Annotated in this window: 56 protein-coding genes and 2 pseudogenes (2 of these 58 running past the window's edge); 39 read left to right on the top strand and 19 right to left on the bottom strand. The window is 62.6% G+C overall.

Translation table 11 applies throughout. The features are described from left to right. The 4 genes from X760_RS62960 to X760_RS62945 form a co-directional block, all read left to right on the top strand. Nucleotides 1-1491: the 3' portion of an ABC transporter substrate-binding protein gene (locus X760_RS62960; protein WP_023720874.1), read on the top strand. It extends 162 nt beyond the left edge of the window; the window shows 1491 of its 1653 coding nt (coding positions 163-1653); its start codon lies beyond the left edge, outside the window; its stop codon occupies nt 1489-1491. A 221-nt stretch (nt 1492-1712) separates the two neighbouring features. Beyond that, entirely contained in the window at nt 1713-2747 is a 1035-nt protein-coding gene (locus X760_RS62955; protein ID WP_023720873.1) for an ABC transporter permease, read from the top strand. Between the two features lie 12 nt (nt 2748-2759). After that, a complete protein-coding gene (locus tag X760_RS62950; RefSeq protein ID WP_023720872.1) occupies nt 2760-3917 on the top strand; it encodes an ABC transporter permease in 1158 nt (385 codons plus the stop codon). Between the two features lie 79 nt (nt 3918-3996). Further along, nucleotides 3997-6408, top strand: coding sequence for an ABC transporter ATP-binding protein (locus X760_RS62945; RefSeq protein WP_023720871.1), 2412 nt, complete (start codon nt 3997-3999; stop codon nt 6406-6408). Nucleotides 6409-6423: 15 nt separating this feature from the next. On the opposite strand, the gene X760_RS62940 is transcribed toward X760_RS62945, so the two are convergent. Beyond that, nucleotides 6424-7014: a transglycosylase SLT domain-containing protein gene (locus X760_RS62940; protein ID WP_023720870.1), complete on the bottom strand. Its 591-nt coding sequence runs from the start codon at nt 7012-7014 to the stop codon at nt 6424-6426. 218 nt (nt 7015-7232) lie between these two features. Here X760_RS62940 and X760_RS62935 point away from each other — a divergent pair, with 218 nt between their 5' ends. Together X760_RS62935 and X760_RS62930 are read left to right on the top strand one after the other, a co-directional pair. Further along, the gene (locus X760_RS62935; protein WP_023720869.1) at nt 7233-8771 is read left to right on the top strand and encodes a trimethylamine methyltransferase family protein; all 1539 of its coding nucleotides are present in this window, start codon (nt 7233-7235) and stop codon (nt 8769-8771) included. Between the two features lie 79 nt (nt 8772-8850). Next, nucleotides 8851-11292 carry an FAD-dependent oxidoreductase gene (locus X760_RS62930; protein WP_023720868.1) on the top strand — a complete coding sequence of 814 codons (2442 nt, stop codon included), beginning with the start codon at nt 8851-8853 and terminating at the stop codon, nt 11290-11292. 4 nt (nt 11293-11296) lie between these two features. Here X760_RS62930 and X760_RS62925 read toward each other — a convergent pair whose 3' ends face one another. Continuing rightward, complete coding sequence (locus tag X760_RS62925) at nt 11297-11689, bottom strand: DoxX family protein (RefSeq protein WP_023720867.1); 393 nt, start codon at nt 11687-11689, stop codon at nt 11297-11299. A gap of 181 nt (nt 11690-11870) precedes the next feature. On the opposite strand from X760_RS62925, the gene X760_RS62920 reads away from it, so the two are divergent. Further along, nucleotides 11871-12377, top strand: coding sequence for a hypothetical protein (locus tag X760_RS62920; protein ID WP_031194518.1), 507 nt, complete (start codon nt 11871-11873; stop codon nt 12375-12377). 117 nt (nt 12378-12494) lie between these two features. Here X760_RS62920 and X760_RS62915 read toward each other — a convergent pair whose 3' ends face one another. Then, the gene (locus X760_RS62915; protein WP_023720865.1) at nt 12495-13271 is read right to left on the bottom strand and encodes a VOC family protein; all 777 of its coding nucleotides are present in this window, start codon (nt 13269-13271) and stop codon (nt 12495-12497) included. 412 nt (nt 13272-13683) lie between these two features. Here X760_RS62915 and X760_RS62910 point away from each other — a divergent pair, with 412 nt between their 5' ends. The 5 genes from X760_RS62910 to X760_RS62890 all read left to right on the top strand — a co-directional run bounded on the left by X760_RS62910 (nt 13684) and on the right by X760_RS62890 (nt 17895). Continuing rightward, nucleotides 13684-15048, top strand: coding sequence for an NAD(P)-dependent oxidoreductase (locus X760_RS62910; RefSeq protein ID WP_023720864.1), 1365 nt, complete (start codon nt 13684-13686; stop codon nt 15046-15048). Nucleotides 15049-15050: 2 nt separating this feature from the next. Beyond that, nucleotides 15051-16364 carry an NAD-dependent dihydropyrimidine dehydrogenase subunit PreA gene (gene preA, locus X760_RS62905; protein ID WP_023720863.1) on the top strand — a complete coding sequence of 438 codons (1314 nt, stop codon included), beginning with the start codon at nt 15051-15053 and terminating at the stop codon, nt 16362-16364. 103 nt (nt 16365-16467) lie between these two features. After that, nucleotides 16468-16986, top strand: a complete 519-nt coding sequence (locus X760_RS62900) for an Rrf2 family transcriptional regulator (protein WP_023720862.1) — start codon at nt 16468-16470, stop codon at nt 16984-16986. Between the two features lie 13 nt (nt 16987-16999). Beyond that, nucleotides 17000-17458 carry a carboxymuconolactone decarboxylase family protein gene (locus X760_RS62895; RefSeq protein ID WP_023720861.1) on the top strand — a complete coding sequence of 153 codons (459 nt, stop codon included), beginning with the start codon at nt 17000-17002 and terminating at the stop codon, nt 17456-17458. Nucleotides 17459-17517: 59 nt separating this feature from the next. Further along, complete coding sequence (locus tag X760_RS62890) at nt 17518-17895, top strand: DoxX family protein (RefSeq protein WP_023720860.1); 378 nt, start codon at nt 17518-17520, stop codon at nt 17893-17895. 28 nt (nt 17896-17923) lie between these two features. Here X760_RS62890 and X760_RS62885 read toward each other — a convergent pair whose 3' ends face one another. Together X760_RS62885 and X760_RS62880 are read right to left on the bottom strand one after the other, a co-directional pair. Further along, nucleotides 17924-18646, bottom strand: coding sequence for an SDR family oxidoreductase (locus X760_RS62885; protein ID WP_023720859.1), 723 nt, complete (start codon nt 18644-18646; stop codon nt 17924-17926). Beyond that, entirely contained in the window at nt 18643-19494 is an 852-nt protein-coding gene (locus X760_RS62880; RefSeq protein ID WP_023720858.1) for an SDR family NAD(P)-dependent oxidoreductase, read from the bottom strand. The genes X760_RS62885 and X760_RS62880 overlap by 4 nt, the downstream gene beginning before the upstream one ends. A gap of 105 nt (nt 19495-19599) precedes the next feature. On the opposite strand from X760_RS62880, the gene X760_RS62875 reads away from it, so the two are divergent. After that, nucleotides 19600-20472 (top strand): helix-turn-helix transcriptional regulator, encoded by an 873-nt coding sequence (locus tag X760_RS62875; RefSeq protein WP_023720857.1) that lies wholly within the window; start codon nt 19600-19602, stop codon nt 20470-20472. 10 nt (nt 20473-20482) lie between these two features. Here X760_RS62875 and X760_RS62870 read toward each other — a convergent pair whose 3' ends face one another. Further along, complete coding sequence (locus X760_RS62870) at nt 20483-21115, bottom strand: TetR family transcriptional regulator C-terminal domain-containing protein (RefSeq protein ID WP_023720856.1); 633 nt, start codon at nt 21113-21115, stop codon at nt 20483-20485. 252 nt (nt 21116-21367) lie between these two features. On the opposite strand from X760_RS62870, the gene X760_RS62865 reads away from it, so the two are divergent. The 5 genes from X760_RS62865 (at nt 21368) to X760_RS62845 (ending at nt 26315) form a co-directional block, all read left to right on the top strand. Beyond that, the gene (locus tag X760_RS62865) at nt 21368-22696 is read left to right on the top strand and encodes an aspartate aminotransferase family protein (protein WP_023720855.1); all 1329 of its coding nucleotides are present in this window, start codon (nt 21368-21370) and stop codon (nt 22694-22696) included. 68 nt (nt 22697-22764) lie between these two features. Continuing rightward, nucleotides 22765-24015, top strand: a complete 1251-nt coding sequence (locus X760_RS62860) for a Zn-dependent hydrolase (RefSeq protein WP_023720854.1) — start codon at nt 22765-22767, stop codon at nt 24013-24015. Then, nucleotides 24012-24461, top strand: a complete 450-nt coding sequence (locus X760_RS73795) for a contact-dependent growth inhibition system immunity protein (RefSeq protein WP_023720853.1) — start codon at nt 24012-24014, stop codon at nt 24459-24461. The genes X760_RS62860 and X760_RS73795 overlap by 4 nt, the downstream gene beginning before the upstream one ends. A 34-nt stretch (nt 24462-24495) precedes the next feature. Next, the gene (gene hydA / locus X760_RS62850) at nt 24496-25947 is read left to right on the top strand and encodes a dihydropyrimidinase (RefSeq protein ID WP_023720852.1); all 1452 of its coding nucleotides are present in this window, start codon (nt 24496-24498) and stop codon (nt 25945-25947) included. Nucleotides 25948-25976: 29 nt separating this feature from the next. Beyond that, a complete protein-coding gene (locus X760_RS62845) occupies nt 25977-26315 on the top strand; it encodes a hypothetical protein (protein ID WP_031194515.1) in 339 nt (112 codons plus the stop codon). A gap of 35 nt (nt 26316-26350) precedes the next feature. Here the strand turns inward: X760_RS62845 and X760_RS62840 are convergent, their stop codons facing one another. After that, the gene (locus X760_RS62840) at nt 26351-26755 is read right to left on the bottom strand and encodes a cupin domain-containing protein (protein WP_023720850.1); all 405 of its coding nucleotides are present in this window, start codon (nt 26753-26755) and stop codon (nt 26351-26353) included. Between the two features lie 161 nt (nt 26756-26916). Here X760_RS62840 and X760_RS62835 point away from each other — a divergent pair, with 161 nt between their 5' ends. From X760_RS62835 to X760_RS62810, 6 genes are all read left to right on the top strand, one after another. Beyond that, the gene (locus X760_RS62835; RefSeq protein WP_023720849.1) at nt 26917-27708 is read left to right on the top strand and encodes an ABC transporter ATP-binding protein; all 792 of its coding nucleotides are present in this window, start codon (nt 26917-26919) and stop codon (nt 27706-27708) included. Nucleotides 27709-27745: 37 nt separating this feature from the next. Continuing rightward, nucleotides 27746-28228: a DUF559 domain-containing protein gene (locus X760_RS62830; protein WP_051409720.1), complete on the top strand. Its 483-nt coding sequence runs from the start codon at nt 27746-27748 to the stop codon at nt 28226-28228. Beyond that, nucleotides 28229-29107: an ABC transporter permease gene (locus tag X760_RS62825; RefSeq protein ID WP_023720847.1), complete on the top strand. Its 879-nt coding sequence runs from the start codon at nt 28229-28231 to the stop codon at nt 29105-29107. It abuts the gene before it with no gap. Then, nucleotides 29104-30240 (top strand): ABC transporter permease, encoded by a 1137-nt coding sequence (locus X760_RS62820; RefSeq protein WP_031194513.1) that lies wholly within the window; start codon nt 29104-29106, stop codon nt 30238-30240. Before X760_RS62825 ends, X760_RS62820 begins: the two co-directional genes overlap by 4 nt. Nucleotides 30241-30280: 40 nt before the next feature. Next, entirely contained in the window at nt 30281-31252 is a 972-nt protein-coding gene (locus X760_RS62815; protein ID WP_023720845.1) for an ABC transporter substrate-binding protein, read from the top strand. 152 nt (nt 31253-31404) lie between these two features. After that, nucleotides 31405-31848, top strand: a complete 444-nt coding sequence (locus tag X760_RS62810; protein WP_023720844.1) for a CHRD domain-containing protein — start codon at nt 31405-31407, stop codon at nt 31846-31848. Nucleotides 31849-31887: 39 nt separating this feature from the next. Here X760_RS62810 and X760_RS62805 read toward each other — a convergent pair whose 3' ends face one another. From X760_RS62805 to X760_RS62795, 3 genes are all read right to left on the bottom strand, one after another. Beyond that, nucleotides 31888-33537: a thiamine pyrophosphate-binding protein gene (locus X760_RS62805; RefSeq protein WP_023720843.1), complete on the bottom strand. Its 1650-nt coding sequence runs from the start codon at nt 33535-33537 to the stop codon at nt 31888-31890. Next, nucleotides 33534-34709, bottom strand: a complete 1176-nt coding sequence (locus X760_RS62800; protein ID WP_023720842.1) for a CaiB/BaiF CoA-transferase family protein — start codon at nt 34707-34709, stop codon at nt 33534-33536. The genes X760_RS62805 and X760_RS62800 overlap by 4 nt, the downstream gene beginning before the upstream one ends. Nucleotides 34710-34787: 78 nt before the next feature. Next, nucleotides 34788-35723: an alpha/beta hydrolase gene (locus tag X760_RS62795; RefSeq protein WP_023720841.1), complete on the bottom strand. Its 936-nt coding sequence runs from the start codon at nt 35721-35723 to the stop codon at nt 34788-34790. Nucleotides 35724-35988: 265 nt separating this feature from the next. On the opposite strand from X760_RS62795, the gene X760_RS62790 reads away from it, so the two are divergent. The 3 genes from X760_RS62790 to X760_RS62780 all read left to right on the top strand — a co-directional run bounded on the left by X760_RS62790 (nt 35989) and on the right by X760_RS62780 (nt 38354). After that, the gene (locus tag X760_RS62790; protein ID WP_023720840.1) at nt 35989-36774 is read left to right on the top strand and encodes an alpha/beta hydrolase; all 786 of its coding nucleotides are present in this window, start codon (nt 35989-35991) and stop codon (nt 36772-36774) included. Beyond that, a complete protein-coding gene (locus tag X760_RS62785; protein WP_023720839.1) occupies nt 36771-37220 on the top strand; it encodes a MarR family transcriptional regulator in 450 nt (149 codons plus the stop codon). Before X760_RS62790 ends, X760_RS62785 begins: the two co-directional genes overlap by 4 nt. Nucleotides 37221-37340: 120 nt before the next feature. Further along, nucleotides 37341-38354 carry a ribonuclease gene (locus tag X760_RS62780; RefSeq protein ID WP_023720838.1) on the top strand — a complete coding sequence of 338 codons (1014 nt, stop codon included), beginning with the start codon at nt 37341-37343 and terminating at the stop codon, nt 38352-38354. Nucleotides 38355-38586: 232 nt separating this feature from the next. Here the strand turns inward: X760_RS62780 and X760_RS78905 are convergent, their stop codons facing one another. Then, on the bottom strand, nt 38587-38712 hold the full coding sequence (locus X760_RS78905; protein WP_280940427.1) for a hypothetical protein: 126 nt from the start codon (nt 38710-38712) through the stop codon (nt 38587-38589). A gap of 29 nt (nt 38713-38741) precedes the next feature. Here X760_RS78905 and X760_RS62775 point away from each other — a divergent pair, with 29 nt between their 5' ends. Beyond that, nucleotides 38742-39044, top strand: coding sequence for a hypothetical protein (locus X760_RS62775; protein ID WP_156948159.1), 303 nt, complete (start codon nt 38742-38744; stop codon nt 39042-39044). Between the two features lie 28 nt (nt 39045-39072). Here the strand turns inward: X760_RS62775 and X760_RS62770 are convergent, their stop codons facing one another. Beyond that, complete coding sequence (locus X760_RS62770; protein WP_023720835.1) at nt 39073-40368, bottom strand: GGDEF domain-containing protein; 1296 nt, start codon at nt 40366-40368, stop codon at nt 39073-39075. Between the two features lie 241 nt (nt 40369-40609). Here X760_RS62770 and ettA point away from each other — a divergent pair, with 241 nt between their 5' ends. From ettA to X760_RS62745, 7 genes and pseudogenes are all read left to right on the top strand, one after another. Beyond that, on the top strand, nt 40610-42259 hold the full coding sequence (gene ettA, locus X760_RS62765; protein ID WP_023720834.1) for an energy-dependent translational throttle protein EttA: 1650 nt from the start codon (nt 40610-40612) through the stop codon (nt 42257-42259). A 59-nt stretch (nt 42260-42318) separates the two neighbouring features. Continuing rightward, complete coding sequence (locus X760_RS0138805; RefSeq protein ID WP_023720833.1) at nt 42319-42567, top strand: DUF6290 family protein; 249 nt, start codon at nt 42319-42321, stop codon at nt 42565-42567. A gap of 20 nt (nt 42568-42587) precedes the next feature. Further along, nucleotides 42588-42827 (top strand): annotated as a pseudogene (locus tag X760_RS75085) (type II toxin-antitoxin system RelE/ParE family toxin); the annotation flags it as partial. Further along, complete coding sequence (tam, locus tag X760_RS62760; protein WP_023720832.1) at nt 42824-43621, top strand: trans-aconitate 2-methyltransferase; 798 nt, start codon at nt 42824-42826, stop codon at nt 43619-43621. The pseudogene X760_RS75085 and the gene tam, both read left to right, overlap by 4 nt. Before the next feature lie 112 nt (nt 43622-43733). Further along, a complete protein-coding gene (locus X760_RS62755) occupies nt 43734-44072 on the top strand; it encodes a hypothetical protein (protein ID WP_245278656.1) in 339 nt (112 codons plus the stop codon). A 121-nt stretch (nt 44073-44193) separates the two neighbouring features. Further along, nucleotides 44194-45315, top strand: a complete 1122-nt coding sequence (locus tag X760_RS62750) for a beta-ketoacyl-ACP synthase III (RefSeq protein ID WP_023720830.1) — start codon at nt 44194-44196, stop codon at nt 45313-45315. Nucleotides 45316-45456: 141 nt separating this feature from the next. Further along, on the top strand, nt 45457-46074 hold the full coding sequence (locus X760_RS62745; RefSeq protein ID WP_023720829.1) for an MOSC domain-containing protein: 618 nt from the start codon (nt 45457-45459) through the stop codon (nt 46072-46074). A 226-nt stretch (nt 46075-46300) separates the two neighbouring features. Here the strand turns inward: X760_RS62745 and X760_RS62740 are convergent, their stop codons facing one another. Further along, nucleotides 46301-46498, bottom strand: a complete 198-nt coding sequence (locus X760_RS62740) for a hypothetical protein (protein ID WP_023676715.1) — start codon at nt 46496-46498, stop codon at nt 46301-46303. A gap of 147 nt (nt 46499-46645) precedes the next feature. Next, nucleotides 46646-47131 (bottom strand): thioesterase family protein, encoded by a 486-nt coding sequence (locus tag X760_RS62735; RefSeq protein WP_023720828.1) that lies wholly within the window; start codon nt 47129-47131, stop codon nt 46646-46648. A gap of 119 nt (nt 47132-47250) precedes the next feature. Between X760_RS62735 and X760_RS62730 the strand changes: the two genes are divergently transcribed. The 3 genes and pseudogenes from X760_RS62730 (at nt 47251) to X760_RS62720 (ending at nt 53571) form a co-directional block, all read left to right on the top strand. Further along, the gene (locus X760_RS62730) at nt 47251-48663 is read left to right on the top strand and encodes an FAD-linked oxidase C-terminal domain-containing protein (RefSeq protein WP_023720827.1); all 1413 of its coding nucleotides are present in this window, start codon (nt 47251-47253) and stop codon (nt 48661-48663) included. 104 nt (nt 48664-48767) lie between these two features. After that, a pseudogene (locus tag X760_RS62725) lies at nt 48768-49288 on the top strand (hypothetical protein). 128 nt (nt 49289-49416) lie between these two features. Next, nucleotides 49417-53571 (top strand): AsmA-like C-terminal region-containing protein, encoded by a 4155-nt coding sequence (locus X760_RS62720; RefSeq protein ID WP_023720826.1) that lies wholly within the window; start codon nt 49417-49419, stop codon nt 53569-53571. Between the two features lie 11 nt (nt 53572-53582). On the opposite strand, the gene X760_RS79160 is transcribed toward X760_RS62720, so the two are convergent. Continuing rightward, nucleotides 53583-53828, bottom strand: a complete 246-nt coding sequence (locus X760_RS79160) for a winged helix DNA-binding protein (protein WP_023720825.1) — start codon at nt 53826-53828, stop codon at nt 53583-53585. Here X760_RS79160 and X760_RS75080 point away from each other — a divergent pair. Next, nucleotides 53712-53984, top strand: a complete 273-nt coding sequence (locus X760_RS75080) for a CBS domain-containing protein (protein ID WP_245278655.1) — start codon at nt 53712-53714, stop codon at nt 53982-53984. The genes X760_RS79160 and X760_RS75080 overlap by 117 nt on opposite strands. A gap of 3 nt (nt 53985-53987) precedes the next feature. Here the strand turns inward: X760_RS75080 and X760_RS62710 are convergent, their stop codons facing one another. From X760_RS62710 to X760_RS62695, 4 genes are all read right to left on the bottom strand, one after another. After that, nucleotides 53988-54209: a ribbon-helix-helix domain-containing protein gene (locus X760_RS62710; RefSeq protein WP_023720823.1), complete on the bottom strand. Its 222-nt coding sequence runs from the start codon at nt 54207-54209 to the stop codon at nt 53988-53990. A gap of 17 nt (nt 54210-54226) precedes the next feature. Next, complete coding sequence (locus tag X760_RS62705; RefSeq protein ID WP_023720822.1) at nt 54227-54430, bottom strand: DUF4169 family protein; 204 nt, start codon at nt 54428-54430, stop codon at nt 54227-54229. Nucleotides 54431-54448: 18 nt separating this feature from the next. After that, nucleotides 54449-54985, bottom strand: a complete 537-nt coding sequence (locus tag X760_RS62700) for an SspB family protein (protein ID WP_023720821.1) — start codon at nt 54983-54985, stop codon at nt 54449-54451. A 134-nt stretch (nt 54986-55119) separates the two neighbouring features. Continuing rightward, nucleotides 55120-55709, bottom strand: partial view of a TetR/AcrR family transcriptional regulator gene (locus tag X760_RS62695; protein ID WP_023720820.1) — the 3' portion only. 100 nt of this gene lie beyond the right edge of the window; only the last 590 of its 690 coding nucleotides appear in the window; the start codon falls outside the window, past its right edge; it ends in the stop codon at nt 55120-55122.

Below are 55709 nucleotides of genomic sequence, written 5' to 3'. Positions count from 1 at the left end.
CCCACGCCGGCCAAGGCGGAAGAGGTCCAGGGCAAGAAAGGCGGCGTATTGAAGGTCGCGCAGTGGATCAAGGATCCGAAGGATCCGCGCAAGTCCGACTGGTCGGAAATCGCCAATGCCGAGCGTCAGGCGCTCGAGCCGCTGGTCAAATATACCACCGAATACACATTCCGCCCTTATCTGCTGGAGAGCTGGGACGTGAATGACGACGCTACCGAATACACGCTGCATGTGCGCAAAGGCGTCACCTGGAACAACGGCGATCCGTTCACCGCAGACGACGTCATCTTCAACCTCAAGCGTTGGGCCGACAAGAAGGCCGAAGGCAATTCTATGCCCGGTCGCCTCGGTTCGCTGGTCAAGGACGACAAGCTGGATGAGAGCGCGGTGACCAAGGTCGACGACCACACGATCAAGCTGACGCTCAGCAAGCCCGATATCGCCCTCATTCCCAACGTGTGCGACTATCCCGGCCTCATCGTCCACAAGACGTTCGACGAAAAAGGCGGCGACTTCAAGTCCTGCCCGATCGGCACTGGGCCGTTCGAGCTGGTCTCTTACGATGTCGGCCAGAAAGTGGTCTACAAGCGTCGTGAAGACAACAAGTGGTGGGATGGCGAGGTCTTCCTCGACGGCATCGAGTTCATCGACTACGGCACCGATCCGGCGGCGATGGTCAGCGCTTTCGAAGCTGGCGAAGTGCACACCAATTTCGAAACCTCGGCCGACTATGTGTCGATCCTCGACGGCATGGACCTGGCAAAGTCCGAGGTCGTCACCGCCTCGACGATCGTCTGCCGCACCAATGTGACCAACAAGCCTTACGGCGACCAGAAGGTTCGCAACGCCCTGCAGCTCGCGGTCGACAACGCTGTCGTCCTCCAGCTCGGCTACGGCAATGCCGGCACGGTTGCCGAGAACCACCATGTCGCCCCGATCCATCCGGAATACTACGAATTGCCGAAGGTTGCTCGCGACCCGGCCAAGGCAAAGGCGCTGATGGCGGAAGCCGGCCAAGCCGATTTCGAGCACGAGCTGATCACGGTCGACGAAGACTGGCACAAGAACACCGGCGATGCGATCGCCGCGCAGATGCGCGACGCCGGCATCAAGGTAAAGCGTACGGTGCTGCCGGGTTCGACCTTCTGGAACGACTGGACGAAGTATCCGCTGTCGATGACCAACTGGAACATGCGGCCGCTCGGCGTCCAGGTTCTGGCGATCGGCTATCGTACAGGTGAAGCCTGGAACGAGACGGCTTGGTCGAATCCCGAGTGGGATGCCAAGCTCAACGCTGCGCTGGCAGTTGCCGACGCCGCCAAGCGCAAGGAAATGATGAAGGATATCGAGCAGATCCTGCAGGATTCCGGTATTATCATCCAGCCTTATTGGCGCAAGCTCTACAGCCATTCGGTCAAGGCGGTGCAGAACTACAAGATGCACCCGACCTTCGAGCGCGACTACGGTAAGGTCTGGCTCGACCAGGCCTGACCGGACGATCCGGAAAGGGGCGTCTGGCCCCTTTCTCTCGCTGGTTGCATGGTCCTTGGACCGGAAGTCGGCGCAGCAAAAAGTTGCGGACTCTTCGGCCGGGGTCTGCAATAAAAAGGGTATTGCATCTGGGACTGGTCTGAAGGCTTGTTCTGCCGCTGGCGGCAGGGCACGGCTTGCAAACCGGTTCCACCCCCCAACCCGACCGGCAGGGGACCGCCATGCTTTCTTTCGTTATCAGGCGTCTCGGCACCATGGCATTGACGATGCTGTGCCTGACGATGATCGTCTTCTTCCTGGTCAATCTCGGGCCCAATCTGAAGAAGCTCGCGATCAGCCAAACCGAAATGCACACATCGGCCGAGCAGCTCGAGGCTTGGCTGGTCAATCATGGCTATCGGCAGAATTTCTTTGTCCGCTACGGACAATGGCTGGGCGTCGTGCCCAAGCAGCCGGTGACCGACCCGGCGACAGGCAAGCCAGCGCAGCGTTTCTCCTTCTGCAACGATCCGGTCGTGCCGACATTTTCCGGCATCCTGCAAGGCGATTTCGGCTGCTCGACCAAATTCAAGACGACGGTCGCCTCGAAACTCTTTCCGGCGCTCAGCGCCACCGGCATCCTGATGCTCTGCGTGCTTGCGGTTATGGTGCCGGTCTCGCTCCTGATCGGCATTCTTGCCGGCATGCGCGAGGGCTCACGCACCGACCGCACATTGTCGGTGGCTTCGATCGCCTCGACGGCGACGCCCGAATATGTTTCGGGCGTCATCTTCACCGTCATCTTCGCCTCCTGGCTCGGCGTGCTGAACGGCTCGGCGGCCTCGGCCAGCCAGGGCATCACCTTCTACAATTTCACCTTGCCGGTGATGACGCTGGCGATCTACGGCATCGGCTACATCGCCCGCATGACCCGCGCCTCGATGGTCGAGGTGATGACGCAGCAATATATCCGAACCGCCCGGCTGAAGGGCCTCTCCTTCGGCAGCGTGGTGGTAAAGCACGCTCTGCGCAACGCGCTGATCGCACCGTTCACGGTCATCATGCTGCAGTTCCCCTGGCTGCTCACCGGCGTCGTCATCGTCGAGGTGATGTTCCGCTACCAGGGGTTCGGCTACACGCTGGTCGAGGCGGCCGGCAACAACGACATCGATCTTCTGCTCGGTTGCTCGCTGGTCTCGGTGTTTATCGTCCTGATCACACAGCTCATCTCCGATGTCGGCTACGCGTTCCTCAATCCGCGCATCAGAGTTCAATAGGAGACCGGGCGGATGCAGGTCGAATATCTCAGCGCCTTCAACGTCGTACTCGGCGTGCTTACCCGCTTCTGGCCGGTCTGGATCGCTCTCGCCCTGGTGATGGGGGCGAGCTTCGGCTACAAGAAGAAGCTTGGCCTTTACGGCCAGCTTTTCGACAGCGGCGTCGGCATCGTCGGCGTCGGCATCTGCCTGTTCTGGCTGTTCACGGCGATCTTCGCATCGACCGTCGCGCCCTTCGATCCGCTCGCCCAGGTGCCGATCATGAAGGACGTGCTGCCGGGCGCGATCGAGCCGGCGTCGAAACTTGTATACTATTTCGGCGGCGACAAGCTCGCCCGCGACGTGTTCTCCCGCATGGTCTATGGCAGCCAGATCGTGCTGATCATCGCGCCGGCGGCAACCGGCTTTGCGCTGATGGTCGGCATCACGCTCGGCTTGCCGGCTGGCTATTACGGCGGCAGGATCGATACGGTGCTCTCCTTCCTCGCCAATTTGGTGCTGGCCTTCCCGGTGATCCTGCTGTTCTACCTCCTGGTGACGCCAGGCATCATGGACACGCCGATCCCCTACGCGATGGCCGGGCTGTTCTTCCTGTTCCCGATCATCTTCTTCAGCGTGCTGTTCTGGACGCGCTACAAGAACCGGCCCGACCGCCTCTATATCCTGCTTGGCCTGACGTTGGTCGTTGGCGGCTGGATCTATGCCGGCCTTGTCTTCGACGCCGATCCGTTCAAGATCATCCACATCGATCCCAACCAGCTCAACATCTTCGTGGCAGTGGTGTTCGCCTCCAGCCCGGGCGTGTTCCGCATCGTGCGCGGCCTGGTCATGGATATCAAAACGCGCGACTATGTTGCGGCGGCGCAGACGCGCGGTGAATCGCCCTGGTACATCATGCTGTGGGAGATATTGCCCAATGCGCGCGGGCCGCTGATCGTCGACGCCTGCCTGCGCATCGGCTACACTACGATCCTGCTCGGCACGCTCGGCTATTTCGGGCTGGGGCTGGCGCCGGAAAGCCCGGACTGGGGCACGGCGATCAAGGATGCCAGCCGGCTGCTGCGCTCTTTCATCCACCCGGCGCTGCCGCCGACGATCGCATTGATGTCGTTCGTGCTCGGCCTCAACCTCCTGGCGGATTCGTTGCGCGAACAGTCGATGAAGGATTGATGCCGGGAAAGATTGAACCGGGAAAGATCGATGCCGGGTTCGGCCCGACATGCCTGCAGAACAAGGATTGGAGCGACCCATGAATGAGGCAGTTCGAAATCCCGCCAAGCCGACCAATGGGCCGATCATCGAGATCGAGAACCTGTCGATCTCCTTCTTCACCCGCAAGGGAGAGATCCCGGCCGTCATGGATTTTTCCTGCACGGTCATGCCCGGCGAGGCGATGGGCATCGTCGGCGAATCCGGCTGCGGCAAGTCGACCGTGTCGCTCGGCATCATGCGCGACCTCTCGAACATCGGAAAGATCGTCGGCGGAAAGATCAAGTTCCAAGGCAAGGACATGGGAGAACTGTCCGACGAGGAACTGCGCGCCATCCGCGGCAACAAGATCGCCATGATCTACCAGGAGCCGATGGCCAGTCTCAACCCGGCGATGAAGGTCGGCCAGCAGCTGATGGAAGTGCCACTGATCCACGACAAGGTATCGAAGGATGAAGCCTATAAACGCGCGTTGGAAATGGTGCGCGCGGTGAAGCTGCCGGATCCCGAGCGCATGATGCGTTCCTACCCACACCAGCTTTCCGGCGGCCAGCAGCAGCGCATCGTCATTGCCATGGCGCTGCTGTCGAAGCCTGCGCTGCTTCTGCTCGACGAGCCGACGACAGCGCTCGACGTGACGGTTGAGGCCGGTATCGTCGATCTGGTCAAGGGGCTGGGCGAGAAGTTCGGGACCTCGATGATCTTCGTGTCGCACAATCTCGGCCTGATCCTGGAGACCTGCGACCGCATCACGGTGATGTATTCGGGCGAAGCGGTGGAGACGGGCAAGATCAAGGACGTCTTCGACCGGATGCGCCATCCCTACACGCAAGGCCTGTTCCGCTCGATCCCGTTGCCGGGCGCCGACAAGAATTCGCGGCCTCTGATATCCATTCCGGGGCAGTTGCCGCTGCCGCACGAGCGGCCGAAGGGCTGCAATTTCGGCCCGCGCTGCCACCATTTCGTCGAGGGCGTCTGCAACGCCGCCGAAATTCCGATGATCGCGGTCGAAGGCCATGACGGGCATTTCTCGCGCTGCGTACGCTTCAACGAGATCGACTGGGAGGCGCTGCCGCCTGGCGCCAAGAAAGTCAACGAGCGCGTGGTGCCCGGTGCGCCGGTGCTCCAGATCGAAGACCTCAGGAAGTACTACAAAGTCGGCGGCAGCGAAGTGTTCGGCTCGAGCGAAGGACGTGTCGTCAAGGCCAACGAGACGATCTCTTTCATGGCGCGCGAATCCGAGACCGTCGCTATCGTTGGCGAATCCGGCTGCGGAAAATCGACCCTGGCCAAGGTATTGCTCGGCCTCGAAACGGCAAGCTCCGGCCGCGTGAAGCTGGGCAACAAGGAAATCCAGTCGACCGGGATCGAGAAGCGCAGCGTCGACACCGTGTCGTCGATCCAGATGGTGTTCCAAAATCCGTTCGACACACTCAATCCCAGCCATTCGGTCGGTTCGCAGATCATCCGTACGCTGGAAAAGTTCAATGTCGGCGACACGGTGGCCGACCGCCGCAAGCGGATGCTGGAACTGCTCGATCTGGTGAAGCTGCCAAGGGCATTCGAGACGCGCAAGCCGCGCCAGCTTTCAGGTGGCCAGAAACAGCGCATCGGCGTGGCGCGGGCCTTTGCCGGCGACGCCAAGGTGGTGGTGGCCGACGAGCCGGTCTCGGCGCTGGATGTGTCCGTCCAGGCGGCGGTGACCGAACTCTTGATGGACATCCAGCGCAAGAACAAGACCACGATGCTGTTCATCAGCCACGATCTGTCGGTGGTGCGCTACATCGCCGACCGCGTCGTCGTCATGTATCTCGGCTATATCGTCGAGCAAGGCACGACCGACCAGATATTTTCGCCGCCCTATCACCCCTATACCGAGGCGCTGCTGTCGGCGATCCCGATTGCCGATACCAGCGTGGTGAAAAGGCATATCGTGCTCGAAGGCGACATTCCGTCGGCGATGAACCCGCCCTCGGGCTGCCCGTTCCAGACGCGCTGCGGCTACAAGAAACTTGTGCCGGACAATCTTTGCGAAACTACGGTGCCGCCGGTCAAAAATCTCGGCGACGGTCATATGAGCCTGTGCTGGCTGGCCGACGACGTGCTGGCAAAAATGGAGCCGGTGATTAAATTCGACAAGGAACACGCGGCGAATGAGGGCGTGCCGGATGATGCAAACCACGGTGTTGGCCCGGGCTTTGCTGGAGATCCGCCCAAGCGCCCGCATGGCAAGACTGGCAGCGTTGAAGCCGATGCCGAGGGTCAGGCAGCGGAGAATGCCGAAGCGGTCGCCAAAGCCCGCCGTCACGAGGTTCGCGACGAGGTTTCAGAGACCGGCGGCATCTCAAGCTCTGCTGATAGCGCAGTGGCACCAATCACGCCGCCGACAGTCGGCGACGGCCGCCAGGCCGAGAACGCCACGCGCAAGCCGCGCAGACCCAAGGGCGGCTAAAATGCCGCTGATGTGCTAGCGCGCGCATTGCCGTAGCTGCGCGGCGTAGTCCTGCGCCATCTGTTCGGTGGCGTGCGCATAGCGCTGCACCTCGGCGTCGCCGCGATTGCCGCGCTTATAGGCATTCCAGCCGAGATAGTAGGCGAGATATAGATTGTAGGTGTCGTTGCGGGCGACGCCGAGCGTGTCGGCGGTCTTGGAATGATACCAGCCGACAAAATCGACGGCATCGGCAAACCTGGTGCGGCGCGCCGCCCAACTGCCGGTCTCGTTCTGGTATTGCGCCCAGGTGCCGTCGAGCGCCTGCGAGAAGCCGGTGGCACTGGAGATATGTTTCCAGGGAATGAAGCCCAGCAGCTTGGTGCGCGGCGGCCTGGCGTTGCTCTTGAAGCCGGATTCCTTGCGCACCGTCGCCATCAGCACGGGGACCGGCACCCCATATTTCTGCTCGGCGCGCTGTGCCGCCGCCTGCCAGTTGTCGAACCAGCCATCGTTCTGGTCGAAAACGGCGCAGACATCGTTGATGTGGTTCGGCGGCGTCGCGCATGCCGAAAGCGTCAGCGGCACGGCAATCGCTACAATTTTACTAAAACTCGACCTACGCATTGGAAGAGCATTAGGCCGAAAACATAAAAGGAATCTTGCGGCGTTCCTTAACGGCTCGTCGGCCGCTTTGGCAGGCGCTGAGGAAGTATGAAGATTCCGACGTTTGTTGTCGCTTTTACCGATATGCAATTCCCGGAATGGCGCCTTGGCTAAAATCACGCCCGCAGGTGGCGGATTCTTGACAGCTCGATCCTCGTGCCGGCGCTTTGATGCGCCGCATGAGCGAACCAAGACGCAAGCGCGGCGCCGAGCGAACGAGCAACAGGGGACCGACCGCCATCCCGCAACTGCCGCTCAGGCGGGTGACAAACCCTTATCCGCCGATGGCGATGCTCTCGGCCGACCAGATCGAGGCGATCCATGAAGCCTCTATGCATATCCTGGAGAATTTCGGCATCGAGGTGATGAGCCCGCGGGCGCTGTCGCTGTTCGAGAAGGCCGGGGCCAAGGTCGATCATGCCTCGATGAACGTCCGCATCGATCGCGGCATGATCGAGGAAGCGCTGAAGACGACACAGTCCAGCTACACTCTGACGCCGCGCAATCCCGCCCATGCCGTCCACCTCGGCGGCAATACCATCAACTTCACGCTCGTCGCCGGGCCGCCCAATGTGCACGACATGGAGCGCGGCCGCCGTGCCGGCAATTTGCGCGATTATTCCGATCTCGTCCGCCTGGCGCAGCATTTCAACTGCATCCACATGCTCGGCAACCAGGTCTGCGCGCCGGTGGAATTGCCGGCGAATTCCCGTCATCTCGACACCTATTTCGCCAATCTGACGCTGACGGACAAAAGCTTTCACGTCTCGGCCATCGGCCGTGGCAGGGCGCTCGACGGCATCAAGATGACGGCAATCGCGCGCGGACTGACGCTTGACGAGATGCGCGACGATCCCGGGGTCACCACGATCATTTCGGTCAACTCGCCGCGCCGCTTCGACGAGATGATGGCCGAGGGGCTGATGACGATGGCCGAGTTCGGCCAGTCGGTGGCGGTGACGCCGTTCACGCTGATGGGAGCGATGAGCCCGGTGACGCTTGCCGGCGCGCTCGCCCAGCAGAATGCCGAGGCGCTGTTTGGCGTTGTGCTGACGCAGCTCGTCCGTCGCGGCGCGCCGGTGATGTATGGCGCCTTCACCTCCAATGTCGATATGAAATCGGGCGCGCCGGCCTTCGGCACGCCTGAAAATACCAAGGCGAACATCGCGTCCGGACAGTTGGCGCGGCGTTACAAGCTGCCTTATCGCACGACACCGGGCTCAGCCTCCAATGCCGCCGACGCGCAAGGCGCCTATGAGACGCTGATGGCGCTGTGGGGCGCGGTGCTAGGCCACGGCAACCTCGTCTATCACGCCGCCGGCTGGCAGGAGGGCGGACTAACTGCATCGTTCGAAAAGTTCATCATCGACGTCGAGATGATCCAGCACATGATGGAGTTTTTGCGCCCGATCGAAGTCAACGAGGCCGAGCTTGCCGTCGAGGCTCTGGGTGCGGTTCCGACCGGCGGCCACTTCTTCGGCGAGCCACACACGCTGGAGCGCTACGCCACGGCCTTCTACCAGCCGATACTGTCCAACTGGCAGAACTACGAGGCCTGGCAGGAGGCCGGTGGGCTCGACGCCACGTCGCGTGCGACCAGGCTGTGGAAGAAGGCGCTGGAGGACTACGCCGAGCCGGTGATGGAAATCTCCAGGCGCGAGGCGCTGGAGGCGTACCTAGCCAAGCGCAAGGAAGCGATCGGGCAGAGCGAGCCTTAAGCACCACTCTTCTCGGATTCATCTTCTTCTCTTCCAGAATCATGAAACCCATCCAACTCTTTGAAATGACGAGAATCCCATGAAATCACATGCAAAGGTCGTGGTTATTGGCGGTGGCGTCGTCGGGTGCTCCGTGCTGTTCCATCTGGCCCGGCACGGCTGGACCGACATCGTGCTCCTGGAGCGCGATGAATTGACCTCCGGCTCGACCTGGCACGCGGCCGGCGGCATGCACACGATCAACGGCGATCCCAATGTCGCCAAGCTGCAGAAATACACGATCTCGCTTTACAAGGAGATTGAGGAACTGTCCGGCCAGGCGACCGACGTGCATCTGACCGGCGGTGTGCTGCTGGCGGCGACCGAGGCGCGGCTCGACTGGCTGCGCGGCGTTGTCGCCAAGGGCCGCTATCTCGGCATCGAGCTCGAGGAGATATCGCCGGCCGAAGCCGCCGAACTGATGCCTCTGCTCGATCCCAAGCAGTTCGTCGGTGCCGTCCGCAACAACGAGGATGGCCATCTCGATCCATCCGGCGTTACCCACGCCTACGCCAAGGCCGCGAGGAAGCTTGGGGCCGAGGTTGAGCGCTTCACCAAGGTCGAGGACATCGTGCGGCGCGCCGACGGGCTGTGGCGCGTCATTACCAACAAGGGCGAGGTGGTGGCCGAGCATGTCGTCAACGCCGGCGGCCTGTGGGCGCGCGAGGTCGGCCGCATGGTCGGGCTGGAGCTGCCGGTGCTGGCGATGGAGCACATGTACCTGATCACCGAGGACATGCCGGAAGTCGCCGCCTGGAACCAGAAGACCGGCACGGAAATCATCCATGCAGTCGACTTTGATGGCGAGCTCTATCTGCGTCAGGAGCGCGGCGGCATGCTGATGGGTACTTACGAAAAGGCCAACAAGCCATGGTCCGAGTTCCAGACGCCGTGGAACTTCGGCCACGAGTTGCTCGAGCCCGACATCGACCGCATCGCGCCATCGCTGGAGGTCGGCTTCCGGCATTTCCCGGCCTTCCAGAACACCGGTATCAAGCAGATCATCAACGGGCCCTTCACCTTCGCGCCGGACGGCAATCCGCTGGTCGGGCCGGTGCGCGGCCTGCCGGGGTTCTGGGTGGCCTGTGGTGTCATGGCCGGGTTCTCACAGGGGGGCGGCGTCGGGCTGGCGCTGTCGAACTGGATGATCGAGGGCGATCCCGGCGCCGACATCTGGGCGATGGATGTGTCGCGCTACGGCGACTGGGCGACGATGGCCTATACCAACGCCAAGGTGCGCGAAAACTATTCGCGGCGGTTTTCGATCCGCTTCCCCAACGAGGAACTGCCCGCTGGACGGCCGCTCAAGACCACACCGGTCTATGATCTCCTGTCGGCCAAAGGCGCGCAATGGGGCGTCGCCTATGGGCTGGAAGTGCCGCTATGGTATGCGCCGGAAGGCGTGAGGGACGAGTTCTCGTGGCGGCGCTCGAGCGATTTCGAGCATGTCGCAAATGAGGTCAAGACCGTTCGAGAAGGCGTTGGCCTGTCGGAGATTTCGAGCTTCGCCAAATACAAGGTGACGGGCGAGGGCGCTGCAGCCTGGCTCGACCGCCTGCTTGCCTGCAAGCTGCCAAGGCCCGGCCGCATGACGCTGGCGCCGATGCTGAAGGAAGACGGCAGGCTGATTGGCGATTTCACGCTAGCCAATCTCAGCAGCCCAAATTCGGAAAGGGACGGCTGGTTCCTGGCCGGCTCCGGCGTCGCCGAGCAGTACCATATGCGCTGGTTCGAAGCGCATCTGCCGAAGGACGGCTCGGTCAGTATCGAAGCGCTGGGAGCAAAACTCACCGGCTTATCGATCGCCGGGCCGAGCACGCGGAACCTTCTTGAAAAGGTCACACGATCTGATGTGTCGAATACGGCCTTTCCGTTCATGGCCATCAGCAAGATGGACATCGGCATGGCGCCGTGTCTGGTCGGGCGTGTCAGCTACACCGGCGATCTCGGCTACGAGATCTGGGTGGCGCCGGAATATCAGCGCGCCGCCTATCAGGCGCTGATGGCGGCGGGCGAAGAATTCGGCATCGGCCTGTTCGGCTCGCGAGCGCTCAACGCATTGCGGCTGGAAAAGAATTACGGCTCATGGGCGCGCGAATACCGGCCGATCTATGGGCCGCTGGAGGCCGGCCTCGATCGCTTCGTCGCCTATGCCAAGGAGGCCGATTTCATCGGCAAGCAGGCGGCGCTGGCAGAGCGCAAGCAAGGCGGCAGACTGCGGCTGCGGGCCTTTGTCGTCGATGCTGTCGATGCCGACGTCATCGGCGACGAACCAATCTGGCATGGCGGCGCCGTGCGCGGCTGGGTCACGTCGGGCGGCTATGCGCATCATTCGAAAAAATCCGTCGCTATCGGCTATGTGCCGAAAGAGATTGCCGACGAAGTCGACGGTTTTGAGATCGAGCTTCTGGGCAAACGCCATGTTGCGCGCATGCAGCCGGTCCCACTGTTCGACGCGAACTTCGAGCGGATGCGTGGGTGAGGTTTCAGGCGCTGCGGCGGTTATCCAGCGCCAATGCGCCGGCGCCGGCGAATACCAGATAGAGGAAGATGAAGCAGAACGATATTGCCGCATCGCCACCATTGTTGACCGGGAAGAAGTCGCGCGGCATGTGCGCCATGAAATAGGCGATCGCCATCTCACCGCTGAGAAGGAATGCCACCGGCCTAGTGAAAAGCCCCAATACCAGCAGGATGCCACCGGCGAATTCCAGGATGGCCGCGGTCAGCGATAGCCCGCTCAGGGCGCCGGCATGGTCGCCGACGGGGAAATTGAACAGCTTTTGCGTACCATGTTCGATGAATTGCAGTGCCGTCACGAAGCGCAATGCGGCCAGAGCCTGCAGCTGATATCTGACAAGACCGTCGAAAAGCTTCATCTAAGACTCCATTTTACCCCCGAACCGGCCATAGATCATCGCCCGACAGGGGACCATTCACTTCGCATGGCCCGCCAGCCACAATCATTGATTGGAAATGTTCCTCGTTCTTTTAATATTTTTCTCTCCAGGGTTGTATTTTAAATGCTATAGTTGTAGTGATATCCAGACACTCCAAACCATGTGGGTTCCGTTTGCCATGAGAAAAGTCGTCGTCAGCCTATTCGCCATCCTTGCAGGCACCAGCGTCGCCACGGCCGACGATGCCGGCTGTGCTGCCTTCAAATGGCCGGTGACGCGCGAGGAGGCCCTGTTTGCGGCGGCGCCCGCCGCGCAGTCCGGCGCTGACCTTTCGGTCGGCGAGGCTGCAGATGTGGCGTTGGCGCCGGTCGGCACGATCAGCTTCACCGTTCCGCCGGAACGCGCGCCGGCAGCCGGTACATTCGGCGCGATGGCGAGCGTGGCCGTGCCCCCGGAGGGAGAGCTCCAGATCAGCCTGTCTGATGAGGCTTGGATCGATGTCGTTCAGGACGGTAAAGCCGTGAAGTCGGCGGCTTTCAGTGGTATAAAAACCTGTCCGGGGATCCGCAAGAGCGTGCGCTTCAAGCTAGCCGCCGGCCCGGCGACCATCCAGCTCAGCGGCGCCAAGAAGCCCGATCTCAAAGTTTCCGTGCTGACGCCGGAATAGTTCTCAAAGAGCGTAAGGTTGGAGGGACAGCGCCCCTCTCTGTCCTGCCGGACATCTCCCCCACGAGGGGGGAGATCGGTTTTTGCTGCCGGTTTCGCCAATCGCGACGCGACGTTGCTACCGCACCGGTGCCATTAGCGCGAAATGGGCGCCTTGCGGGTCTGTGCACTGCACGATCCAGCTGCCGCCGGGGACCTCCATCGGACCCATCAGGATCTTGCCGCCATTGTCGGTGACGCGCTTGGCTGCCGCGTCGATGCCGGGCACGTTGAAATAGAACTGCCAGACCGGCATCGGGATCTGCTCGGGCTTGTTCATTATGCCGCCAACGGGCTCGCCGCCGAAGGCGAAAAGCTGGTAGACGCCCATCGGACCCATATCCATGGCGTCGCCCTTCTCCCAGCCGAACTGACTGGAATAGAAATCGGACGCCGCCTTCCAGTCTGATGTGTAGAGCTCATGCCAGCCGATGTTGCCGGGTGTCGCCAATGGTAGCGGCGGCTGGTCGGGACCGCTGGGCTGCAGGAAGTTGAACATCGCGCCTTGCGGATCGGCAACGACGGCGAAGCGGCCAACGCCCGGAATGTCGTCTGGCTCGCGGTGAACCGCGCCACCAGCCTTCTTGAGGGAGGCCGTTGCGGCATCGACATCCCTGGTGAGGATATAACCGATCCAGGCCGGCGGCATTCCCATCTTGCGCGCGTCATCGGGCAGCGTCATCAGCCCGCCGACGCCGCGCTCGCCGACATTCATGACGATATAGCGCGGCATGCCCGGCGCCCCGTCGAAAGGCTGCCCCCGCCAGCCTACCACGGCGGTGTAGAACGCCTCGGCGGCGTCGAGATCGGTGGTCATCAGCTCGTACCAGAAGAAGGGCATGGGGGACTGTGGCATTGTCCTGCTCCTTGCGGTTTTTCGATCATGCGCGATCCATTCTAGGACGATCTTCACGACGAAAATCCGACAGCCAACCAAAAAAGATGACGGCAAACCGGAAATGTTACCGGGTTGCGCGCCCTGTGGTTTTCGACTTTGCTTGCAGTCAACGAGGGGTTGTTGATCCATGCGCCGGATGTCGCTCACTTCCGAACTTGTCGCGCTGTGCGACGAGATCAGGTTGATCCATGGCAACGCTCCTGAATGCGGTTCCGTACCTGCTTCGTGACGTATATGGCCGTTTGGAAAAACATGATTATTGCAGTCATGTTTGTTGAAGCTTTTCAGTCGCTTGCGCCGAAAATTGACCAATTGATAAAAAAACAAAACGTGCTAGCCTTCCCCAAAACAAGAACATGGGGAACTGACGATGCCAGAAGGCCAGTTCAAGCAAGGCATTGCCGGCGGGCGGCTTTCGCCGGAACAATACGCCGATAATTTCGCCGACCTGCATCCGCCGCTCGATCACCACGAGGCGCTGGTCGAGTCCGACCGCTGCTACTTCTGCTATGACGCGCCGTGCATGAATGCATGCCCGACCTCGATCGACATCCCGCTGTTCATCCGCCAGATTTCGACGGGCAATCCGATCGGCTCAGCCAAGACGATTTTCGACCAGAACATCTTGGGCGGCATGTGCGCCCGCGTCTGCCCGACCGAGACGCTGTGCGAAGAAGTCTGCGTGCGCGAGGTGGCCGAAGGCAAGCCGGTGCAGATCGGTCGCCTGCAGCGCTACGCCACCGATGTCGCCATGGCCGAAAACAAGCAGTTCTACAAGCGCCCCGAACCGACCGGCAAGACGGTCGCCGTGGTCGGCGCCGGACCGGCCGGGCTTGCGGCCGCGCATCGGCTCGCCCGCTACGGCCACGAAGTGACCATTCTGGAAGCCCGCCCGAAGGCCGGCGGCCTTAATGAATACGGTATCGCCGCGTATAAAAGCGTGGACAATTTCGCCCAGGCCGAGGTCGACTATGTCACGTCGATCGGTGGGATCGACATCCAGAACGGCAAGGCGCTCGGCCGTGATTACCAGCTGTCGGACCTGACCCGGAATTACGACGCGGTGTTCCTCGGCATGGGGCTTGCCGGCGTCAATGCCTTGCGAGCGGATGGCGAGGAGGCGCAAGGCGTCACCAATGCTGTCGAGTTCATTGCCGAGCTTCGCCAGGCCAGCGATCTGGCCAGCCTGCCGGTCGGCCGGCGTGTTGTCGTCATCGGCGGCGGCATGACGGCGATCGACGCGGCGGTGCAATCGAAGCTGCTCGGGGCCGAAGAGGTGACGATCTGCTACCGGCGCGGCCCGGAGCACATGAACGCCTCCGAATTCGAGCAGGACCTGGCCGCTGCCAACGGCGTCATCATCCGGCACTGGCTGCAGCCGAAGCGGGTCATTGCCGATGGCGGCAAGGTGTCGGCGATCGAGCTCGAATACACCGCGATGGACGGCGACCGGCTCGTCGGCACCGGCGAGCGGCTGACACTGACCGCCGACCAGGTGTTCAAGGCGATCGGCCAGAGTTTTGTCCCGGCTGCGCTCAACGGCAGCGGGGCTTTGCTTGACCTGGAAGCCGGCCGCATCAAGGTCGACGCCGAAGGCCGCACCTCGCTGCCAAACGTCTGGGCCGGCGGCGACTGCATCTTTGGCGGCGACGACCTGACCGTCTCGGCCGTCGCGCAAGGCCGCGACGCGGCGGAAAGCATTCATCGGGCACTGACCTCGAACGGGAGGGCATGAGCATGGCAGACATCCGCAACAATTTCGTCGGCATCAAATCGCCGAACCCGTTCTGGCTGGCCTCGGCGCCGCCGACCGACAAGGCCTACAACGTCATCCGCGCCTTCAAGGCCGGCTGGGGCGGTGTCGTCTGGAAGACGCTCGGCGAAGAGGGTCCGCCGGTCGTCAACGTCAACGGGCCACGCTATGGCGCGATCTGGGGCGCTGATCGTCGCCTGCTTGGCCTGAACAATATCGAGTTGATCACCGATCGCGACCTGCAGGTCAATTTGCGCGAGATCAAGCAGGTCAAGATGGACTGGCCCGACCGGGCGATCGTCGTCTCGCTGATGGTGCCGTGCGAGGAGCATGCCTGGAAGGCGATCCTGCCGGTGGTCGAGGAGACCGGCGCCGATGGTATCGAGCTCAATTTCGGCTGCCCGCACGGCATGTCGGAACGCGGCATGGGTGCGGCGGTCGGTCAGGTGCCGGAATACATCGAAATGGTGGTGCGCTGGTGCAAGGCCAACACCCGCATGCCGGTCATCACCAAGCTGACGCCCAACATCACCGACATACGCAAGCCGGCACGCGCTGCGCTGTCCGGCGGCACCGATGCGGTGTCGCTGATCAACACCATCAATTCGATCACCGGCGTCAATCTCGACAATTTCGCACCGGAGCCGACCATCGACGGCAAGGGTTCGCATGGCGGCTATTGCGGTCCGGCGGTGAAGCCGATCGCGATGAACATGGTGGCCGAGATCGCGCGCGACCCGGAAACGCATGGCCTGCCGATCTCCGGTATCGGCGGCATCACCACCTGGCGCGACGCCGCCGAGTTCATGGCGCTCGGCGCCGGCAATGTGCAGGTGTGCACGGCGGCAATGACCTATGGCTTCAAGATCGTGCAGGAGATGATCGCCGGCCTGGAAAACTGGATGGACGAGAAGGGCCATGCCTCGCTCGACGACATCGTCGGCCGCGCCACGCCCAACGTCACCGACTGGCAGTATCTCAACCTCAACTATATCGCCAAGGCGCATATCGACCAGGACGCCTGTATCAAATGCGGCCGCTGCCACATCGCCTGCGAGGACACCTCGCACCAGGCGATCACCAGCATGGTGGACGGCGTCAGGCATTTCGAGGTGATCGAGGCCGAATGCGTCGGCTGCAATCTCTGCGTCAATGTCTGCCCGGTCGAGAACTGCATCACCATGGAGCCGCTGGCGGTCGGCGTGATGGACCAGCGCACCGGCAAGCCGGTGTCACCGATCTACGCCAACTGGACGACGCATCCGAACAACCCGATGGCCAAGGTGGCGGCGGAATAGCATTGCGAAAAAAAAGCGGCGTTCACGGGCGCCGCTTTTTTAATTTCCCTATTGCGGATAAAGATTATCCACGATAATCTATATCCATGACTAGGAGAGCGAAATGAAGCTGGGTGAGGGCGTCGAAGCGGCCATCCACTGCGCCGCGATGCTTGCTGGCGTTGATGGCGCCGCGACCATGCCGGGTGCTGCCATGGCGGAAGCGTTCGGGCTGTCGCCGAGCTATCTCCTCAAGCATCTCAACATGCTGACGGTGTCGGGCATTCTGGAATCGGTTCCGGGGCCGTCCGGCGGCTACCGGCTGGCGCGGCCGGCGGAACGCATTACGCTGCTCGATATCGTGTTGGCCGTCGAAGGGCGAGAACCGGCCTTTCGCTGCGCCGAAATCCGCCAGCGCGGCCCCGCCAGGCTCGATGCCTCGGTTTATGTCAAACCCTGCGGCATCAAGGTGGCGATGCTGAAGGCCGAGCGTGCCTACCGCGCAGCGCTCGCCGACGCCCGGTTGTCCGACATCGTTGCAGAATACACGGCCGATGCCGATCCCCGTTCGGTCGCCGCCAACTGCGCCTTCGTCGAGCGCCATCAGCGTCCGCAGAAATCAAGTTCAACCAAGCAAGCATGAAAGGCTAAAAACGATGAAAGAGAGGCTGCAATTTTTCGGCGCGGCGCCGGAGATCATGAAGGCGGTGTCGGCGCTCAACAAGGCAGTCGACGAATGCGGGCTCGAAAAAAGCCTGTTGCATCTGATCAAGCTCAGGGCGTCGCAGATCAACGGCTGCTCGTATTGCGTCGAGATGCACAGCCGCGAGGCGCGCCACGACGGCGAGAGCGAGCAGCGGCTCTATCTCGTCTCCGCCTGGAAGGAATCGCCGCTATTTTCAGAGCGCGAACGCGCAGCCTTTGCCTGGACCGACGCGCTGACCAGGATCGCCGACAACGGTGTTTCGGACGAACTCTACGCAAGGACGCTCGAGCATTTTTCGGAGCAGGAGTTGATCAAGCTGTCGGTTGCACTCGGCATGATCAACACCTGGAACCGACTTTGCGTTCCGTTCCATGCAATCCATCCGATGCCGGCGGTCATGGCCGCTTGAGCATGGACCAGGCGCGCGGCCTGCGTCGTGCGCCTCTTTTCTGCCCAAGGACCAACAGCATGTTTTCAAGCTTTGATAGTGAGATTCTATTCGCGGCCCGCCTGCTGCTCGGCGGCGCCTTTGTCTTTGCCGGCCTGCGCAACATCCAGAACGCGGCGTTCCTGACCCAATTGATGACGACGCGCGGCGTGCCGCAGGCGCGGCTGGTGCTCTGGCTGGGGATCGTCCTGCAGACCGTCACCGGAGCACTGGTGATCGCGGGCATCTGGACCGCTGCCGCCGCTCTGTGCCTGGTGTTGTTCCTTGTCGTTGCTACGCCGATGTTCCATAATTTCTGGGATCATCAGGGTCCCGAGCGCGCGTCCCGCATCAATGGCTTTGTCGGCAACGTCGCGCTAACCGGAGGATTTCTGGCGCTGATCGCGCAGTCGCTTTGAAAGCGATTGCCGCGTAGATGTAGCCGCGTTACGCCGCATACCGCAAGCCGCCGTCGCAGGTCAGGATCTGGCCGGTGACGAAGCTGTTCGAAACCAGGAACGCGATCGCCTCAGCAACGTCCTCGGCGCGGCCGATGCGGCCGACCGGCGTCTTGCCTGCATAATCGGCAAATACCGCATGGCGCTGTTCATCAGGCAAAAAATCCCACCAGGGCGTGTCAATGACGCCCGGCGCCACGACATTGACGCGTAACGGCTTCAGCTCCATTGCCAGGATCGGCACCACGGTCAGCAGCATGCCGTTGACGGCGGCGATGCCGGCGACACCCGGCGCCGACAATTGCGCCGACACCGCCGAGATGAAAGTCACCGAGCCGCCCTTGTTCAGCGTCGGCAAGGCGGCCTGCAGGCAGGAGAGCTGCGGCCGGACCTTCTCGTCGACGCCGCCGCCGATGTCGGTCAGGTCAAGCGTTTCGAACGGGCCGAGCCCCTTGCCGCCGCTGGCGGCCAGCACCAGGTGATCGAAAGGGCCGAGATCGCTGAAAAACCGGCGAACCTCGTCCGGCTTCGCGGCATCGAAGGCAGCTTTTCCGACCGCGCCGCCAAGGCTTTGCCCTGCGTTGTCGAGCCTTTCCCGGTTGCGCCCGGTGATCGTCACCTTCATGCCCGGACCAAGCAACTTTTTCGCAGTGGCGAGGCCGATGCCGGAGGAGCCGCCGACGACCACAGTGTGCTGCGCTTTCTCGATCATGAATTTTCTCTCTTCGATGTTGCGGAAGCCGGTGCGAGCCCGACAAGACCGAGGCTCAATTCCCGCAATCGACGTCGTGCCTTAGCGTCATAGGCTTGCGCATCGGCGCGGGATTCCCTCTGGCCGTCGAAATAGAGGCCGCTCCGCCCTTCGAGCGCCGGCGATGTGGCGAGATTGATGATGGCTTCGGCGCCGGTTTGGACCGAGCTCCAGGGTGTGACGCCCGCCTGCCGCACCATCGTGGTGTTCATGTAGCTTGCCGGATGCAGGCTGTTGACCGTGACGCCGGTGCCGTTCAGCTGCTCCGCCAGATCGATGGTGAACATGATCTGCGCCAGCTTGCTCTGGCAGTAGGCACGGATGCCGTCATAGGAGCGGGTCAGCATGACATCGTCGAAATCGATCGCCTGCTGGCCTGCCGAGGCGACGTTGACGATGCGCGCCGGCGCGCTGGCCTTGAGCAGCGGCAGCAGCTCCGTGGTGAGCAGGAAGCCGGCGAGATAGTTGACGGCAAAGCGCAGTTCGTAGCTGTCGGCGCTGACCTGTCGTTTGGCGTTGGGGCCGGCGGTGCCGACGCCGGCATTGTTGATGAGGACATCGAGTCGGCCCGTGCGGGCGCGCACGACCTCGGCGAGGCGGCGGACTTCCGCCAGGGAGGAGAGGTCGGCGACAAGCAGCTCGGCCTTGCCGCCGGTGGCTTCGATCTCGGCCGCGACCGCCTTGCCCCTTGTCGCGTCGCGGCCATGCACCAGGATGCGGGCGCCGCCGGCGCCGAGCCTTTGCGCGACGACACGGCCGACGCCGTCGGTCGACCCGGTGATGAGGATTGTCTTGTCTTTCAGTTCCATGTTCAGAGCCTCCATCTCATCGCTTTGAGCGGAAAGATGGGGCACCAGCCACTTGCCAAACAGTTCAAACTTTATCCTGGTATCGGTACTGCTATAATAGCGGCCATGGATTCCACCGCGCATTCCGCCGAAGACAGCCGCCGCCGCGAGCTCGGCGCCTTCCTGCGTTCGCGGCGCGAAAGGCTGACGCCTTCGGCCACCGGCATCTCGACCGGCTTACGCCGGCGCACGCCCGGGCTGCGGCGCGAGGAGGTGGCGATGATCGCCGGCGTCGGCACGACCTGGTACACCTGGCTGGAGCAGGGCCGCGACGTTCGGCCGTCGGTGGAAGTGCTGACCGCACTCAGCCAGGCGCTGCGCCTGGACGCGGCTGAGCAACGGCATCTGTTTATTCTCGCCGGCCGGCCGCAGCCGGAGCGTCGCGTCGACGCGCCGGAAAAGATCGACGGCCCCTTGCTGCACATGCTGCAGAGCCTGGTCCTGCAGCCGGCCTATGTCGTCGGGCGGCGCTGGGATGTGCTGGCCTGGAACCCGGCGGCGGCAGCCGTGTTCGGCGATTATGGCCTGCTGGAGGGCGATGCCCGCAACATCGTCCATATGGTTTTCACCAGCCCGCAGCATCGGCGCCTGCTCGTCGACTGGGAGGAACTGGCGCGCGCCGTGCTGGCGTCATTCCGGGCGGAAAGCGCGAAGTATGTCGGCGATCCGGATTTCGAGCGGTTGATTGCGCTGATGACGCGTTCAAGCCCGGAGTTCCGCGCCTGGTGGCCGCTGCGCGATGTGGCCCGCAACCTATCGGGTGTGAAGCATGTCAGGCATCCGATAGCGGGCGCCATGGCGTTCGAACATATGAGCCTGTCGATCGACGACGGCTCGGACATGAAGCTGATCGTCTACACGCCGCTCGCCGAGCAGAACTCGATCGCCAAGCTGCAGAAGCTGCTCGATGCGCTGCCGGCCGCGCGGCGCAGCGCGTGAACCATCAAGGCTAGTTTTTCGGCTTCAGCCCGTCGATGAACAGTTGCTCGAGAAACCTTGCGGCATCCTCGAAGCGGCCGTCGCCGCCGCGGTCGGGGCCGAGCACGGCGCGGACCTGGACGTCGAAATCGGCATAATGCTGCGTCGTCGCCCAGATCGAGAAGATCAGGTGCCAGGGGTCGGTGCGGGCAATCTTGCCGGCGCGCATCCAGCCCTTGATGACGTTGGCTTTCTCGTCGACCAGCGTCTTCAACTCACCTTCCAGCATCGGCATGATGCGCGGCGCGCCCTGCAGGATCTCATTAGCGAATAGCCGGCTCTCGCGCGGGAAATCGCGCGCCATTTCGAGCTTGCGCCTGATGTAGTTGCGCAGTTCGGTCAGCGGATCGCCAATGTCGTCGAGTTCGCGCAGCGGCGCCAGCCAGGTGTCGAGAAGCCGTTGCATCAGCGTCTCGTGGATGTCCTCCTTGCGGCGGAAATAATAGAGCAGGTTCGGCTTCGACATGCCGGCGGCTTCGGCGATCTGGTCGATGGTCGAACCGCGAAAACCGTTGGTGGAGAAGACTTCGAGCGCCGCCTCCAGAATGAGCTCGCGCTTTTCCAGCTGGATGCGGGTGCGGCGTGGAGCGGAGCTTTCGACCACCCCCGTCACCTCGAACAACCTTCGCTGTGAGGAGCGTCTGGACCAATTCTCTGGACCAGTTTTTCCCCGCCCTGTGGAGCGCACTTCGAAAGCCGCATTTCCGCTAGTAATCCCTTGACCGCTGATAAGGCGGTGCTAACGTTTGTCCAACCGGTCAAAAATTTGCGTAGCACGAAAACGCAGCAAAGACCAAGTGTTGGAAAGACCAAGCGTTAGCCGCACCGAAACAGGTTACAAGGGGAAGTCTTGGTCATGTCCAACCGGCTGAAAGTCACGCCGAACGATCTCAGCGCATTCTGGATGCCGTTCACGGCAAACCGGCAGTTCAAGCAGGCGCCGCGCATGATGGTGTCGGCCAAGGACATGCATTACACGACCAGCGACGGGCGCAAGGTTCTCGACGGCACCGCCGGCCTGTGGTGCGTCAATGCCGGCCACTGCCGCCCGAAGATCACCGAGGCGATCCAGAGCCAAGCGGCAGAGCTCGACTATGCGCCGGCCTTCCAGATGGGCCACCCGATCGTGTTCGAGCTGGCCAATCGCCTGGTCGACATCGCCCCGAAGGGCATGGACCATGTGTTCTTCACCAATTCCGGCTCGGAATCAGTCGAGACGGCGCTGAAGATGGCGATCGCCTATCACCGCGTAAAAGGCGAGGGCTCGCGCACCCGGCTGATCGGCCGCGAGCGCGGCTATCACGGCGTCAATTTCGGCGGCATCTCGGTCGGCGGCATCGTCACCAACCGCAAGATGTTTGGCACGCTGCTCGGCGGCGTAGATCACATGCCACACACGCATTTGCCGGAAAGGAACTCCTTCACGAAAGGCGTGCCCGAGCATGGCGCGGAACTGGCCAACGAGCTGGAACGCATCGTCGCCTTGCACGACGCGTCGACCATCGCCGCAGTCATCGTCGAACCGGTTGCCGGTTCCACCGGCGTCATCCTGCCGCCGAAGGGCTATCTGCAGAAGCTGCGCGAGATCTGCACCAAGCACGGCATCTTGCTGATCTTCGACGAGGTCATCACCGGTTTTGGCCGCCTCGGCACGCCGTTTGCCGCCGACTATTTCGGTGTCACCCCGGATATCATGACGACGGCCAAGGGCGTCTCCAATGGCGTCATCCCGATGGGCGCGGTGTTCGTCAAGAAGGAAATCCACGACGCCTTCATGACCGGGCCCGAGCATATGATTGAGTTCTTCCACGGCTACACCTATTCGGGCAATCCGATCGCCTGCGCGGCGGCGCTGGGCACACTCGACACCTACAAGGAAGAGGGGCTGCTGACGCGCGGCGAGGAACTGGCGCCGTACTGGGAGGACGCGCTGCACTCGCTGAAGGGCGAACCGAACGTCATCGACATCCGCAACATCGGCCTGATCGGCGCGATCGAGCTGGCGCCGATCGCAGGCCAGCCGACGAAGCGCGCCTTCTCGGCTTTCGTCAAGGCGTTCGAGCGCGGTGCGCTGATCCGCACCACCGGCGACATCATCGCTCTGTCGCCACCGCTCATCATTACCAAGGGCCAGATCAACGAATTGATCGACCATGTGCGCGAAGTGCTGAGGGCGGTGGACTAGATGCTCCCCAACATGTAGGGCGACGACGGGAACCGTCGTCCTAATGTGAGTAAATGAGAGGAACTTGAATGGCCGCCCCCGGCGAGAATCTGCGAATCAATTCAGACCGTTTGTGGGATTCGATAATGGAGATGGCGAAGATCGGCCCCGGCATTGCCGGCGGCAATAATCGCCAGACCGTTACCGACGAGGATGGCGAAGGGCGGCATCTGTTCAAGCGCTGGTGCGATGAGGCGGGGCTCGAAATGGGCGTCGACGAGATGGGCACGATGTTTGCCCGTCGCGAAGGCACCGACCCCAGCCTGCAGCCGGTGTATGTCGGCAGCCATCTCGATACGCAGCCGACCGGCGGCAAGTATGACGGCGTGCTCGGCGTGCTCGGCGGCCTGGAGGTTGTGCGCTCGCTCGACGATCTCGGCATCAAGACCAAGCACCCGATCGTCGTCACCAACTGGACCAACGAGGAAGGCGCGCGCTTTGCGCCGGCGATGATGGCGTCCGGGGTATTCGCCGGCGTGCTCGATCAGGCCGAAATCTATTCGCATGTCGACAAGGACGGCAAGAAATTCGGCGAGGAGCTCGAACGGATCGGCTGGAAGGGCACCGAGAAAGTCGGTGAGCGCAAGATCCACGCCTTCTTCGAATTGCATATCGAGCAGGGCCCGATCCTCGAGGACGAGGGCATCGACATTGGCGTCGTCACCCATGGCCAGGGACTGAAATGGCTGCAGGTGACGCTGACCGGCAGGGAGGCGCATACCGGCTCGACGCCGATGCCGAAGCGGCGCAATGCCGGGCTCGGCATGGCGCGGGTGATCGAGTTGGTGCACGAGATCGCCATGGACTACCAGCCGGACGCCGTTGGCGCGGTCGGCCATATGGAGGTCTATCCGAACTCGCGCAACATCATCGCCGGTCGCACCGTCTTCACCATCGACATCCGCTCACCGGAAAAGGAAGTGCTGGACGCCATGGACGGCCGCATCCGGGAAGGCATCGACACGATCTGCGAGGCGCTCGACATTAAATATCAAATCGAGCAGGTCGGCCATTTCGATCCGGTCACTTTCGACGCGGGCTGCGTCAAGGCGGTGCGGGATGCGGCGGAGCGCCTGGGATATACGCATCGCAACATCGTCTCCGGCGCCGGCCACGACGCCTGCTGGATCAACCGCGTCGCACCGACGGCGATGGTGATGTGTCCCTGCGTCGACGGGCTCAGCCACAACGAGGCCGAGGAGATCACCAAGGAATGGGCAACGGCCGGCGCCGATGTGCTGTTCCACGCGGTGGTCGATACGGCAGTGATTGTCGAATGAAGCCGCGTCGCAATCTTGACGAAGATCGGACGCTTAACGTGCTTCTGGGCTGGAAGGCAGATCAGCCTCCATTTCAAACCTCTCTCGTCGAACAATGCAGCATCGCGTTGGCAACGCCGCTGCGGAACCTTACGGGGGAGCAAATAAGGCTGCTGGTCAGCCAAGGATTCGGGCTGGAATATGTGGTCCCCAAAGCGATATCCATACTGACTGAAAACCCGTTGATCGCAGTGACGTTCCACGATGGCGATCTACTTATGAACTGCCTCAAGATTTCTCCGGAGTTCTGGATGGAAAACCAGGATCTTTGGATTGAGCTTGACGGGATCCTGCGATCGTTTGACCAAACCATGTCAGACATCGGCAAGCATCGGCCACAATTCGATTCCGCCTGGGAAATTTTGAGCGGTCAGGACGCGGGAATCGCAAGATCGAAGAAAGCTTAAGCTTGCCAACGCGGACATATAGGGGAACAAGAAAATGTCCAAAGTCATCAAGAATGGCACCATTGTCACCGCCGACCGGACGTGGAAAGCCGATGTGCTGTTCAGGCACGGCAAGATCGTCGGCATCGGGCCGGATCTGCATGGCGACCATGAGTTCGACGCCAGCGGCTGCTATGTCATGCCGGGCGGCATCGACCCGCATACCCACCTCGAAATGCCGTTCATGGGCACCTATTCGGCCGATGATTTCGAGAGCGGCACCCGCGCCGCGCTCGCCGGCGGCACGACGATGGTCGTCGATTTCTGCCTGCCGGCGCCGCAGCAGTCGCTGCTCGAGGCCTTGCAGATGTGGGACAACAAGACTTCGAAGGCTTCCTGCGATTATTCCTTCCACATGGCGATCACCTGGTGGGGCAAGCAGGTGTTCGACGAGATGGCCACCGTCGTTGACAGGGGCATCACCTCGTTCAAGCATTTCATGGCCTACAAGGGTGCGCTGATGGTCGATGACGACGAGCTGTATTCGTCGTTCCAGCGCTGTGCCGATCTTGGCGCGCTGCCGCTGGTCCATGCCGAGAATGGCGACGTGGTGGCGGCACTGTCGCAGAAGCTGCTGGCGGCGGGCAATAGTGGTCCGGAGGGACACGCCTATTCGCGCCCGCCGGAAGTCGAAGGCGAGGCGACCAATCGTGCCATCATGATCGCCGACATGGCCGGCGTGCCGCTCTATGTCGTGCATGTCTCCTGCGAGCAGGCCCACGAGGCCATCCGCCGGGCGCGCCAGAAAGGCATGCGGGTATTCGGCGAGCCGCTGGTCCAGCACCTGACGCTGGACGAGAGCGAATATTTCAACAAGGACTGGGACCATGCGGCGCGGCGCGTTATGAGCCCGCCCTTCCGCAACAAATGGCATCAGGATTCGCTGTGGGCCGGCCTGCAGGCTGGGTCACTGCAAGTGGTGGCGACCGACCATTGTGCCTTCACCACCAAGCAGAAGCGCAACGGCGTCGGCGACTTCACCAAGATCCCGAATGGCACGGGCGGGCTCGAGGATCGTTTGCCGGTGCTGTGGACGACCGGCGTCAACACCGGCCGGCTGACGATGAACGAGTTCGTCGCGGTGACCTCGACCAACATCGCCAAGATCCTCAACATGTACCCGAAGAAGGGCGCCATCGTCGAAGGCGCGGACGCCGACATCCTTGTCTGGGACCCGAAGCGCAAGAAGAAAATCACGGCCAAGAAGCAGCAGTCGGTCATCGACTACAACGTCTTCGAAGGTTTCGAGGTGACCGGCCTGCCACGCTACGTCTTCTCGCGCGGCGAACTGTCGATCGAGGAAAACGAGGTTAAGGCAAAGCCCGGCCATGGCGAGTTCGTCGCTCGCGAGCCGAACGCGGCGGTCAACCGGGCACTGTCGACCTGGAAGGAAATTTCCGCGCCGCGCAAGGTGGAGCGTACAGGCATCCCGGCGACGGGCGTTTGAGCTTGGCGAGCCACGGAGCGATCATCTCAATGGCCGCGGTGATCCTTGCCTCCGGGCCGGCGGCGGACGTCCTTGCCGGCTCCTTTGGCAATGAGGTCGGTTGCGCTGGTGTACGGCTCGGTTATCAGGACCGCGACGATTATGTCGTGCTGACCGCCGAGGGCGTCGAAACCTATGGCAGCGGCTGCGAGTTCGCACAGCCATTGACGACGACGCCTGGCACCCAGTTGTTGAGCTCCACCTGTTTCGCCGAGGGCGAGGAGGGGACGACCACAGATGTCGTCAAGGTCATCAACAAAGGAGGGGACGGTTTCTTCGTGACCATTCCCGGCCTTGAGGAGATAGGGCCGCTGAAATCATGTTCGTGACGGTGCCGATGACGGCCGCCGCCTCGACCCAGTCCTCAGGCGACCAACCCGTCCAGTTCCGGCAGCAGGACGACGCTTTCCTGTTCGTTGGGATCGGTGCGGGCAATAACCGCCGAGGCGGGGCTGTCGCTCAGATTGGCCGGCAGATGCGGCACACCGGGGGGAATATAGAAAAGATCGCCGGCCTTGACCACGATATGCTGTTCGAGCCGGTCGCCATACCAGGTATGGACTTCGCCGGAGAGCACATAGATCGCGGTTTCATGGTTTTCGTGCATATGCGCCTTGGCGCGGGCGCCCGGAGGCATGGTCAGCAGATGCATGCAGATACCGGAGGAGCCGACTGTTTCGGCGGCGATACCGGCGAAATAGCTCAGGCCCTGCTTGCCTTCATAAGAGCTTTCAGGGCGGATAAGATGGCACGTCGGTTTGGGCGACATCGGGGCAACTCCGGGCGTCTATCTGATGGGACAAGGGCACGTAGAACTGGGGCGCGTAGAACTGGCGCGAGTAGGACTGGGCGAGTGGAAAGCAACATCGGGGTAAAATCAATCGGATTCCGGCCGGTGGCGCAGTGGCCGGAAGCGACAGGCTACGGCCGATGACGGGAGCATCGCCAGCCGTTGTTTCGGCAAGCAAGCTTGGCCTGACCTTCCAGACCAATGACGGTCCGGTGCAGGCGCTGTCGAATGTCGACCTGACCATCGGCAAGGGCGAATTCGTGTCCTTCATCGGGCCCTCCGGCTGCGGCAAGACGACCTTGCTGCGCGTCATCGCCGATCTGGAGAAGCCGACATCGGGAGCCATTTCCGTCAACGGCATGACGCCCGAGCAGGCGCGCCAGCGCCGCGCCTATGGCTATGTCTTCCAGGCGGCCGCACTTTATCCGTGGCGCACGATCGAGCGCAATGTGGCGCTGCCGCTGGAGATCATGGGCCTGTCCAGGGCGGAGCAGGCGGCGCGCATCAAGCGAACCCTCGACCTCGTCAACCTCAGCGGCTTCGAGAAGAAATACCCCTGGCAGCTTTCGGGCGGCATGCAGCAGCGCGCCTCGATCGCACGGGCGCTCGCCTTCGATGCCGACCTTTTGTTGATGGACGAACCGTTCGGCGCGCTGGACGAGATCGTGCGCGACCACCTCAACGAACAACTGCTGGAGCTTTGGGAGCGGACCAACAAGACCATCTGCTTCGTCACCCATTCGATCCCCGAGGCGGTCTATCTGTCGACGCGCATCATCGTCATGTCGCCGCGCCCGGGGCGTGTCAGCGATGTCATAGAATCGACGCTGCCGAAGAAGCGGCCGCTCGATATCCGCGAGACGCCGGAGTTCCTGGCCATCGCGGCACGGGTGCGCGACGGGCTGAGGGCAGGGCACAGCTATGATGATTGAGCGGGATGAGGGTCCTCCTCTCCCCGACGGGGAGAGGGTGGCCGGAGCGAAGCGGAGGTCGGGTGAGGGGGCGGCGCCGACAGATCCAACTAAAAGAAATGTTGGGGCAACCGCTCGTGCCCGAAAGCTCCGGTTTGACGAGACCGAGGCTGAGTACCGGCTTTGGGGGGAACTGAGAGGACGTCATCTCAACGGCTACAAATTTGTGAGGCAGGTGCCGCTTGGCCTTTTCATCGCGGACTTCGTTTGTCGCGAGAAGGGTCTGATTGTTGAAGTCGACGGCAGTCAGCATGCGGATTCTCCAACCGATACGGCGAGAACTGCTTGGCTGAATGGCTATGGCTATTCCGTTCTTCGGTTCTGGAACCATGAAGTTCTGGCCGAACGTCGAGCGGTCCTTGATACGATATTGGCTTGCCTCGACGGAAAGATTTCTACCCCCTCACCCGGCCTCCGCTTCGCTCCGGCCACCCTCTCCCCGTTGGGGAGAGGAGGGCGCCAAGCGCCCGAGGATCGCTAGATGGACTCGTTTCGCGACAAGATCGTTCCCGTGACCTCGATCCTCCTGGGCGTGGTCGTCGTCTGGTACGTCATGGCCGTTGTCCTCAACGCGCCGTTCCAGCGCGATCTCGACCGCCGCGCCAATTTGACACCGGGCATTGTGGAATTCATCGGCAAGACGCTGGCACAACCGAAGCCGACGCTACCGGCGCCACACCAGGTGGCGGTGAATTTTTTCGAAAACACCTTTTTGCGCAGCATCACCTCGAACCGCAGCCTTGTCTACAATGCCTGGGTGACGCTGTCGTCGACGCTGCTCGGCTTTGCCTTCGGCACGGCGCTCGGCATCGTCATCGCCGTCGGCATCGTGCATGTGACGACGCTCGACCGCAGCATGATGCCGTGGATCATCGCCTCGCAGACCATTCCGATCCTGGCGGTGGCGCCGATGATCATTGTCGTGCTGGCGGCGGTCGGCATCACCGGGCTGATCCCGAAAGCGCTGATCTCGACCTATCTGTCGTTCTTCCCGGTGGCGGTTGGCATGGTGAAGGGGCTTCGCTCGCCCGAGCTCACCCATCTCGACCTGATGCATACCTATAATGCCAGTCCCTCGCAGACCTTCTGGAAATTGCGGGTGCCGGCCTCGGTGCCGTTCCTGTTCACCTCGATGAAGGTGGCTGTGGCCGCCAGCCTGGTCGGCGCCATTGTCGGCGAGCTGCCGACCGGCGCCGTCGCCGGCATCGGCGCCAAATTGCTCGCCGGCGCCTACTACAGCCAGACGATCGACATCTGGTCGGCGCTGGTCGCCGGCTCGGTGGTGGCGGCCTTGCTGGTTATGCTGGTCGGCATTGCTGGGCGCCTTGTCGACCGCGCCATGGGCGGGAGGCCGGCATGAGCTCGCTCCTGAGCCTTTCCTCAATCACCCCCCGATCCTGGCAAGGATATGCCGCGCTTATCCTTCTTGTCGGCGCGCTGCTTCTTTGGCCGCTCGTCAGTGCTACGCCCGGTTACGGCATGGCGACTACGGTTTTGATTTTCATTTTGCTGCTCATGGCAATCGAGGCCGACAACTTTCCACCGATGATCGGGGTGGTGTTGCTGTTCCTTGGCGCGCACGGCGCGGCGTGGATGTTGCTCGCCGGCATAACCGGCAATGAGGGCAGCGCTCGTGGCTCCTTCTATCTGCTGCTCGTCGCGGCGTGGTTTTTGGCCTGGCGCTGCGTAACGGTCTTGTCGTCGGTTCGCCCGACGTCGCGCTGGGCGTCAACCGCCTTGCGCCTGATCATTCCAGCCATCTTCGGCGCTTGGATCCTGATCATCTGGGAGGCGGTGACGCGTGGCGCCGGCATTCCCTTCATCCTGTTGCCGCCGCCAAGCGCCATCGGTGCACGCATCGTCGGCTCGCTGCCGGTGCTGGGGGCCGATGTCAGGCAGACCATCTTCAAGGCGGTGATCTTCGGCTATGTCGTGGGCAGCAGCGCCGGCTTCCTCGTTGCCATCGCCGCCGACCGTGTGCCGTTCCTGCGGCGCGGGCTTTTGCCGATCGGCAATATGGTGTCGGCGCTGCCGATCATCGGCGTCGCGCCGATCATGGTCATGTGGTTCGGCTTCGACTGGCAATCCAAGGCAGCCGTGGTCATAATCATGACCTTCTTCCCGATGCTGGTGAACACCGTCGCCGGGCTTACCGCCTCCGGCCATATGGAGCGCGACCTGATGCGCACCTATGCCTCGAGCTACTGGCAGACGCTGTTCAAGCTGCGGCTGCCGGCGGCGGCACCGTTCATCTTCAATGCGTTGAAGATCAATTCGACGCTGGCGCTGATCGGCGCCATCGTCGCCGAGTTCTTCGGCACGCCGGTGGTCGGCATGGGATTCCGCATTTCGACGGAAGTCGGGCGGATGAACATCGACATGGTGTGGGCCGAAATCGCAGTTGCAGCACTTGCGGGTTCGGTCTTTTATGGCGTGGTCGCTCTTTTCGAGAGAGCAATCACGTTTTGGCATCCCTCTGTCCGTGGTGGATAGGGGCGGTGGGTTTAGGGCGCTAACTTCAGAGGGTAAAAACATGAAAAGACTTGTTGTTTCGATGCTGGCCGGCGCGATGTCGCTTGCCGCGTTCCAGGCGGTGGCCGCGGACAAGGTGACGCTGCAGCTGAAATGGGTCACCCAGGCACAGTTCGCCGGCTATTATGTCGCCAAGGCCAAGGGCTTCTATGACGCCGAAGGCCTCGACGTCGACATCAAGCCCGGCGGCCCGGACATCGCACCCGAGCAGGTCATTGCCGGCGGCGGTGCCGACGTCATCGTCGACTGGATGGGCGGCGCGCTGGCTGCACGCGAAAAGGGCGTGCCGCTGGTCAACATCGCCCAGCCGTTCAAGAAGGCCGGCATGGAGCTGGTCTGCCCGAAGGACGGCCCGATCAAGACGGAAGCCGACTTCAAGGGCCATACGCTCGGCGTCTGGTTCTTCGGCAATGAGTATCCTTTCTATGCCTGGATGAACAAGCTTGGCCTCAAGACCGATGGCGGGCCGGACGGCGTCACTGTGCTCAAGCAGAGCTTTGACGTGCAGCCGCTGATCCAGAAGCAGGCGGATTGTATCTCGGTGATGACCTATAACGAATACTGGCAGCTCATCGACGCCGGCTACAAGCCGGAAGAGCTGACCGTCTTCAACTATTCCGCCATGGGCAACGATCTGCTCGAAGACGGGCTCTATGCGTTGGAGGACAAGCTCAAGGATCCGGCCTTCGAGGACAAGATGGTGCGTTTTGTGCGCGCTTCGATGAAGGGTTGGAAATACGCTGTCGACAATTCCGACGAGGCGGCCGGCATCGTCATGGACAATGGCGGCCAGGACGAGAACCACCAGAAGCGGATGATGGGCGAAGTCGCCAAGCTGATCGACAATGCCGACGGCAAGCTCGATCCGGCGACCTACGAGCGCACCGCCAAGGCGCTGCTCGACCAGAAGATCATCACCAAGGAGCCGACCGGCGCCTACACGACCGCGATCACCGACAAGGCGATCAAATAGAGCTATCAAGCAGGCTCTGTTGGAAGACGAAAAGGGGCGGGCGACCGCCCCTTTTTAGTGGGATGTAAAATGAACGTTACCCGCGGAAACATCCGCTCGCAAAATCGTTGTGCCGATGCATCCAACTCAAGGATGCCACAACGGAGGTTTCCATGCGCATCCAGTCCTTCACGCCGATGCTTTCGGCGCTGGCCATTTCTGCCGCCATCTTCTCGGTGTCACCGGCTCTGGCCGAAACCGTAAAGATGACCGCGACGCTCGATGGTGCTCAGCAGAGCCCGCCCGTCACCACGAAGGGCAAGGGTACCGCCACGCTCAGATTCAACACCGCCACCAAGAAACTCAGCTGGACGGTGAGATATTCCGGCCTCAGCGGGCCGGCGAAGGCCGGACACATTCACGGCCCGGCGGCGGAGGGTCAAAACGCCGATCCAGTGGTGCCGTTCGAAGGCAAGCTGAAGAGCCCGATCAAGGGTTCGGCGACATTGACCGATGCCCAGGCGACCGATCTTGAGGCGGGCAAATATTACGTCAACATCCACACCGCGGCCCACGCCGACGGCGAGATCCGCGGCCAGATCGAAAAGGTCAAATAGGCAGATCAAGACGACAAAACAGGGCAACCACCCTGTTTGTCAGGCCTTGTCGCGAATCTGGGTCATCGTGCGGGTCGGCGTGATGGCTTCGGGGTCGAGCCTGATCTCGACGATCGACGGCTTGCCGCTAGCACGCGCGCGCTCGAAGGCCGCCGCGAAGTCGGCGGTCTTTTCCACCGTCTCGCCATGGCCGCCATAGGCACGGGCCAAAGCAGCAAAGTCGGGGTTTTTCAGATCGGTGGCGACGACACGGCCGGGATATTCGCGCTCCTGATGCATGCGGATGGTGCCATAAATGCCGTTGTTGACTACGATGACGATGATCGGCAATCCGTATTGTACGGCGGTGGCGAATTCCTGCCCGTTCATCAGGAAACAGCCGTCGCCGGCGAAGGCGATCACGTCGCGGTCGGGGAAAAGCTGTTTGGCGGCGACCGCCGCCGGCGTGCCGTAGCCCATCGAGCCGGATGTGGGTGCTGCCTGCGTGCCGAAACGCCGGAAGCGATGGTAGCGATGCACCCAGGTGGCGTAGTTGCCGGCGCCATTGGTGAGGATGGCGTCGTCCGGCAGCATCGTTTCGAGATAATTCATGATCGGCCCCATCTGCACGGCGCCGGGGCCGCTCTCCGGAGGCGTCGACCAGTCGAGATAGGCGGTGTGCAGCTTCGCTGCCTCCGCCGCCCACACCGGCGTTGCGGCCGGCTTGCGTTTGGCAAAGGCTTCGACGAAAGCGGCAGGCGAGGTATTGATCGCCAGCGCCGGCCGGTAGACGCGGCCGAGCTCGCCGGCGTCGGCATGGATATGGACAAGCGTCTGGTCGGGGTAGGGGCTCTTCAGCAGCGTGTAGTCGGATGACGGCATCTCGCCCATGCGGCCGCCGATCAGCAGCACAAGGTCGGCCTGCTTGATGGCGGTTGCCACTTTGGGATTGATGCCGATGCCGACATCGCCGGCATAGTTCGCGTGGAGATGGTCGAACAGCATCTGGCGGCGGAAGGAGCAGCCGACCGGCAGCGACCAGGCTTCGGCTATCGTCCGCATCCGTGCAACGGCCTGCGCATCCCAGCGCGTACCGCCAAGGATGACGAACGGCCGCTTTGCCTTGTTGAGCAGCTCGTCCAGCGCGTCGAGCTCGGCTTCGCCAGGCCGCGTCTCGACAGGGGTGTAATGCCGGGCTTCCGGTGCCTCGGCAAGGCTGGTCAGCATGTCCTCGGGCAGCGAGATGACGACCGGGCCCGGGCGGCCGGACGTCGCCACTGCAAATGCCCGTGTGACGAATTCGGGGATGCGCGCGGCGTCGTCGATCTCGACCACCCATTTGGCGATATCGCCGAAAAACCTGACATAGTCGACCTCCTGGAAGGCCTCGCGCCCCTTGGCGTGGCTGGCGACCTGGCCGATGAACAGGATGAGGGGGACCGAATCCTGCATGGCGATGTGGATGCCGGCCGAGGCATTGGTGGCGCCTGGGCCGCGGGTGACGAAGCAGATGCCGGGCCTGCCGGTCAGGCGGCCATGGCAGTCGGCCATCATTGCGGCACCGCCCTCCTGGCGGCAGACGATGGTGCGGATTGGCGAATCATGCAGCGCGTCGAGCACCGCCAGATAGGATTCGCCGGGCACGCAATAGATACGGTCCGTTCCGTTGGCTTCGAGCGCATCGACGATGAGTTGTCCGCCGGTCTTCATTTTCCTGACCTCTCCAGTTCGGCAAGGATTTCTTCGGTGTGTTCGCCGAGGCGCGGCGAGGGCCGTTCATAGACCAGCGGCGTGCCGGACATGACCATCGGCGCCCGCACCGAGGGCAAGAGATTGCCATGGCCGTCGTCGAGGTCGAGCCGCATGCCGCGCGCGATTGTCTGCGGGTCGGCAAACATCTGGCCAATATTGTTGATTGGACTGGCCGGCACGCCGGCTGTCTCGAGCCTGGCCAGCAGCGGGTCGCGATCGAAGACCTTCAGCGCCTCGACCATGTGCTCGCGCAGCTTTGCCCGGTTGGCGACGCGGGCGGGATTGGTGGCGAAGTCAGGGTTCGACGCCAGCTCCTCGAGGTCGACGGCAGCGCAAAACTTTGCGAACTGGCCGTCATTGCCGACCGCCAGGATGATGTGGCCATTTTTCACCGGCACCACCTCGTAGGGCGCGATGTTCATATGCGCATTGCCCATCTGCACCGGCGACTGTCCGGAGACAAGATAGTTGAGGTTCTGGTTGCCGAGCGTCGAGATCTGGGTGTCGTAGAGCGCCATGTCGATGTGCTGGCCTTCGCCGGTCTTCTCGGCATGGCGAAGCGCCGCCTGGATGGCGATGACCGAATAAAGCCCGGTGAAAACATCTGAAATAGCGACGCCGGCCTTTTGCGGTTCGCGGCCGGCCTCGCCGGTGATCGACATCATGCCGGCCATGCCCTGGATGATGAAATCATAACCGGCGCGCAGCGCATACGGTCCCGACTGGCCAAAACCGGTGATCGAGCAATAGATCAGCCGTGGGTTGATTTCCCTCAGGCTGTCATGGTCGAGGCCGTATTTCTTAAGCCCGCCGACCTTGAAGTTTTCGATCAGCACATCCGATGTCGCGACCAGCCGGCGCACCGTCTCGGCGCCCTCGGGCGTCGAGAAATCGATGGCGATGGAGCGCTTGCCGCGGTTGCAGGAATGGTAATAAGCGGCCGAAAGGTTCTCGCCGTCATGGCCGATGACGAAGGGCGGTCCCCATTTGCGGGTGTCGTCGCCGCCGTCCGGGCTCTCGACCTTGATCACGTCGGCGCCGAGGTCGGCAAGCAACTGCCCGGCCCATGGCCCGGCAAGGATGCGTGCGAGTTCGATGACGCGGATGCCTTTGAGCGGAGGCTCAGTCATGGATCACCTGGTTGATCGAAAGCGCAGCCTCTATCAACCCCGCGCGCCGCTGTCACGGCCCTTGCGATGGGCCAACCGTTACGGCACCCTCAGCACGCGGTCGGCCCAGGCGGCAAAATCCTCCATTATGATGTCTCGGTTGATCTCGTTCAGGCTTTCGTGGCGGGTTTCGGCGTAAACCTTTGAAACGAGATTCGAAAAACCCATCATGTGCATCCGGACGGCAAGATGGCTGACCGCCTTGCCGCCGTCCGAGGCCGGATCCTGCTCGCCTCCGACCAGATTGACGAACAGGTCGCGCCGCACGCCGGAAAAATTGCGGTCGCGGCCGCAATGCAGCGTCATCTTGACGATGTCCTGCCACATCGACACCGATGCGTCCCAGCCGCAGAGCGGGTCGGCGATGTATTTCTCGACTTCGGCGGCATCGCGCGACAGCCAGTCGAAGGGCGTCCGGCGATCGGGCACTGCCTTGCCCCAAGCCCGGAACGTCAGCCGGGGCAGCATGCGCGACGGCACGTCTGAGCCAAGCCGGAACTTTTCCGAGGCAAGCATGCCCAGCGCGATTTGGCCGAGCAGTCCGGCAGAGAAATTGCCGTTCCAGATCGCGGCGGCATGGATGCGCGCCGAGTTGCGGAGGACAAAGTTCAGCGCGACCGACGCGCCCAAGGAGTGACCGAAGGCGATGACCGGCAGGCCGGGCTGTTCCCTGGCGATCAGATCATGGACGGCAGCGACATCGGCGATGACCTTGGCACTTCCATCCGCATCGGCGAACCTGCCAGGTGGCGCGTCGGGCGCCTTGGTGACGCCGTGGCCACGGTGGTCGTGCGCGTAGACCTGGTAGCCGCGCGCGCCGAGGAAATCGGCGAAGCGGGCATAGCGCGCCGCGTGCTCGGCCAACCCGTGATTGATCTGGACAATGGCGCGCGGCTGGCCTGTGGCGTGTTTCACATAAAGGTTGAGCTCGGCGCCGGTCGGCGATGCCAGCATCCTCTGCTTGTCAAATGGCATGTCTCGCTCCCGTCGGCGACTGTTGGGCGACGCAGCGATCGACGTCAAGAGACGTAGGGTACCCATTCGACGCTAGTTGACAGTATGCTGTCAATATGATTACATGACAGCATACTGTCAATTGGCCAGCAGATTGGGGGTATGACTATGAAAACCACCGGGGCCATTTCGCGGCGTGCAATCTTGCTGGCGGGCTTCGCCTTCACGACGGCCACCCTGTTGCCAGGGATTGCTGCGTTCAGTCAGGAAACCAGGGAGATGACCCATGATGACGTCCACCGTTCCAGGCCCGCAAGGCCAGCTTGCCACTTATAGGATCAACGCCGGCAATGGCCTGCCGATCCTGTTCCTGCATGGAGATTGCAGCCGCGCTTCCCACTGGGACCGGGTGATGCAGCTCTCCGTCGAAGGCCGCGAGGCGGTAGCCTTCGATTTTCGCGGCCATGGCGCCTCCGCGCCGGCGCAGGACGGTGACTATGGCTATGACGGCCGTGCAATGGATGTCGGTGCCGTGGCCGACGCGTTTGGCCTGAAGCGGTTTCTCATTGTCGCGCACAGCGGCGGCGGTGGTGTGGCGCTCGCTTATGCCGCCAGCCATGCCGACCGGGTCGCAGGTGTCTTGCTCGTCGACCCGGCGACCAATCCTCGTGCGCTGCCGCAGGCGATTCGCGACGGCTTTGTCCGCGATCTGGCCGGTCCGCAAGGCCGCGATGTCCTGAACGCCTATTACACGTCGATTGCCGGCCCTAACGCGGCTGTTCGCCAGCGTGTTCTGGCCGATGTGGCAGTGGTCGATCCGGCGGCGAGGGCAGGTGTCGGCAAGGCACTGGCCGAATGGAACCCGGAGCCGGCACTCAATGCGTATCGCGGGCCTATGTTCGTATTGGCTACCGAGGCCAGTGACACTCCAGCCGCGCTCTACCGGCTGCGCACGGACATTCCGCGCCAGATCGTGGCGGGCAGCGGCCATTGGGTGATGCTTGACAAGCCCGAGGTCGTAGCCGAAGCCGTTAATAATTTCGTCGCGACCATCGAGGCCGGCCAGAAATGACGACCAGGACCGAAGCGGCAAATGTGTTCACGGAACTCGTGCTTGCCGTGTTCAGGATGAACGGCAGTTTTCTGGATGCGGCCGACCGGCTGGCCGCTCCAACCGGGCTGACGGCAGCGCGCTGGCAGGTTTTGGGTGCGGTTTTGAAGGAGCCGAAATCCGTGGCCGACGTCGCCCGCGACATGGGTCTCGCCCGTCAGAGCGTACAGCGGCTGGCCGACATACTGGCTGCGGAGGGGCTTGCCGCCTATGCCGACAACCCAGCGCATCGCCGCGCCAAGCTGTTGTCGATAACCGATGCCGGCCGGGCAGCGGTCAAGAATATCGGCACACGCCAGCATGTTTGGGCGAACCGCGTTTCGGAGGGTATGGACGCCGACGCGCTAAAAGCCTCGCTTGATCTGCTGCGCACCTTGACAGAACGGGTGGAGGCGGGCGGAGCCTGATCGACCACACGGGAACCGTCTCAATGCGCTGGCGATTGTTTTTACGGCCGACGAAAGAAATCGTAATTCTGACATGTCGCAAGTTTCTAGCTTGCGGCGTGAATCACGAGGAGTGCCGGAATGCGGATTTGGGCGATATGGGGGGCGGTGTTTCTTGCGTTTGCTGGCGCAAGCGCGGCGCGGGCCGATGTGAAGATGACCGGCTCTTTCGTCGCCGATGCCGCCTGTCCGGCAACGCAGGCGATCAAGAGCGGCAAGAATCCCGGCAACGTCTCGACCGCGGCTGGCCAGAGTTACGATCTGCTGGCCGGCAACAAGGACGCGCCCACGCACTATCTCATCCGCGTTCCGGGCGCTGATCCGGAGCGCCGCTGGGTTAAGATCACCTGCGGTCACGTTTCGGGCGGCAGCGCGTCGACGATACCGGCTGCACCGGCGCCTGCCGAGCCGAACAAGCCATCGGCGTCCGGAAAGCCGGAATATGTCTTCGCGCTGAGCTGGCAGCCGGCTTTCTGTGAGACCAAATCCAGCAAGACCGAATGCCGGGCGCAGACCGCCGCCGGTTTCGACGCGACCCACTTCACCTTGCATGGGCTGTGGCCGCAACCGAATGGAAATTTCTATTGCCAGGTCGCGGCAAGCGACAAGGCGAACGACGATCCGGCACATTGGCGGGATTTGCCGCCGGTCACGCTGGACCCGAATACGCGATCGGAACTCGACCAGGTGATGCCGGGCACCGCATCCGCCCTCGAAAGGCATGAATGGATCAAGCACGGCACCTGCTACGGCAAGAGCCAGCAGGAGTATTTCTCCGACGCTTTGAACCTGATGCAAGCGGTGAACGCGTCGCCGGTGCGCGATCTCTTCACCAGGAACGTCGGCAAGCAGCTGACGTCCGATCAGATCCGCAGCACCTTCGACAGCGCCTTCGGCAAAGGCGCGGGCGAGCGGGTCCGCGTATCCTGCGTGGTCGATCCTTCGAGCGGCAGGGGGCTGATCGACGAGCTGACGCTCGGCCTGGCCGGCCCGATCGCTTCGAACTCTTCGCTCGGTGCGCTGCTGCTTGCCTCGGCACCGACAGCCAAGGTGGGTTGTCCGAAGGGTACCGTCGACGCCGTCGGGTTCCAGTAAACAGGCCGAACGCGACTGTCGCCTTGCGCCGGGGGTGGTATGGTCTTGAAGGCACACATTCGTAGGGGGTGGCGATGAGTGGCATGACGGACGGGGCGCTGGCGCGGCTGGCGTTCTGGGCCAGGGGCATGACGGCGATCCGAGACGGCCATATGGAATGGCCGGGCTTTTCCTACACCGAAGTGGAGTGGGCGCGCATGACCACGCTGGCCAAACCGATCGGCGGCGGCACCTACCAATTGTTCACGCTGGTCAACGCGGCGATCTTCATCGCCATCGCTTCGCTCGGTATCTTCTGTGTCTTCCTGCCGCTGGCGACGCTGCTGTTCCCGGTACCGGCCGAAACCAGTGCGCTCAAGTTTTCGCTGCTCCTGGTTGGCATGCGCCTTGCTGATCATCGGCATCGGCTTGCCGATTTCGCTGCGTCTCTCGACCGCGCTGGTCGCGCCGAAGGCAATGCGGGCCGCGCTTGTCGCCGTGCCCGGCGACCAGATGCTTGCGGCAAAAGTGTCATGGCAGATCAACCGGATCACGCTCGTGCTTTGCGGCCTGCTGGTGCCGGGCATTCTTCTGTTCATCGCCTACGACATCGATGCCGGCCCGGTCATCGCGGCAATGAAATGGCTGGCGATCGGGTTGATGGCGGTTTCGGTTGCGATCGGCGCATGGCAGCGGCGCAAACAATCCTGATTGCGCCAATCCGAGACCAGAGTGAGCGTTACGCGCCGGCGCTGCGCTCCGGCCTGGTCCATGTGTTGCGCCCGTCTGCTTCGTTGCCACCCGGTTCGCCGACAACACGATCGCGTCCGGTCGATTTGGCCTTGTAGAGACGCTGGTCGGCCAGCGCAAAGAGATCGGCAAGGCAACGGGTCGTCTCGCTGACCGTCGAGATGCCGGCGCTGACGGTGATGTCGAACCGGCTGGTGCTCGCAGACGTCTTGACCGCTTGCCTGACGGTTTCGCCCAGCAGTCTGGCGAGCGGCTGTGGACGCCAGCAGAGGATGGCGAATTCCTCACCGCCGATCCTGAACAATTGATCGTCGGTCCCGACAAGTTCGCCAAGCAAAATCGCCAGGGCTTTCAGCACCTTGTCGCCCTCGGCGTGGCCGAAGCGGTCATTGATCGATTTGAAGTGGTCGACATCGATGATCAGCAGGCTGAGCGGCTTGGCGGTCCGTAGGCTGGTTGCCACGGAGGCCTCGCCATCGCTGTCGAAGCGACCCCTGTGCAGTAGGCCGGTGAGGCCGTCGCGACCGACGTGCTCGACCAGGGCCTCATAGCGCTCGCGATAGGTCAGCGTGTCGAAAATGTCGGAAAGCCCGCGCGGCGCCGGCACCTGCCGCGCCTCGAACCATCTGATGTAGGCGACCAGCATGGTGCTGTAGACCAAGGAAGCTGCCATCTTGGCGAACCAGCCGCCGAAAAACACCGCGACCGGCGCACCGGTGACGAAATGCAGCGCCGTGAAAAAGCCTGCCTGGTCGAAGGTGAGCACGCACGCGACGGAGACCAGGATGCGGGTGAAAAGCGCCTTGCGCAGATATTTGCCGAGCTTTTCATAGAGCAGGATGATCAGGATGGCGTCGACGAACAGCAGCGAAGTGCCCCACACCATCAGCCAGCCCATCTCGTCGATGAAGCCGATGTCGGGAAGCTTGCCGTCGGGCAGCGGTGCGATGTCGTGCAAGCGCAGGATCAGCACGAGCCCGATCATCAGGGCATTGCCGAGCAGCAGGCCGTAGATGGGCTGGCGGACGGTTGCCGCGTCCTCTTTGATGTAGAGCAGGAGAAGCATGACCAGCTTGCCGGAAAACAGCACAGCCGAACCCGGCGACACCATGCCGAACGGCAGCGCGACGTAGAAGACGCTGGCGAGGTAGGTTTCCAGGAAATGCATAACGCCAAGCGTGCAGACAAAGACGCCGAGGCCGATGCGGCCCCTGAACCGGAAAAGCGTGACCATGATGCCGAAATAGAGAACCGCTTCGGCAAAAAGCAGGAAACTGTTCAGCACGGCCCGATCTCTCTCCCCGAAATCGCGGCTGCCAGCGATTTCCCATCCAACACTGTTTTGACGCGGAATGGTTAACCCGAGCTTTCGCCCGGGCGCCGGCACGAAATGAAGCGGCTAAGCGATTACGATGCGACCAAATCCGCCTGGGGCCAAAACTGTTTGCCGTTCGGGGCCGCATCGCTTACATAGCCCCCAACTTCCATTCAATCCGACATCAGTCGACTTTTCAGGGAAAGCGCGCGTGGCACGCCAGTTCATCTATCACATGGCCGGCCTCAACAAGGCCTACGGCACCAAGAAGGTGCTCGAGAACATCCATCTGTCCTTCTACCCGGACGCCAAGATTGGCATCCTCGGTCCCAACGGCGCCGGCAAGTCGACGATTCTCAAGATCATGGCCGGCATCGACAAGGAGTGGAGCGGCGAGGCCTGGCTGGCCGAGGGTGCTACCGTCGGTTACCTGGCGCAGGAGCCGGCGCTCGATCCGAACAAGAATGTGTTCGAAAACGTCATGGAAGGCGTTGCCGCCAAGACCGCGATCATCGAGCGCTACAACGAATTGATGATGAACTATTCCGACGAGACGGCGGACGAGTCGGCCAAGCTGCAAGACGAGATGGACCGGCTCAATCTGTGGGATCTCGAGCAGCAGGTCGAGATGGCGATGGAGGCACTCGGCTGCCCGCCCAAGGAGGCCGATGTCACCAAGCTGTCGGGCGGCGAACGCCGTCGCGTCGCGCTCTGCCAGCTCTTGCTGCGCCAGCCCGACCTTCTGCTGCTCGACGAGCCGACCAACCATCTCGACGCCGAGACGACGGCGTGGCTGGAAAAGCATCTGCGCGCCTATCCGGGCGCGGTGATGATCATCACCCACGACCGCTACTTCCTCGACAATGTCACCGGCTGGATCCTCGAGCTCGATCGCGGCCGCGGTATCCCGTACGAAGGCAACTACACCAAATATCTCGAAGCCAAGGCCAAGCGGCTCAAGCAGGAAGGCCGCGAGGACGATGCGCGCCAGCGGGCGATCGGCCGCGAGCGCGAGTGGATCCAGTCCAGCCCGAAAGCCCGGCAGACCAAGTCGAAGGCCCGTATCCAGGCGTTCCAGGATCTGCTGGATGCGGCCGACAAGCGGCGTCCGAGCGATACGCAGATCGTCATTCCGCATGGCGAGCGGCTCGGCAATGTGGTGATCGAGGTCGAGGACCTGTCGAAGGGCTTTGGCGACACGCTTTTGATTGACGATCTCGAATTCAAGCTGCCGCCCGGCGGCATCGTCGGCGTCATCGGCCCGAACGGCGCGGGCAAGACGACGCTTTTCCGCATGATCACCGGCCAGGAAAAGCCCGATGCCGGCACCATCCGCGTCGGCGAGACGGTCAAGCTCGGTTATGTCGACCAGAGCCGCGACGCACTCGACCCGACCAAGACGGTCTGGGAAGAGATCTCGGGTGGCGCCGAAGTGGTCAAGCTCGGCAAGTTCGAAGCCAACACCCGCGCCTATTGCGCGTCGTTCAATTTCCGCGGCGGCGATCAGCAGCAGAAGGTCGGCAACCTGTCCGGCGGCCAGCGCAACCGCGTGCATCTGGCCAAGATGCTGAAGACCGGCGGCAATGTGCTGCTGCTCGACGAACCGACCAACGATCTCGATACCGAAACACTTGCGGCACTTGAAGACGCGCTCGAGAGCTTCGCCGGCTGCGCCGTCATCATCTCGCACGATCGCATGTTCCTCGATCGCCTGGCGACGCACATCCTCGCCTTCGAAGGTGACAGCCATGTCGAATGGTTCGAAGGCAATTTCGAGGATTACGAGCAGGACAAGATCCGCCGGCTTGGGCCCGATGCGGTCAATCCGCACAGGATGACGTATAAGCGGCTGACGAGGTAGAGTCTCGATCCGTTGCGGGCGATCGTCGTTTGGCCTAAATTGATCGGATGGAGTTGCCCATGATCACGGTCAAATTACCGCAAAAAGCCGAGAAGCTGCTGGCCGATATTGCCAAGGCCAGCGGCCGTACGATCGATCAGGTCGCAGTTGAAGCGATCCTCGAAACCATTGAGGATTGGCAGGATGCCAGGATTGCGGAGGAACGCCTGAGGGATGACGACGGCGTACGCATTCCGTTGGAAGAGGTGATCCGGAAGCTTGAACTTCGCGAAGTCGAGGAGCGGCACAAGAAACCTGCCGCTGAATGAGTTGGTAGGTCGAGTTTACGCGGCGAGCCGAAAAAGACATTGAAGGGCTTTCACCGAAGGACCAGCGCCGTGTCCTAGAATTCCTGTATCAAAGAGTTTCTGCGCACCCCAATCCAAGAGCACTCGCCAAACGGCTGACTGGGACCAAGGAAGCTTGGCGGTTTCGCGTCGGCGACTACAGAATCATTGCCCAGTTTCAGGACAGCCGGCTCGTCGTGCTGATCGTGGAGATAGGCAACCGTCGCGAGATCTATCGATGAATAACAGCATAGCGGCAAAGGCAAAACCCGACTGGTCCGCCGCACTCTACCTGAAATTCGAGGATGAGCGCACGCGGCCGGCGCGCGACCTCCTAGCGCAGGTGCCAGTGCCGGAACCGCGCCGGGTGGTGGACATTGGCTGTGGGCCGGGCAATTCGACCGAATTGCTGGTCGAGCGCTGGCCGCAGGCACAGATCAGCGGCTTCGATACCTCGCCCGACATGATCGAGAAGGCGAAGGCGCGCCTGCCCGGCGTCACCTTTGCCTTGGCGGACGCGGCGACGTGGCAGCCGGCCGAACCGGTCGACGTGATCTTCGCCAATGCAGTGTTTCAGTGGCTACCGGAGCATCCGGCTGTCTTCCAGCGGCTGATAGGATTTTTGGCGCCCGGCGGCGCGCTTGCCGTGCAGATGCCGGACAATATGGGCGAGCCTTCGCACCGGCTGATGCGGGAGACTGCGGCCGAGATGCCGTTCACTGAAAAGTTCGAGCGTGCGGCCCGCGCGCCGCTGCCGCCTGTCGCGTTCTATTACGACCTTTTGTCGCCATTCTCGGATCGGCTCGATATCTGGCACACGATCTACAACCATCCGCTGGCCGATGCCGAGGCGATCGTCGAATGGGTGAAGTCGACGGGGCTGAAGCCGTTCCTCGATCCGCTCGACGAAGACGAGCGGCAGCTTTTCCTGAAGCGCTACACGGCCAGGATCGCCGAAGCCTATCCGAAAACGGCAAGCGGCAAGGTGTTGCTGCGCTTTCCCCGTGTCTTCATCGTGGCGCGGCGTTCTAATTAGAAACTCTTAGCTACACCCAAAAACAGTGCATGGCGGATGCTTGACCGGCTTTCGCCGTCATGCGCATCTCGCTGGGGCAGGGATAACGGCCCTCATGGGCCATGGGGGGTGGATGATGACACTGAAAACGCTCATTTTTGGCGGCAGCATTTGTGCGGCCGCGGTGCTCGCCTTCTCGATATCGGCGCAGGCCAAGCGAGCGCGCTGCTTCACCAGCGACGACGGCTATTTCTCCTGCAGCTATCGGGCGCTGGACGATGCCGGCAGCTTTCGCATCTCGGCGCCGGGCTATCCGACTTACGTCCTGGAGATCGACGGACCGGGTTTTGCCTACGGCTATGTCAATCTCGGCCGCCGCAACGTGCCGCTGCCCGGGCAATTCGTGCGCAGCAATGATGACGGTGCCTGCTGGAACAACCCGCAGACCAATACCAAGCTCTGCGCCTGGTAAAGACCCGTTCCAGGGACTTGATTTAAGCCGGCATAAACTGGCTAGGTGCAAAAAGAGGTTGCGCCGAGCTTTTGCGGCGTCGACATGAAGCCGCAACGCCTGCGCACGGGACGAACTGGAAATGCATCGCGTCATCATCAGCGGCATCGGCGTTGAAATCCCCGAAGCGTCGATCACCAATGAGGAGCTCGTCGCCAGCTTCAACACTTGGGTGGACATGGAGAACGTCCGGCGCGAGGTCTCGGGCGAGCCGCTGCTGCAGAAATCGGACAGTGCCTTCATCGTCCACGCCTCGGGCGTCCAGACCCGCCATGTCATCGAACGGGAAGGCATCCTCGACCCGACCCGCATGGCGCCGCGCTTCCCGGCGCGGCCCGACGATGCGCTGTCGCTGGAGGCCGAGTTCGGCATCGCCTCGGCCAGCAAGGCGCTCGATCATGCCGGGCTGAAGCCTGGGGACATCGACCTGGTGATCTGCTCGGCCTCGCACCATCAGCGGCCCTATCCGGCTATCGCCATCGAAATGCAGCAGGCGCTGGGCACGAGAGGCGCCGGCTTCGACATGGGGCTTGGCTGCTCTTCGGCGGCGGCCGCATTGCACATTGCGGTCAATCTGGTGCGGGCAGGGGCGCATAAACGCGTACTGGTGACGACGCCGGAGATCATCACGGGCCACCTCAATTTTCGCGACCGGCAGACGCATTTCATCTTCGGCGACGCGTCCGTGTCGATGATCGTCGAAGGGCTCGCCCAAGGCGAGAAGCGGCCGGGGCGTTTCGAGGTGCTCGACACGCGTGCCTGGACGCAGATGTCGAACAGCATCCGCACCAATCTCGGTTATTATACCCGCGCCACCCAGGACGATCCGTACATGATCGATCTGGAAGGCAATCTGATCAAGCAGATCGGCAACAAGGTGTTCAAGGAAGTCACCGTTGCCGGCCACAAGTTCATCGTCGAATTCCTGGCCGAACACGGGCTGACGCCGCAAGCGATCCGGCGCTTCTGGCTGCATCAGGCGAATGCGCGGATGAATGCCATGATCCTGAAATTGTCGTTCGGCCATGACGTCGACCATGACCGCGCGCCGATGGTGCTGGAGCGCCTCGGTAATACTGCCGCCGCGGGTGCCATCATCGCCTTGTCGGAGAACCATGCCGATATGAAGGCCGGCGACTACGGCCTGCTCTGCGCCTTCGGCGCCGGCTACTCGATCGGCGGCGCGCTATTGCGCATGCTCTGACCATTTCGGCGCGAACGGAACCAGCATCGGAACCCCGCCGGGCATAGTCACATCAGTCCGCTTGATCGGAGCATCAGCGCTTTCGACTGGACCCGATGAGCTACCGAGGCTAATTGCGCGTATCACGCGAGGAACGAACCCATGCCGGATCTTTTCCCCGAGGCCGAAAATCCGGTCGAGATCGTGCCGGCGCGAAAGCTCACCGCCAAGGTGGCCGCGCTTTATCTCGCGCCGTTCGATCATTTCGAGACACGAGCCATCGACACCTTGCAGCTTGGCTTCGACGGCATTGAAGGCGATTTCCACGCTGGCACGACGCGGCGCTCCGGCGGACGGGAACCCTGGTATCCGCGTGGCACCGAGATGCGCAACGAGCGGCAATTGTCGATCGTGGCGGCGGACGAACTGACCACCGTCGCCGAACGGATGGGCATCGCCGAGATCAAGCCGGAATGGATCGGCGCCAATCTCCTAATCGAAGGCCTGCCGCACCTCTCGATGCTGCCGTCCGGCGCGCTGCTGTTCTTCAAAGGCGGCGCGACTGTCAAGATCGACGCGCAGAACGGGCCTTGCCGCATCGCCGGGCGATCGGTCGCCGAAAATGCCGGGATGGCCGATCACGAGGCCGGCGCGCTGCTGTTCGCGAAAGCGGCGAAGCGTTTGCGCGGCCTCGTCGCCTGGGTCGAGAAGCCCGGCACGATCACGGCCGGCGAGGAGATTTCGGTGCGCGTGCCAGAACAGTGGATTTACCGGGCCTGAAGACTAAAATCTTAGAGGATCAGGGATTGTCTGTTTGTAGTTGGCTGCTGAAACAGCTTCCAATCCATCGCCTTGTTTGGCCGTTTTCTTTGTTCGCCGCAATTTCGTCACCGCAATTCTTGCAACGATAGATGCCGGAATTCGGTGGCTTGCTGCCTGGCGACCATTCGTTGTCGTAAGCAACGCTGTCTTCTTGTGCCGCAAGCTCGGTGTTATCATAACAGTTTCAGGCGTGGCCGCGTTTCATCCGCGCCTGCTTCAGGATGGCGCGCCAGCGGATCATGGCGAAGGGAATAGGCTCGTTGTTGTTGGCAATGTGGAAGATCTCGTTGTTGAGGTTCTTCAGCGAGCGCCAGAAATCATAGTCGGTGATGCGTGGGTCAGCCGCCAGCCTGTCCGCCTCGACCTTGATGTCGGTTTTCATGCACGTTCCCCGAACCGCTGCTGCTCCGCCGCCCGTATCGCAATTCGATGCGGATGGTTTTCCAACGCCGCGCTGAGTCGTTCAACGTCTCAATTCGGCTTGTTCACGTTAAAACCTCGGTAAGGTTAACGGCGGTTGGGTTGCGGTTCAAGCCGGCTTACGACGAATACCGATCGAGCGGCCGGCGCGCTCCGGCATCGGCAGGGCGGCATGGGCGGCGCGCATCGCTTCCACATTGGCAAGGACGTCGGCGGGGAAGGGCGCCACCTTCGGGCCAGCCATGTCGACATGCAGCGACAGCGTTTCAGACGTGGCGGCAAGCCAGCCGTCGACATGGCGGATTTCCTGATAGGCCCTCAGCCGCTTGTCGTCATGGTCGAGGAGTTGGAACGAGACCGTGACCTTGTGGTCGAGATGCAGCTCCTGGACGTAGCAGACATGGACTTCCGCGGTGTAGATGGTCAGCCGCCGTTCCCTTACATAGTCCATCCCCATTCCCATCATCTCGAAGGCTTCGTCGGAGCAACGGTCGAACAGCACGTTGTAATAGGCCATGTTGAGATGGCCGTTGTAGTCGATCCAGGCCTTCTCGATGTCCATGGCGCGAGAGACGAAAGGGGCGGGGATGGGCATCGGAAACTTCCTTCTCGTCATGCCGGGATGAGCGTGGACTGGACAGAGCGTGGTCGGTGAGACTACGCATCCCTAGATGCAGAACAAGGGTGGACGCTGGTCCATTCGCGGAGGAATCGATGGCTCTAAGCGACCTCAACCCGGTCGAACGCAACGAGGAAGGCATTGCCGCCGTGCTCGGCATCCTCAAGCAGCGGCTCGGCGAGCGCTTCCAGACCGGCCAGGCGATCCGCGCCCAGCACGCGCACACCACGACCTATATCCCGACGCAGGCGCCGGACGGTGTCGCCTTTGCCGAGACGACGGAGGAGGTGCAGGAGATCGTGCGTGCGTGCGCTGCACATCGCGTGCCGGTGATCGCCTTTGGCGTCGGCTCTTCGCTGGAAGGCCATACCAATGCGCCGGGCGGCGGCATCTCGCTCGATACGTCACGCATGAACCGTATCGTTGCAGTCAATCCGCAGGACCTCGATTGCACCGTCGAGCCCGGCGTGACGCGCGAGGACCTCAACCGGCATCTGCGCGACACCGGCCTGTTCTTTCCGATCGACCCGGGCGCCAACGCTTCGCTCGGCGGCATGGCGGCGACACGGGCGTCGGGCACCAACGCCGTGCGCTACGGCACGATGCGCGACAACGTCCTGTCACTGACGGCGGTGATGGCCGACGGCGAAGCGGTTACGACCGGAAAGCGCGCCAAGAAAAGCTCGGCCGGCTATGATCTGACGCGGCTGCTGATCGGCTCGGAAGGTACGCTTGGCATCATCACCCAGCTGACCTTGAAGCTGCAGGGCATTCCGCAGGCGATTTCGGGCGGCGTCTGCCCGTTTCCCAGCGTCGAGGCGGCCTGCAACGCGGTGATCGCGACCATCCAGATGGGCATTCCGGTGGCGCGCATCGAATTGGTCAATGCGCTGCAGATGCGAGCGATGAAGACCTATTCGAAGCTCGACTATCCGGAGAGCCCCTGCCTGTTCGTCGAGTTCCACGGCAGCGATGCCAGCGTCGCCGAACAGGCCGAGACTTTCGGCATGATCGCCGAGGAAAATGGCGGCGGCCCGTTCCTGTGGACCAGCATCGCCGAAGAGCGGACAAAATTGTGGAAAGCCAGGCACGATGCCTACTGGTCATCGCTGACGCTGCGGCCGGGCGCCAAGGGCCTGTCGACCGATGTCTGCGTGCCGATCTCGCGCTTTGCCGAATGTGTCACCGAGACCGAGGCGGATATCGCCGAGATGGGCCTGATCGCACCGATCGTCGGCCATGCCGGCGACGGCAATTTCCATGTATTGGTGCTGATGGACGTGGACGACCCGAAGGAGATCGCATTGGCGGAAAAATTCGTGGCGCGGCTCAATATGCGCGCCATCGCCATGGACGGCACCTGCACTGGTGAGCATGGCATAGGGCAGGGCAAGATCGGCTTCCTGCGGCATGAGCTCGGCCATGGCGTCGACATCATGCGCACGATCAAGCAGGCGCTCGACCCGCTGAATATCATGAACCCGGGCAAGATATTGCCGGCCGAATAGTGGAAGAAGATCCAGATGGTCCCTGGCTTGACCGCACCACCATTTGGATCGAGACTCCAAGGACCTGAGAGGCAGGCAGGCGTCACAGACGGAGGAATGGTGTCATGGCGATTTCACGCAAGGAAGAGGCTCGGGCGCTGAGCGCCGACGAACATGCTCTCGTCGAGAAGTCGCACCATCCAGCAGTGCAGCATCTTGCCGACGCCGAACTCGCCAGCCTGGTCAAGCTCCTAAGGGAGCGGCGCGACAAGGCCCAGACCGAGGCGCATCGCCGCCGCCGCGAATGCGCGGCAAGGGTGCGCCAAAGGGCGCCGGCGCCTCGAAGGCCGATGAAGGTTCGCAGTTGAAGCTGGCGGTTCTGGCGATGACCATCCGGCGGCTCAATGGCGAGGCCGAACGCCGCCGCCAGTTGGCAGCGCGTGTTTCGCTGGTCGAGAATGCACGCAAGGCGCTGTCCATGAAGCAGGGCGCTGCGGCAGACGGTCCCGAGTTCAACACGCGCACCGCGCACAAAGGCATGCGCGCGATCGTGAGCCGGCGGCCCGAGAATCTGATCCGGCCGATGGAACTCGGCCGGCAGCGGCAGGCGGCAAAGGTGGCGCAGGCAAAGCGCGACGCGCGCTGAGTTTTCTTGGCCGCCTTCTTTTGCCCTGGACTTTTGCCCTGGACGCCTGTCTGGCGGGAATTGCCTCTTTATCGACACGCTGATGCGGGTAGAGTGCGGCTGATTTTCAATCAACCGCTTCGGAGTTCATGCTCGCACGCCTGTTCGTGATCTTCGGTGGGCTTCTCGTGCTGGTGCTGTGTGCGGCGCTGGTGGTGCCGTACTTTGTCGACTGGACGGGTTATCGCGCCGATTTCGAACGCGAGGCGAGCGCCGTTCTTGGCCGCAAGGTGACCGTGCGAGGCGATGCAACGGCAAGGCTGCTGCCGTTTCCCTCGGTGACCTTTTCCAACGTCGCCGTCGCCGGTGGCCCCAACGGCCAGCCGGCGATGACCGTCGAAACCTTTTCGATGGATGCAGAACTCGCGCCATTCCTGCGCGGCGAGGTGCTGATCTTCGACATGCGCCTGGTGCGGCCGAAGGCGACGATCGACATCGCCGCCAACGGCACGGTCGACTGGACGATACGGCCGTCCTCGCCGTTCGATCCCGGCCAGATCTCCATCGAGAAGCTGACGGTGACGGAAGGACAGATCGCGCTCAGCCACGCCGCCGGCGGCCGTAGCCATCTTATTTCCGAGATCAACTCGACGATCTCGGCCAAGTCGCTGGGCGGCCCCTGGCGGATGGACGGCTCCCTGTTGCTGGACGGGTTGCGGACCACGATCGCCGCTTCCACCGGCAAGGCTGAACCGGACGGGCAAATGCGGCTCAGGCTCAAAGCCGGTCCGGATGACTATCCGCTGGTCATCGAGACCGACGGCAATGTGGGCCTCGTCGAGGGCGCCGCGGTCTATTCGGGCCAGTTCAAGATATCGGGCGCAGACCAGACTGTAGCGCAGTTGCGCGGCACCGACGGCGAGGCAGTGAAAGTCAGCGCCGGCAAGCCGGATCCGGGGTTCAGGCTGAACGGCAAGTTTTCGCTCGACCACCAGGAGCTCGGCGTCGACGAATTCCGCTTCGAGACCGGACCGCTCGACAATCCCTACACCGCCGATGGCAAGGCTGCGGTCGACCTTGGGCTGAAGCCGCATTTCTCGATCGAGGCCAATGGCGCGCAGGTGCAGTTCGACGAGGCAGTGGGGGCGGCGGCCAGTGCCGGATTGACGCTGTCCGAGCGGGTGGCGGCGCTGGAGCAGGCGCTGCTCGATCTGCCGAAGCCGACCATACCGGGCACGGTCGAGGTGAAACTGCCGGCGGTGGTGGCAGGCGACACGACGATTCGCGACGTGCATCTGTCCGCCGAACCGGCCGAGGGCGGCTGGGCGGTAAAATCGCTGGCCGCCACGCTGCCCGGCCGCGCCAAGCTGGAAGCCAATGGCATGGTCAGCGTCGAGGATCATTTTGGATTCACCGGATCGCTGCTTCTGGCCGTGGCGCAGCCCTCCGGCTTTGCCGCCTGGCTGTCGAAGGACGTCGACGAGGCGATCCGCCGCTTGCCGGCCGCTGGCTTCAAGGCAAAAGTAGATTTGAGTGAAAAACACCAGGCCTTCAGCGATCTCGAACTCATCCTCGGCAAGGCGAAGTTCTCCGGCCGCATCGATTCCACCCAGCCCGAAGACACAAGGCCATCGGTGCTGATGCAACTGGAAGGTGGCGAACTCGACGTCGATGGGCTCGCCGCCTTCGCCTCGATCTTCGTCAGCGACAAGGGCGCCAACCGCTTTTCCGACCGCGACCTCGATTTCCAGATCAAGGCCGGGCCGGTCAGCGCAGGTGGGTTGACCGCCGATAGCGTCGACACCGCGCTTAGATTGCGCGACGGGCTGCTTGAGATCGACCGCCTGTCGGTCGGCGGACTTGCCGGCGCCTCTATCAGCGCCACCGGCCGGATCAAGGACTTCCCAGCGAGCCCGACCGGCAAGCTCGACGCCTCGGTGGTCGCCGTCGACCTCAAGCCGCTGATCGACGTCGCCGTCCGGCATTATCCGGACAATGCGGTGCTGAAGGGGCTGGCGGCGCGCGCCGCTGCCTATCCGGAGCTGTTCCAGGATGCGCGTATCGACGCCGTCACGAGTGCCGCAGACAATGGCGACGGTACGACTGGACTGGCAATGAGCGCACAGGGCAGGGCCGGTGGTTCGGCCTTTTCGGCGTCGCTGTCCGGCAAAGGGGCGCTCGACCGGCCCCTCGAAGCGCCGGTGACGTTGACCTTCAATGCCCGGAACGCCGACGCCACCGCACTTCTGGCGCTTTACGGGTTGCCGGCGCTGCCACTCGGCATGCTCGGCGAGGCGACCACCGACGTCTCGGCCAAAGGCACACTTGGCGGCGGCCTGGCGACACGCTTCAGCCTGGCCGGCAACGACTTCAAAGCTGGTTTCGACGGGACAGTTGCCGACACGCCTCAGGGCGCGGCCGCCAAGGGCAAGGTCAGCCTGGAAACGGCCGACATCGAGCCATGGCTGATGACGACCGGCGTCGGCCTGCCTGGCATGGGGACCGGCATGTCGACGTCGCTTGCTGCCGATGCCGACTACGGCAATGGTCTTTTGGTGCTGAGCGGCCTCAACGGCGCCGTCAACGAAGCGGCGGTTTCCGGTGACGTAAATATCGACGTCAAGGAGGGGCTGCCGCATCTTGCCGGCGCGCTGTCGCTGGACGAGCTGGACCTCGATCCGATGGCGATGATGCTGTTCGGCGACCAGGCCTTCCTCGTCAATGACGGGGCCTGGCCGACGGCACCGTTCAGCCAGAAATCCAGTTTGCCATTTACCGCCGATCTCGATCTGACGGCGGCGTCGCTTGCCGCCGGCCCGCTTGCCACCGCCTATGACGCTGCGCTTTCGCTGCAGCTCGACCAGGAGGGCATTCGTGTTTCCGACCTCAAGGCAAAATTCCTCGGCGGCGAGTTGAGTGGCCTGTTCGAGCTCAAGAACAATGACGGCACCGGGCTTTTCTCCGGTCAGATGAAACTCGCCGGCTCCGATCTGGCAGCCGTGCTGCCGGAGGCCGGTTTCAGCGGAAGCGGCGATTTCTCGACGGCGCTTTCGACCAGCGGCAAATCGGTCGACGCGATGGTCGCGGCGCTGTCCGGTTCCGGCACGGCGACGCTGAAGGGCATGACTATTGCCGGCTTCAATCCCGATGCCTTTGGCGCATTCATCGCCAAGGCCGACGCGATAGGGCGCGATATCGACGCGTCGAAGACTGCCGGCTTCGTGCCGCAGATCGCCGCGGCGGGAAGTTTTCCGGCGCAGGACACCGATATTGCCTTCACCATCGCCGGCGGCACGCTGAGGGCGCCACCGGTCAAATTCGAAAGCCCGGGCGCGACGCTGTCCGCCGACATCACCGCCGATCTGAATACCAGCACCGTCGATGCCAAGGGCGAGATCGCCTACCGACCCGGCGACGAGGCGCTGGTCGGCTCCGAACCAATTTTGAATTTCAGCGTCGACGGTCCGTTCGGCGCCATCAAACGGCAGTTCGACAGCGAGCCACTGGCACAGTTCCTGACCCAGCGTGCGCTGGAAAAGGAGCAGCAGCGGGTCGAAGCCATGCAAGCCGCGCTGCTCGAGAAACAAAGGCTGCGGCGTGAGGTGCGCTACTACGCTGCCCTGCAAACCGAGCGTGAAAGAGCGGCGGAGGAACTGCGCAGGCAACAGGAAGCAGCGCGGCTGAAGGCCGAGGCCGACGCCAAGGCAAAGGCCGAAGCTGAGGCGCAGGCCCAAGCCGAAGCGGAGGCGAGGGCGCAGGCTGAAGCCAAGGCGAAGGCTGAAGCGGACGCTAAGGCACAGGCCGAAGCCGAGGCTCAGGCCCAAGCCGAAGCGGAGGCCAGGGCGCAGGCTGAAGCCAAGGCGAAGGCTGAAGCGGACGCCAAGGCAAAGGCCGAAGCTGAGGCGCAGGCCCAAGCCGAAGCGGAGGCCAGGGCGCAGGCTGTAGCCAAGGCGAAAGCGGATGCAGCGGCGAAGGCCGAAGCCGAGGCCAGGGCGAAAGCCGAGGCGGCTGCAAAGGCCAAAGCGGATGCCGAAGCCAAAGCCGAGGCGGCGCAACAGGCTGCCGAGGAAGCAGCGCAGGCCGAAGAACAGCAACGCCAGAGGGCGGAAGAGGCGTTGCGGATCGCCTCGGAAGAGAAGGCAAAGCTCGACGCCGAACGCAAGGCCGCGGCGGAGCAAGCGCAGAAAGCAGAACGTGCGCCACCGGCCGCAAATAACGTGCCACCCTCAGTGCCGCCCCCGCCAAAGCTCAAGTTCGATCCCTCGTCGATCGACGATCTGCTAAAATCGCTGAATGGCGGGTGACGGCGCATCCCTTATGCGCCGCGTCCAGCAAGCAAGCGCTTCAGCATCGGCTCGATCCGCCCGAGTTCGTCGAGATGAGCGGCTGACAGATCGGCGAGACTGTCGTCGGCGCGGTCGGTCAGCCGCAGCAGCACGCGGCGGTGGTCCTCCTCGTAGTGGTCCCTCGCGACGAGCCCGGCTTCGCAAAGACGGTTGCCTATCCGGATGAGTATCTCGAGGGCCCCTCCGACAAGCTGCTGATGGCGAACGTGTCCCATTTGCCCGTCGTCACGCGAGAAAATGCGCGGCTGGTGGGCTATGTCGGCTGGAAGGACCTGATGCGTGTCAGATCGAAGAAGCAGGCCGAAGAACGCGACCGCTCGGCTTTGCTGGGCTTCCGTATCCGGCGCAGGAAACAAAATAGCGTTGCCTGAAGGCTACAACTTGCGGCGCTTGGCCCAGTCCAGCACATAGAGCCTGAGCGCCGAGGAGAGGTTCGCATCGCGCGGGCGGCTCTCGTCGATTTCGGCGACAAGCGCGGCGAGCGTCAATTTTCGCGCGGCCGCGATGGCGACCAGGTCGTCGTAAAAAGGCTTTTCGAGCGAATAGCTGGTGCGGTGGCCGCGAATGGTGACCGAGCGCTTTTCGACCGGGCTCACGCGACCGCCCTCACACTTCAAGCATCGGATTTGTCCGAATCGCCCGATTTTTCCCGGCGATGACTGGCGACGAATTTGTCGGCCTTGTCGGCGATCAGGCGGTCGCGATCCCGGCTGGTTTTGGAACGGCCATGCAGCGCCCGGTTCTGTTCGGCCAGGCGCTCCTTCTCGGCTCGCGCCTTCTGCTTGCGTGCCTGACGGAGATTGACGATCTCGGCCATGTCACGCCGCCCGTCGGGTCACTTCTTGCGGAAGGCGTCGAGCGACACCACGTCGGCCCCCTTGGCGCCGGCGTCGGCCGCGGCAGGCTTCTTTTCCGCCTCAGCGGTTTTCTTCTTCGTCTCAGGCTTTTTCTCGGCGACGATGGCCACCGGCTCGGGAGCAGGCTTGGCCTTTGTCTCCTGTTCAGCCGGGGTATCCGTCTTGACGTCGAATTCGAGCTCGAAGTTGACGGACGGATCGTAAAAGCCGCGTACGGCCGAGAACGGGATTTCCAGTTTCTCCGGCACGTCGGAAAACGACAGCCCGACCTCGAAGCCGGTGTCGCTCACCTTCAGGTCCCAATATTGGAACTGAATAACGATGGTCATCTGTTCGGGATAGCGTTCGCGCAGCCGCGAAGATACGCGCACGCCCGGCGCGCCGGTGAGAAATGTGATGAAGAAGTGATGGTTGCCTGGGAGACCGGTGCGCGCGACCTCGGCCAGGACCTTGCGCATGACGCCGCGCAACGCCTCCTGGGCCAGAATGTCGTAGCGGATGTGGTCGTCGGCCATGTGGCTGTCGGCTTCCGTTGAATCGTCCTGATAGCTGTAATCAAGCTTGAGCGCGGCGTAAACCGGATATAGATCGCCGGGGTGCGGAAGCGAAGCCTGTTGGCGACGATTTGATCGCCAAACGGCTTTGATCGTCAAGCGCTGGCGAGCACGCCCTGTTTGCTTGCCCGGACCACATGCTGCCGCTTGCCGAAGGCGCGCAGGAAGGTGCGCACGCCATTTGTCGCCGATTGCACCACCTCGTCCTCGGTCGGTGTACCGCCGAGCATGAACGTCGTCTGCAACTCGGCATTGGCAAGCGCCATGAACTGGCGCGCTGCGACATCGGGATCGTCGATATCAAGGAAGCCCGCATGAGCGAGGCGGGCGAAGCGGGCGGCGATCGCCGGCCATGTCCTGCCCGGTCCTTCTTCGCGCCATTCGGCGAACAACTCGGGATAGCGCCCGCCCTCGGTCTGGATCAGCTTGCGCAGGAATTTGCCGTCGCGGTTGCAGATGCAGTTGTGGTTCATCCGCACAGCAAAGGCGATGAGATCGGCCTCGAGATCCTTCGGCTGATCGGGAAAAGTGGAAATCGTGGCAAAGATGCTGGCATTGCAACGTTCGGTGAGGTCGCGGACGATGGCAATGAAGAGTTTTTCCTTGTCGCCGTGATGATTGTAGATGGTCTGGCGCGAGACGCCGGCCTCGGCGGCAATCATGTCGATATTGGCACCGGCGAAGC

The organism is Mesorhizobium sp. LSHC420B00 (genome assembly GCF_000503055.1).
Classification (GTDB): domain Bacteria; phylum Pseudomonadota; class Alphaproteobacteria; order Rhizobiales; family Rhizobiaceae; genus Mesorhizobium.
This window is presented reverse-complemented; position numbering and strand designations above follow the sequence as displayed.

Excerpts from the sequence above, each read along its gene's own strand:
- X760_RS62955 (WP_023720873.1), top strand. The coding sequence starts at position 1,713 with ATGCTTTCTTTCGTTATCAGGCGTCTCGGCACCATGGCATTGACGATG.
- X760_RS62950 (WP_023720872.1), top strand. The coding sequence starts at position 2,760 with ATGCAGGTCGAATATCTCAGCGCCTTCAACGTCGTACTCGGCGTGCTT.
- X760_RS62945 (WP_023720871.1), top strand. The coding sequence starts at position 3,997 with ATGAATGAGGCAGTTCGAAATCCCGCCAAGCCGACCAATGGGCCGATC.
- X760_RS62940 (WP_023720870.1), bottom strand. The coding sequence starts at position 7,014 with ATGCGTAGGTCGAGTTTTAGTAAAATTGTAGCGATTGCCGTGCCGCTG.
- X760_RS62935 (WP_023720869.1), top strand. The coding sequence starts at position 7,233 with ATGAGCGAACCAAGACGCAAGCGCGGCGCCGAGCGAACGAGCAACAGG.
- X760_RS62930 (WP_023720868.1), top strand. The coding sequence starts at position 8,851 with ATGAAATCACATGCAAAGGTCGTGGTTATTGGCGGTGGCGTCGTCGGG.
- X760_RS62925 (WP_023720867.1), bottom strand. The coding sequence starts at position 11,689 with ATGAAGCTTTTCGACGGTCTTGTCAGATATCAGCTGCAGGCTCTGGCC.
- X760_RS62920 (WP_031194518.1), top strand. The coding sequence starts at position 11,871 with ATGTGGGTTCCGTTTGCCATGAGAAAAGTCGTCGTCAGCCTATTCGCC.
- X760_RS62915 (WP_023720865.1), bottom strand. The coding sequence starts at position 13,271 with ATGCCACAGTCCCCCATGCCCTTCTTCTGGTACGAGCTGATGACCACC.
- X760_RS62910 (WP_023720864.1), top strand. The coding sequence starts at position 13,684 with ATGCCAGAAGGCCAGTTCAAGCAAGGCATTGCCGGCGGGCGGCTTTCG.
- preA (WP_023720863.1), top strand. The coding sequence starts at position 15,051 with ATGGCAGACATCCGCAACAATTTCGTCGGCATCAAATCGCCGAACCCG.
- X760_RS62900 (WP_023720862.1), top strand. The coding sequence starts at position 16,468 with ATGAAGCTGGGTGAGGGCGTCGAAGCGGCCATCCACTGCGCCGCGATG.
- X760_RS62895 (WP_023720861.1), top strand. The coding sequence starts at position 17,000 with ATGAAAGAGAGGCTGCAATTTTTCGGCGCGGCGCCGGAGATCATGAAG.
- X760_RS62890 (WP_023720860.1), top strand. The coding sequence starts at position 17,518 with ATGTTTTCAAGCTTTGATAGTGAGATTCTATTCGCGGCCCGCCTGCTG.
- X760_RS62885 (WP_023720859.1), bottom strand. The coding sequence starts at position 18,646 with ATGATCGAGAAAGCGCAGCACACTGTGGTCGTCGGCGGCTCCTCCGGC.
- X760_RS62880 (WP_023720858.1), bottom strand. The coding sequence starts at position 19,494 with ATGGAACTGAAAGACAAGACAATCCTCATCACCGGGTCGACCGACGGC.
- X760_RS62875 (WP_023720857.1), top strand. The coding sequence starts at position 19,600 with ATGGATTCCACCGCGCATTCCGCCGAAGACAGCCGCCGCCGCGAGCTC.
- X760_RS62865 (WP_023720855.1), top strand. The coding sequence starts at position 21,368 with ATGTCCAACCGGCTGAAAGTCACGCCGAACGATCTCAGCGCATTCTGG.
- X760_RS62860 (WP_023720854.1), top strand. The coding sequence starts at position 22,765 with ATGGCCGCCCCCGGCGAGAATCTGCGAATCAATTCAGACCGTTTGTGG.
- X760_RS73795 (WP_023720853.1), top strand. The coding sequence starts at position 24,012 with ATGAAGCCGCGTCGCAATCTTGACGAAGATCGGACGCTTAACGTGCTT.
- hydA (WP_023720852.1), top strand. The coding sequence starts at position 24,496 with ATGTCCAAAGTCATCAAGAATGGCACCATTGTCACCGCCGACCGGACG.
- X760_RS62845 (WP_031194515.1), top strand. The coding sequence starts at position 25,977 with ATGGCCGCGGTGATCCTTGCCTCCGGGCCGGCGGCGGACGTCCTTGCC.
- X760_RS62840 (WP_023720850.1), bottom strand. The coding sequence starts at position 26,755 with ATGTCGCCCAAACCGACGTGCCATCTTATCCGCCCTGAAAGCTCTTAT.
- X760_RS62835 (WP_023720849.1), top strand. The coding sequence starts at position 26,917 with ATGACGGGAGCATCGCCAGCCGTTGTTTCGGCAAGCAAGCTTGGCCTG.
- X760_RS62825 (WP_023720847.1), top strand. The coding sequence starts at position 28,229 with ATGGACTCGTTTCGCGACAAGATCGTTCCCGTGACCTCGATCCTCCTG.
- X760_RS62820 (WP_031194513.1), top strand. The coding sequence starts at position 29,104 with ATGAGCTCGCTCCTGAGCCTTTCCTCAATCACCCCCCGATCCTGGCAA.
- X760_RS62815 (WP_023720845.1), top strand. The coding sequence starts at position 30,281 with ATGAAAAGACTTGTTGTTTCGATGCTGGCCGGCGCGATGTCGCTTGCC.
- X760_RS62810 (WP_023720844.1), top strand. The coding sequence starts at position 31,405 with ATGCGCATCCAGTCCTTCACGCCGATGCTTTCGGCGCTGGCCATTTCT.
- X760_RS62805 (WP_023720843.1), bottom strand. The coding sequence starts at position 33,537 with ATGAAGACCGGCGGACAACTCATCGTCGATGCGCTCGAAGCCAACGGA.
- X760_RS62800 (WP_023720842.1), bottom strand. The coding sequence starts at position 34,709 with ATGACTGAGCCTCCGCTCAAAGGCATCCGCGTCATCGAACTCGCACGC.
- X760_RS62795 (WP_023720841.1), bottom strand. The coding sequence starts at position 35,723 with ATGCCATTTGACAAGCAGAGGATGCTGGCATCGCCGACCGGCGCCGAG.
- X760_RS62790 (WP_023720840.1), top strand. The coding sequence starts at position 35,989 with ATGATGACGTCCACCGTTCCAGGCCCGCAAGGCCAGCTTGCCACTTAT.
- X760_RS62785 (WP_023720839.1), top strand. The coding sequence starts at position 36,771 with ATGACGACCAGGACCGAAGCGGCAAATGTGTTCACGGAACTCGTGCTT.
- X760_RS62780 (WP_023720838.1), top strand. The coding sequence starts at position 37,341 with ATGCGGATTTGGGCGATATGGGGGGCGGTGTTTCTTGCGTTTGCTGGC.
- X760_RS0138805 (WP_023720833.1), top strand. The coding sequence starts at position 42,319 with ATGATCACGGTCAAATTACCGCAAAAAGCCGAGAAGCTGCTGGCCGAT.
- tam (WP_023720832.1), top strand. The coding sequence starts at position 42,824 with ATGAATAACAGCATAGCGGCAAAGGCAAAACCCGACTGGTCCGCCGCA.
- X760_RS62755 (WP_245278656.1), top strand. The coding sequence starts at position 43,734 with ATGATGACACTGAAAACGCTCATTTTTGGCGGCAGCATTTGTGCGGCC.
- X760_RS62750 (WP_023720830.1), top strand. The coding sequence starts at position 44,194 with ATGCATCGCGTCATCATCAGCGGCATCGGCGTTGAAATCCCCGAAGCG.
- X760_RS62745 (WP_023720829.1), top strand. The coding sequence starts at position 45,457 with ATGCCGGATCTTTTCCCCGAGGCCGAAAATCCGGTCGAGATCGTGCCG.
- X760_RS62740 (WP_023676715.1), bottom strand. The coding sequence starts at position 46,498 with ATGAAAACCGACATCAAGGTCGAGGCGGACAGGCTGGCGGCTGACCCA.
- X760_RS62735 (WP_023720828.1), bottom strand. The coding sequence starts at position 47,131 with ATGCCCATCCCCGCCCCTTTCGTCTCTCGCGCCATGGACATCGAGAAG.
- X760_RS62730 (WP_023720827.1), top strand. The coding sequence starts at position 47,251 with ATGGCTCTAAGCGACCTCAACCCGGTCGAACGCAACGAGGAAGGCATT.
- X760_RS62720 (WP_023720826.1), top strand. The coding sequence starts at position 49,417 with ATGCTCGCACGCCTGTTCGTGATCTTCGGTGGGCTTCTCGTGCTGGTG.
- X760_RS79160 (WP_023720825.1), bottom strand. The coding sequence starts at position 53,828 with ATGGGACACGTTCGCCATCAGCAGCTTGTCGGAGGGGCCCTCGAGATA.
- X760_RS62705 (WP_023720822.1), bottom strand. The coding sequence starts at position 54,430 with ATGGCCGAGATCGTCAATCTCCGTCAGGCACGCAAGCAGAAGGCGCGA.
- X760_RS62700 (WP_023720821.1), bottom strand. The coding sequence starts at position 54,985 with ATGGCCGACGACCACATCCGCTACGACATTCTGGCCCAGGAGGCGTTG.